Below are 57,671 nucleotides of genomic sequence, written 5' to 3'. Positions count from 1 at the left end.
CGCGCTGGATCGCGATCTCCTCGGCGACGTCGACCTCCTCGCAGCCGCCGTAGTAGCGGCGACCGGGGTAGCCCTCCGCGTACTTGTTCGTCAGCACCGAGCCCTGCGCCTGGAGCACGGCGCGCGGCACGAAGTTCTCGCTGGCGATCATCTCCAGCGTGCGCTGCTGGCGGGCGAGCTCCCGATCCAGGACCTGGGCGATGTCCGGGTCGAGATCGGCGATGGACTGGGAGAGGACGTCGTTCACAGGGCCTCCTGCGGCAAGGGTGGATCGGCGGGGCATGGGCCGTCCCTCCATCCTAGAGCGCAGCGCCGCCCCGGGCAGGATCGTCCACGCCGTCCCACGGCGCCGCGGTCCCGCGCGACGTCCCCGGTCAGCCGCCCCGGGACAGCCGTCCCCGGGACAGCCGTCCCCGGGGCAGCCGTCCCCGGGTCAGAGGTCGACGCCGAGCCGCACCGGCTCCGGGTGCAGCGCGACGCCGAAGCGCTCGGCGACCCCGGCCTGCACGGCGCGGGCGAGGGCCACGAGGTCCTCGCTCGAGGCGCCGCCGCGGTTGGTCAGCGCGAGGGAGTGCTTGGTGGACAGGCTCGCCCGCTCCCCCACCGCGAAGCCGCGGTCGAAGCCGGCATGGCTGATGAGCCAGGCGGCGCTCGTCTTCACGAGTCCCTCGCCCGCGGGGAAGCGGGGGGCGTCCTCGGGCAGGTGCTCGGCCTCCGCCGCCGGGAGGATCGGGTTGGTGAAGAAGCTGCCGGCGCTCCACGTGTCGTGGTCCGCGGGATCCAGGACCATGCCCTTCTCCCCGCGGATCCGCAGCACGATCTCCCGCACCTCCGCCATCGGCGCCCGCTGGCCCACCTCGATGCCGAGCGCCGCGGCGAGCTGGGCGTAGCGCACGGGGGCGGAGAGCGATCCGAGGGTGTGCTGGAAGCTCACGGAGAGCACCACGTAACGGCCGGTGGCCGACGGCGCCCCGCCTGCGAAGGGCGTGCGCTTGAAGATGCTGTCGCGGTAGGCGAAGTCGCAGTCACCCGCATAGAAGGTGCGCACGGCCCCGCGCTCGCGGTCCCAGGTGCGCACCCGCGTGATCGTCGCGGCGACCTCCTGGCCGTAGGCGCCGACGTTCTGGATCGGGGTCGCCCCCACGGTCCCGGGGATGCCGGAGAGCGCCTCGATGCCCACGAGCTCCCGCGCCACGGCGTACTGCACGGCGCGGTCCCAGCTGACTCCGGCGAAGTGCTCGACGATCGCGCCACCGCAGGTGGGGTCCAGCGGTGTGAGGGCGGCGGGATCCGCGGGGCTGCCGTCGGGCTCGCCCGAGGTGGGGATCTCGCAGGTCGCGTCGAGGCCGGGCGGGGTCCCGGGGTCCTTCAGCAGGACGACGGTGCCCTCGAAGGGGGCGTCGGAGGCGATGAGGTTGGAGCCGCCGCCGAGCACGAGCAGCGGCTCCCCCGCGGCATCCGCCGCGGAGACGGCGTCGATGACCTGCTGCTCGGTCGTCGCCTCGACGAGGGTGCGGATCTCGCCGCCGATCCGCAGGGTCGTGAGGTCGGCGAGCCTCATGCCTGCACCGGCAGCGCGATGACGGCGCGGGCGCGGCCCAGCACCGAGGTGCCCTCCGCGGTGACGGCGGTGAGGTCGATCCGGGCGGTGCCGGCCTCGGGGTCGACGGCCCCGACGGTCGCGGTCACCTCGAGCACGGCCTCGCCGGTGGCGGGGACGGGCACGGGCTTGGTGAAGCGGGTGGAGTACTCGCGCAGCAGCGAGGGGTCGCCGAGCTCCTCGAGCAGGCCGGTGATCGCGGTGCCCATGGTCAGCATGCCGTGGGCGATGACGCCGGGCAGGCCGGCGGCCTCCGCGACCGTGTCGTTGTAGTGGATCGGGTTGAAGTCGCCGGAGGCGCCCGCGTAGCGGACCAGGGTGTCGCGGCTGAGCCGGTGCTCGCGCCGGGCGAGGACCTGGCCCTTCTCGAGGGTGCTGAGGTCGAGGTCGTTCATCGCATCTCCAGGGGCGTGGGGCGGCCGGGGCCGCGGGAGGTCGGGGGTCCGGCGTCGGTGCCGGGGCGCTGCGGGGAGGAGGCGGACGGGCGCCGTGCGGCAGGTCGCCGCGAGGGGCCGTCGCCGCGGCGGGTCAGTCGCCGCGGACGACGAGCATGCTGCGCACGCTCGCGACGGGCGCGCCGGCCTCGTCGGTCATGTCCACCCTGGTGGTGACCATGGCGTGGCCGCCGGCGGCGCGCACGGACTCGACGGTGAGCGTCGGGACGAGCCGGTCCCCCGCGACGACGGGACGCTCGAGGGTGAACCCCTCCTCGCCGTGGACCACGCGCGTGAAGTCGATCCCCGAGGCCGGGTCCTCGATGTACTGCGCCTCGGTGGCCTGGGCGAGGGAGACCAGGAAGGTGGGCGGTGCGACGACGCCCGCGTGGCCGGCCGCGCGGGCCGCCTCGGGATCGAGGTGCAGCGGGGAGGTGGCGCCGGTGGCGCGCGCGAACTCGGCGATCTTCGCGCTCGAGACCTCGTGCACGGCCCCTGCGGGGTAGGTGCGACCGGCGAAGGACGGATCCGGGGTGGTGGTCATGTCTCTCCCAGGGTGCCCGGGCGGGTGATCCCCCGGGGCGATCGAAGGCGGTGGCACTGCGGAGCCGCAGGTCCGACGGCGGGCCCGCGGGCGTGGTGGCCTGCGGGCCGTGAGGACGGCGCGCCCATGGCGCACCTCCCCCAGGATGCACGAAGGCCACCCGGGTCGCCCCGAGTGGCCTGTCGTGTCGCGCTGGGGAGACCCGGTCAGCGGGTCTCGCGGTGCGCCGTCTGCTTGCCGCAGGTCGGGCAGAACTTCGAGAGCTCCAGCCGATCCGGGGTGTTGCGACGGTTCTTCTTGGTGATGTAGTTGCGGGCCTTGCACTCGGTGCAGGCCATCGTGATCTTGGGACGCACGTCAGAGCTCTTGCTCGCCACGACTCGCCTCTTTCGTTCCGAGAAGCGCGCTCGCCCGCGCGCCTGACTGGGTCCCCTCGCGGGGAGATGAATCTTATCGCCGGTAGGACCGGTGCGGTACCGAGGGCGGGGATCGAACCCGCGACCTCACGATTATGAGTCGTGCGCTCTAACCGTCTGAGCTACCCCGGCGTGATCGATGCGACGGCCCGATCTCGAGACGAGACCGGGCCGGCATCCATCAGAGCCCTGAAAGGGAATCGAACCCTTGACCTTCTCCTTACCATGGAGATGCTCTGCCGACTGAGCTATCAGGGCAACCCGGTGAACACTACACAATCCCTGCTCGGAGAGCAATTCTCGCGGTGTTCCCGGTGCTTCGGATCACAAGGACCCTCCGCGGTGGCAGGTGAGGGATTCGAACCCCCGTAGGCAATGCCAGCTGATTTACAGTCAGCCCCCTTTGGCCACTCGGGTAACCTGCCGGGTTGGCCTCCCCCGTCGTCCTCCACCCCTGGGAACCAGGTGCGAGGGCCGCCGGAAGCGGACTCGAAAAGCATAGCGGGGTGGGCGACGGTGCGCGAACCCGGGAGGCCGCTTCACCGCATGACCATGGTCACAGGGCGCCTGACCTGCAGTTTCGATGCCTCAGGTGGGTTCGGTGCCCGCTCGGCAGCGGGCCATGGGGATCAACGGGCCGCCACCGGCAGCCCGCCCGACGCGTCCCGCACCGCCCCGGCACGACTCTCGGGGCGCCTCTTGCTCCGGCGCACAGGGCCACGGTCCCTCCCGGCGCAGCGCCGGGATCGGGCATCATCGGGGGATCGTGCATCATGCAGGGGCAGGGAACCCCCGAGGAAGGAAGGCACCCCATGGCCGATTCATCGTTCGACATCGTCAGCCAGCTCGACCGCCAGGAGGTCGACAACGCCGTCAACCAGGCGGTGAAGGAGGTGGGCCAGCGCTACGACTTCCGCGGCACCGGCGCCTCGCTCACCCTCAGCGGGGACGAGATCGTCATGACCGCGAACGCCGAGGAGCGCGTGCTGGCCGTCCGCGACGTCCTGCAGACCAAGCTCCTGCGCCGCGGCATCTCCCTCAAGGCCATCGAGGTGGGCGAGCCCAAGCAGTCCGGCAAGGAGGTGCGTCTCGCGGCCGCCCTCAAGGAGGGCATCAGCACCGAGGACGCCAAGAAGATCTCCAAGATCATCCGCGACGAGGGCCCCAAGGGTGTGAAGGCCCAGATCCAGGGCGACGAGCTGCGGGTCTCCTCCAAGAGCCGCGACGACCTCCAGGGCGTCATCGCCCTGCTCAAGGGCAAGGACCTCGAGGTCGCGCTGCAGTTCATCAACTACCGCTGATCGCCCGCGAGCCCTCAGCACGTCGAGGAGCCCCGATCCCCTCCCCTGCACGGGGTGGGATCGGGGCTCCTGTGCTCTCCCGGCGGGGCCGGGAGGGACCTCAGTTGCTGTTCGAGGTCGTGTCCTGCTCCTCGGCATGCTGGTTCAGCTCATCCGACTTCGCCTTGCACGCCTCGACCACGCTGTTCACCGGACCGGACACAAAACCGTTCCAGTCATCCACATACGTGTCGTAATCCGGACCGACCCACTCCACACCGTTGACCACACCGGTCACCGCATCGATCGCATCCAGGATCTGGCTGCCCGCCTCATTGATCGCGGTCGCGACCTCGCGACCCTCCTCCGGGTTCATTCCCTTGAAAGCCATGACAATCCCCTCGCTCTAGAAAAAACTGATCTCGACGACTATGAGAAGCTGACGCACCCGCCGATCAGGCGGACGCCTCCCGCTGCTCGGAAGCATTCTTCGACGCCCGCTCCGACAGATCCTGCGCCTGCTGCACCAGCTGCTGCACCGCCTGACCCACCGTCGACTCGAACTCCGACACGTACCGGTCACGATCCTCACCGGTCCAGTCGATCTCCTGCACACGCGCCAGCACCCGCTGGTACGCCTCATTCGCCTGATCAGCCGCATCGGTGATCTGCGTGGCCATCTGATCGACAGCCTCCGGGTTCATACCCTTCTTCATGGCGTTCCTCCTCGTCGTGTCTTCCCTGGTCCACCCATGGTCCGGATCTCCGCGGCCGCCGTGGCCGCCTCCTCGATCCCTGACCTCCAGGTGATGACTCCACACTAGGCGGCCCTGCACGACCTGGCGATGGGGACAACTCCCCATCCCCCTCCCCATACCGCCTGTTGACCATCACCACAGGTCAGAGGTGAGATCGCGCTCGCGGCCCGCACGGAGCCGTTGTGGATGACGGCCGGCTCGGGCCGCTCGTCCCGGTCGCCGCTCGCCCCGCTCCCCGCCGGCGCCGGCCCCGGCTGCGGACGGCGAAGGACCCCGCACCGCTCCCCTGCGGGGGACGGGACGGGGTCCTGCGGCGGCGCGGACGACTCCGCGGCCGGACGGCCTCAGTTGCTGTTCGAGGTCGTGTCCTGCTCCTCGGCATGCTGGTTCAGCTCATCCGACTTCGCCTTGCACGCCTCGACCACGCTGTTCACCGGACCGGACACAAAACCGTTCCAGTCATCCACATACGTGTCGTAATCCGGACCGACCCACTCCACACCGTTGACCACACCGGTCACCGCATCGATCGCATCCAGGATCTGGCTGCCCGCCTCATTGATCGCGGTCGCGACCTCGCGACCCTCCTCCGGGTTCATTCCCTTGAAAGCCATGACAATCCCCTCGCTCTAGAAAAAACTGATCTCGACGACTATGAGAAGCTGACGCACCCGCCGATCAGGCGGACGCCTCCCGCTGCTCGGAAGCATTCTTCGACGCCCGCTCCGACAGATCCTGCGCCTGCTGCACCAGCTGCTGCACCGCCTGACCCACCGTCGACTCGAACTCCGACACGTACCGGTCACGATCCTCACCGGTCCAGTCGAACTCCTGCACACGCGCCAGCACCCGCTGGTACGCCTCATTCGCCTGATCAGCCGCATCGGTGATCTGCGTGGCCATCTGATCGACAGCCTCCGGGTTCATACCCTTCTTCATGGTCCTCATCCCCTCATCCGGTGTTCCCTGGGCTCTCCCCGGGTGACCTCCGCGGCCTCCGTGGCCGCCTCCTCGATCTCCCGGGCTGATGCCTCCACGCTATGTCGGGCACCGGTGGCGGGTCGATGGGGAGAACTCCCCGTGGAGCACTCCCCGCTCGGGGACGCCCCGGTGGGCGCGAGGGGGTGGGTCAGTCGGTCTCGATGCGCAGCGAGTCCTGGATGCCGCGCACGATCTCGATCTCGTCGTCGGCGCCGTCCGCCCCGCAGCTGCCGACGATCTCCACGACGTCGGTCGCGCTCTCCCCGCGCGGGACCACCGTGTACCGGGCGGCCTGCACCACGGTGGGCCGGCCGGGCTGGGTATAGCCGTACTCGCTCGCGATCCACTCGCGGTCGCCCACCTCGATCCGGCCCGTGCCGAGCTCCTCGAGCTCGGGGAGGGCGGCCTTGCGGCGCGTGAGCGACTCGCCGGCCTGGTCGAGCGTGAACTCGGGTCCGAAGCGCTGCACGGTGACCACCACGTTGGCGCGGAAGCGACCCTCGACGCGCGGCTGGGCGACGGCGAGCTGGACACCCGCGACCGTGAGCGCCTCCCAGTCCTCGGGCACGCCCGCGCTGATCCGCGGCGGCCCGGGGAAGTCGGCGCTCGGGTACGTGATGCTCTTGACCATGCTGTCCGCTCCGTTCGTCCCACCCGTGACCGCGCCCAAGATACCAGCGCGCAGGAGGCCCGGACGGGTGTTCCGTCCGGGCCTCCTGTCCCCCGTCTCCAGGGGTCACCGCGTCCCTCCGGTCAGGAGGAGGTGGCCTCCTGCTCGGCGGCGTTGGAGTCGGCCGTCTGCCCCAGCTCCTCGACGGCCTTCATGACCTGCTGCAGCGCGGGGACCATCTCCCCGGACCATTCGCCGCGGAAGCGGTCCGCATCCGGACCCGTCCAGTCGACCTCCTCCAGCCCGGAGGTCAGCTCCTGCTCGATGCGGGTGATCTCCTCCGCCGCATCGCGCAGCTGGTTCGCCATCCGGCGGACCTCTTCGACGTTCATGCCCTGCGTGGCGTTCACGGGACCCTCTCCCCTCACTCGGTGTGCTCTGCTGATCGGACCGGCGCCCGCGCCCCTGCTCTCGGGGCTCCGGCACCTGCGTCCTGGTCGACGTCCTCACTGTAGGTCGACCTCCCGGATCCGACGATGGGGAGGAGTCCCCATGTGGACGACCGGTCCTCCCCAGCGCGGCGGGAGCGCCGACGTGCGACCGGATCAGTCGATCGTGCGCTGGGCGACCTGCAGCTTGGTCGCGCGGCCGCCGGCGACGAGGAACCCTCGGCCTGTCGGGAAGTCCGCGCGCCGGATCCTGCCCAGGCTCGTCCCCAGCAGTGAGTCGCCCTCCATCTCCCCCGGCTGCAGCAGCAGGCCGCGGCGACCGGACTTGAAGGGCTGGGCGAGCACGTAGGCCTGCGACCACGAGGCGGACTCGTTCTCGCCCACCACGAACTGGCCCTCGCGGGTGGAGGCGCGGATCAGCTTGTCGAGGTCGTTCTCGACGCCCGTCCCGGTGAAGTCGGTGACGCCGTCGATGAACAGCGCCAGACGCCCCTCCCCCACGGTCCCGGACTCCACGGTGCCGCGCAGCTGGGCGGCGAGCTCCTTGACCGTCTCCGGGTCCGAGGCCTCCACGTCCCAGACGTCGAGCCCCGTGAGCGGGGTCCGTCGTGCGGAGAAGCGCACGAGCCGCATCGGCTGCTCGAGCGCCTTCAGCCCGGTGGCGATCGTGAGCATCGCGGTGGTGCGACCCGAGCCCATCGGGCCCGTGACCATGAACGCGCCGCGCGGCTCGAAGGTGACCTCGGCGAGGGTCTCGTCGCCCACGCCCAGCACGGGACGACCGCCGACGACCGGCCGCAGCGAGGACAGCTCGACCCGCTCCGGCAGACGCTCCACGGCGGGGGCCTCCGGCACGCCGGCCCGGCGCATCGCCCGCGCGAGCTTCGTGACCTCGCGGGACTGGATCGCGACGTTCGCGTCGCCGCCGTGGACGGCGACCTGCATCTCGTGGCCCTCGAGGATCGCGCGGCCGGGGGGCGAGGAGCCGTCGAGCACGTCCTTCGGCTCGCCGAAGCCCGCGTAGTCGTCCACCCCGGTCATGCGGTGGATGAGGCGGCGCTGGATCGAGGAGCCCAGCGAGGTGGGGATCGCGTTGGGGCGGTCGCCGGTGACGATCACGTGCACGCCCACCTGGCGCCCGTCGGTCGCGATCTGCACGAACGTCGTGAACCACTTCGTGAGGTTCGAGTAGTCGTAGGCCTCCCGGAACGCCGCCATGCCGTCCACGAGCAGTAGGATGCGCGGCTCCTCCGGCTTCCCGGCGAGCTCGCGGTACTCGGAGATCGAGCCGGCGCGGAACCGCGCGAAGTCGCGGGCGCGCTCGTCGACCAGCCCGCGCAGCGTGCGCAGCAGGCGGATGACCCGCTCCTCGTCGTCCCCGGGGACGATCGAGCCCACGTGCGGGAGCTCCTCGAGCATCGACAGGCCCGAGGCGCCGAAGTCCAGGCCGTACACGTGCACGGGGCCGCCGCGCACCGTCGAGGCGGCGGAGATCGCGAGGGTGCGCAGGGTCGTGGACTTGCCGGAGCCGCCCGTGCCGTAGATGGCCATGTTGCCGTCGCGGTCGGGGAAGTAGGAGATCGTGGGCTGCGCCTGCTGCTCCGGGACGTCCATGACGCCCAGCAGCAGCTCCTCGTCGCTGCGCCGGGTGGGCAGGCGGGAGAGGTCGTAGGCGTCCGCGAGCTCGGAGAGCCACGGCTTGCGCGGTGCCGGCACGCCGGCCTGCTCCGCGGCGCCGATGATCGTGTGCACGACCCGGCTGATGTCGTTGGGGCCCGGGTCCTTGACCTCCTTCACGGGCGGGGCCGGGATGTCCCAGGCCTCCCCCGTGCCGAAGTCACGCTCGACGATGTCGATGCGGGCCCGCTCGGGCTCCTCGGTCGTCCAGCCTCCCGCGTAACCGGTCTGGAAGGTCGCGATGCGGCCCGGACCGGTCTTCGCGGCGGCGCGGCCCGGGATCCCCGGATCGAAGTGGGCGGCCATCTTGTCGCCCAGGATGTCCTGGGAATCCGCCTCGTCGGCCATGCGCAGGGCGATGCGGAGGTTCGTGTTCGCGCGCAGGTTGTCCTTGATGACACCGGCCGGTCGCTGGGTGGCGAGGATCAGGTGGAGCCCCAGGGAGCGGCCGCGCGCGGCGACGTCGACCACGCCGTCCACGAACTCGGGGATCTCCTTGGCCAGCGCCGCGAACTCGTCGACGATGATGATGAGGCTCGGCGGGGTCTCGGGGTCGCCGGTGCGCTCGAGCGAGACGAGGTCCTTCGCCTTCTTGCGGTTCAGCAGGTGCTCGCGATGGTGCAGCTCCGCCCGCAGGGAGGTGAGCGCGCGGCGCACGAGGTGCGGGGAGAGGTCGGTGACCAGGCCCACCGCATGGGGAAGGGTGATGCAGTCCGCGAAGGCCGCGCCGCCCTTGTAGTCCACGAAGAGGAAGGTCACGCGGTCCGGGCTGTGGGCGGTGGCCATGCCCATCACCCAGGCCTGCAGGAACTCGGACTTGCCGGCGCCGGTGGTGCCGCCCACGAGGGCGTGCGGGCCGTTGGTGCGCAGGTCCAGGTGGAAGGCGTCCTGGCCGTTGTGGCCGATCAGCCCGCGCAGGTTCGCGTCGTGCTTGCGGCGCACCGGCTCGGAGCCGTCCCGCGGGGTGAGGGAGTTGTTCTCCTTCCACCGCTCGATGATGTGGCCCGGGTCCTCGGCGAGCGCCATGCCGCCGAGCTTGAGGTAGGAGATCGCGCGCGGGAGGTCGGAGTCGTCGTCCACCGGCACGCCCGCGTCGACCACGGGCGAGAGGTGGCGGGCCACCCCGGCGGCGACGTCGACCGCGACGGTCTCGACGGTCACGGGGTAGTACCGCTCCCCGAGCCGCACGTGGCCCGCGCTCGCGCCCTCCACGGCCTCGTCGACCGAGACGTAGGTGCGGCATGCCGCGGGCAGCGCGGCGACGTTCGCGGCGGACCACAGCACGTGCACGCCGACGTCGGGCCCCTTCTCCGCGAGGCGCACGAGGCGGGCGCGGTCGACGGGCGCGTCGTCCTCGATGACCACGAGCAGCAGCGGGGCGACCGGCTCCGGCGGGATCGGCGGCTCCGACGTGACGTCCGTGGTCTGCGGGGTGCGCAGCTGGGCCGGGGCGCCCTGGCCCCGCTGCTCGATGAGCTCCTCGATGCGGGAGAGCAGGGCGGTGCCGCGGCCGGGGCTGTCGGCGAGGTGGTCGCCGGGCAGCGGGGAGTGGGGGCTCGAGGTGTGCGGGAGCCACTTCAGCCACTGCCAGCGGTCGCGGCTGGTGCGCGAGGTGATCGCGGCGATCGCGAGATCCGCCGGCGAGTGCAGCGCGAACAGCTGGGTGACGAGCCCGCGGGCCACGCCGTCCGCCTCCTCGCCTCCGCCGGCGACGCCGATGCTGCCGGCGGAGCGGAGGTCCGCGACGATCGGCACGCCCGCGATCAGGCGGTACTTCTCGTGCATGTCGTCGAGCATGTCGTAGTACTTCGGGATCGCGTCGTTCTCCCCCGGCATCTCGATGCCCACGCGCGACTCGGCGACCCCGAGGCCCAGGCGCACGGTGCCGAAGGCGTTGTGCTCGGTGCGGTGGGTCCACAGCAGGCGGCCCAGGCGGAACGCCGCGTCGACGGTGTCCGCGGCGGAGGGGGTCTCCACCAGCCGCACCGCCCGCTCGAGGTCCTGGGCGGCGGTGACGCGGCGCTTGAGCGAGGCGAGCCCCTCCTCGAAGTTCTCGATCTGCCGCTCGAGCTGCTTCTTCTGCTGCCACTTGCGGTTGAGGTAGCCCGCGGTGGCCATGAGCGGCATCATCACCACGAACATGAGCGAGAAGGGGCTGCGGGTCAGGGAGAACATGAAGGCGCCCATGAACACGGGCGCGAACATCATGAAGATCGGGAAGAACTGCGGGGCGGTCTCCTTGGGCGGGGTGGGCGCCTTGAGCGGCCGATAGGGGAAGCGCGGCACCACCCGCGGGGAGCGGTTGAACTCGACGACCGGGCTGCTCGGGGCCGCGCCGCCCAGCCGGTGCAGGGTGATCACGGAGAAGGTCGTCCCGCCGATGAGGACGGTGTCCGCGGGGCCGATGACGGCGCGCTGGACCTGCTCGCCGCCGATCACCACGCCGTTCGAGGAGTGGAGGTCCACGACCTCGATCGTGTCGGAGACGTTGATGCGGGCGTGCCGCTTGGAGAGCATCGGATCGGCGATGCGGATGTCGAGGTCGCCCTCGCGCCCCACGACGCTCGATCCGCTGGGCAGCGGGAACTCGCGGCCCGCCTCCGGCCCGGAGAGGACCCGCAGCAGGGCGACGGCCGCTCCGCGGGACTCCGCCCGGGTCTCGAAGTCCTCGGAGGAGCGGGCGATGGAGACGACGCTCCCGGAGCGCAGGCCCGCCTGGATGAGGTCCGCGCCGCGGTCCAGGGAGCGCACGCCGCTCGCGCCGGGGCCCGCGCCGGGGTCCTGGACCTGGAGGGTCAGCCCCTCGGGCGGCTCGACCTCGTCGCGGAGGGGATCGGCGAGGTACAGCGCGTTGGCGACGTCGGCGACCGAGGCGGTCGCGTCGGCGGTCACCTCGAGGTCGGTGAGCCGGTCCTCGGGACGGCGCAGCGTCAGCTTGATGCGCATGGTGGTGCGGGTCCTCCCCCTGGGGCGGGCTCAGACCCGCCGTCGTCGGCGACCGGGGATGCCGGCCGCCCGGTCGATCAGTCCTCGTCGGGCTGCTGCGCCTGGTCGAGCAGCGGCAGGTCCTCCGCCGTCACGAGCCGCGACATGACGGCGTGCTCGACGAGACGGGCCCGACGGTTGCTCGCGAGCTTCCCGGGGCCGCCGCGCAGACCGCGCACGCCCATCCGGTCGAGCTTGTCGCACACGTTGTCGAGCTTGCGGTTGAACTTCGTGAGCTGCCACCCGAGCCGCTCCGCGGCCTGGGCGGAGGTCGGCACGGTGCTCATGCCGCTGCCCTCGCGGGCGAGCATCTGCTCGGAGAGCGCGAGGATGAGCAGCTTCTGGCTCGCCGTGAGCTGCACGGCGCCCACCGTCGTCTCCCCCACCGGGTCGTCCGGGCCGGCGATCCGCTCGAAGGAGGGCGACTCGGTGTGGATGGAGAGGTCGTAGGTGGTCGGTCCCGCGGTGAACACGACCTTGGTCTCGTCGAAGACGAGCGGGATGCGGGCGCCCGGGGCGAGCCAGGCCTGCATCGCTCCGCCGGGGTCGGTGATCGTCGCGGAGAGCCGCGAGCCGATGTTGACGAGCCACCACAGCGTGTCCACCTGCACGATCGACAGGAAGCGCCGGTGCAGGAACGGGTTGTCGTCGTCGACGCTGAGATCCGCGTCCCGGCCGATCGTCAGCTCCTCGCCGTCGGCGACCGTGAACCATTCGCCGCAGAACTCCACGGAGATCGAGGACGTCATCGGCGTCCCTCCTCGTGCTCGTGCCCCCGTCGGGGGCTGCTGTCGTCGGTCATCCTGCCCGTGCCGGTCATCCGTCGTCCTCGAGGCAGGCCTCGACGATCCCGCTCGACTGCCCGTCCGGGGAGACGGTCTGCACCTCGAGGCAGCGATCCTTCAGGTTCGGCGGCATGTCGCGCACCTCGGAGCTGCGCCCGTGCTGCTCGGTCCACTGGCCGAACTTCTCGTAGTTGTCCGGCATGTCCTTCCACCGGACGCGGAAGAAGTCGTCCTCCGTGTAGCCCTCGGGGACGCCCCAGGTGACCTTGGCCCTCCCGGTGGCGCCCTCGGCCTCCTCGGTGATGACGACGACCTTCGGGTCGACGGGCTCGCCCGGGGCCTCCGCCCCGCCCGTGGGCACGTTGACCGGCGAGGTCGCGGTGACCGGCTCCGGCTCGACGACCAGGGCGCGCACGCCGATCGTGGTGCCGACGCCGAGGAGGACGACGAGCACCGCGGCGAGCACGATCCAAGGCCAGGTCCGGGTGGTCCGCTCGGGTGCCGCGCCGCCGGCGGCGGTCGCCGCGAGCGGGGTCGCGCCGAGGGGGGCCGCGCCGGCCGGTCGCAGGACGGTGGACTCCCCTCCCGGCTCCGCGGCGGAGGCCGCGGAGTGCGCCGACGCGCCCGAGCCGGGCGAGCCGTGACGGGGGCCGGACAGCGCCGGCGCGACCCCGGCGAAGCGGTCGAGGCGACGGGAGGACTCCTCGGGGTCCACGGTCGAGACGCGCCGGATGCGTGTGTGCGCCTCGAGCTCGTCGTCCTGGCCCTGCTCCTCGGGGGCGGGTCCCCGCTCGTCGAGCACGTCCATCTGCGTGACCGGCAGGGAGAGCCCCAGCTCGACCTGCTGGAGCGCGCGGCCCAGGTCGAGGGCGCTCGGGTAGCGGGCCTGCGGATCCTTCGCCATGGCGACGGCGAGCACCCGCCCCAGCTCGGGCGGGACGTCGGGCCGGTCCAGCGGCAGCAGAGGCTCCGAGCTGATCCGCTGGATGAGGTCGGTGGCGGAGTTGCGCTGACCGCGACGCTCGAACGGGGTCGCGGAGGCGAGCAGGGAGTAGATCGTCGCGGCGAGGGAGAACACGTCGCTGCGGACGTCCGCCCGCGGCGGGTCGGTGAAGAACTCGGGCGGCGACCACGGGATCGACAGGCCCTGGCTGTCCTCGATGTCCTGGCCGCCGGTCGTCGCGATGGAGATGCCGAAGTCCGTCAGCGCCGGCCGATTGTAGTCGGTGACGAGGATGTTCGCGGGCTTGATGTCGCGGTGCAGGATCCCCGCGCGGTGCGCGGTCTCCACCGCGCCGGCGATCTGCACCCCCACCCGCAGGGCCTCCGCGACGGTGATCCGCTCGCGCCGGAAGCGCACGCCGTAGTTGGGGCGCGAGCAGTACTCCATGACGATGTAGGGCCGGTGGTCGGCGGAGACCTCGGCGGCGTAGATCGCGACGATCGAGGGGTGCGTGGAGAGGGAGGCCATGACGTTGGCCTCGCCCTCGAACTGGCGGGCGACGCTCTCGTCGAGCACGGTCGACAGCAGCACCTTGATCGCGACGCGTCGCTGCGGGCGCTGCTGGCGGTAGAGGAAGACGTCGGCGAAGCCGCCCGAGCCCAGCACGGTCTCGTAGGAGTAGCCGGCGAGCTCCGGCGGGGCCTGGGGCGGGCGTGCCATCACCGGACCCCCAGGTAGCGCAGCAGCACGCCGTCGCCGAGGTCGAGGACGTCCTCGTGGCCCAGCCCGACGCCCTCGCGGGGGCGCAGGCGCACCGGGTCCGCGCCGGGTCGGTGCAGGGTCGTGCCGTTGGTGGTGCCGAGGTCCGTGGCCAGGACGTGCCACCCCTCGAGCCGCAGCTCGAGATGGGAGCGGGAGACGTCCTGCTGCGGGCTCGGGACGGTGATCAGCTGGGGCATGTCGGCGACGCTCACGCGGGAGGCGCGGGGGCGACGGCCGATGATCGCGCTGCGGTCCAGGACGAACCCGCCGCCGGTCGAGATCATGACCTGCCCCAGAGCGGGACGGGTGACGGGCCGCACCGGGCCCTGGAGCGGGAGCCGGCACACGGCGCAGGCGGCGCGCTCGGGGGCGTTGGCATGGCCGTGGGGGCAGACGAGACCGGGGAGGGTCACCTCGTGGGTGACCGCGTCGGGCCGGGAGCTCGACGTGGCCGACGCCGGGGCGGCGGTCGGTCCGGCCTGGGGGCCGGGAGCGGGCACCGCCGGGGTCGCCGGCGCCGCTGGGGCCGTGCGTCGCTGCGGCGGGGCCGTGGGTCGCTGAGGCGGGGCGGTGGGTCGCTGCCGCGGCGGGGCGGCCGGCGATCCCGGCGCGCCGGCGGGGGCCGACGGCGCGGGCATGTGGACCTGCGGATAGGCGGGGGCGGCGACGGGCGGGGTCGCCGCGCGCTGCGCCGCGGTCTGCGCGATCTCCGGTGCCGTGCGCCCGACCCCGGGCACCCAGTCGATGAAGTCCGAGCCCGTGTGCTCGGGAACGGGCGCCGGGCTCGGGGCGGCGAGGCTCGGCGACGGTGCGGGCTGCGCCGACGGGGCGCTCCCCGGTGACGCGGCGTCCGCATGCCCCGCGTCGGGGACGTCGGCGCCGGGGCGCTCCGGCGCGTCCGGCTCCTCCTCGTGCTCCTCGGCCTCCTCGCGGCGACGGACCGCGGCGTCCTCGATCCTGCGGAAGACCGTCTTCCCGAAGAGGTCGTCGTAGGTGAGGGAGGTGTCGAGATCCGGCGGGAGCTCCCGGCGGGAGCCGGCTCGCGCCCCGGAGTGCTCGGGGACCGGTGAGGCGGCGCGGTGGGCCGGCTGCGATCGGGCGGGGGCCGGAGCGGGGGTCGCCGCAGGCGCGGGCGTCGCCGCGGATGCGGGCGTCGCCGCCGGTGCGCGTGTCGATGAGGCAGCGGGCGTCGCTGCGGGTCCCGGGGTCACGGGCCGCGGCTCCGCGGGAGCGGCCTCCGTGACCGGCACCTGGGTCTGCTCGTCCGGGAGGTCGATCCGGTCCTCCGCCGGCTCGATCCGGGTCGCCCCGGGGTCCTCCGGCGCGACCGGCGACGACGCGGTGGCCGGCGCCGGCGGGGCCGCGGGACGGCGTCGGTCGAAGAGCGAGGTGCTCACGAGCCGGCGCCGGGGCGCGGGCTGCTCGGCCTGGCCCTGCACGGTCGGCTGCTGCGCGACGGCCCGCTGCTCCGCCGACGGTGACGAGGACACGTCCTCCGTCGGGGCTGGCGCGGCTGCGGGGGCCGGAGAGGGTGTCGGGGCGGCGGCCGGCGTCGACTCCGACGGCTCCACGACGGGGGTGGGGGCCTCGGCCTCGGCGTTCTCCGCCACTGGGGTCTCGGGGACAGAGGTCCCGGCCGCCGGGGTCTCGGGCGCGGACGCGGGCGCCGCTGCCGGGGTGGGCGCGGACGCCGACCTCTCGGCTGCCGGGGCCACGGGCTCCGGGGCTGCGGCCGGGGTCGCCGGGGGCGTCGTGGCGGGAGCCGGCGCCTCGCCGCCGAACAGCCCGTCGAACACGCTGGGGCCGCGCGGCGCCTCGGGCTCGGTCCGCGAGGCCCGCGAGGAGGAGCCGCCGCGTCCGGCGATCGAGGGAGGCATCTCCCCCGGCTTGCGGGTGGCCGCGGCAGGCTTCCTGACGGGGGTCGAGGAGCTCGAGGACGCTGCGGGCCGAGCGGGCGCCGGGGCCGCGGCACGCTTCGCCTTCGCCTCCTCGGACTCGATCGAGCGGCCGTCCTTCTCGACCTGCGCGGCGAGGCGGGCCCGACGCTCCTCCGGGAGCGCGGCGGGGTCCACGAGCATGTGCACGAAGCCCTTGGTGCGCATGACCCCGGTCCCGATCCGCAGGCCGCCCGTCGGCTCCTCGGGAGGGAGGTCGCCGAAGGCGATCCGCTCGAGGCCCTCGGCGCTCGCGCTGCGCAGCTCGCCGTCGGCACCCTCGAGCTGCCGTGCGCCGTCGGCGTCATGCAGCGAGAGCAGGGTCCGACCCTTCACGCCCAGCTGCGCGGAGCTCCCGCTGACGAGGGCGAAGAGGATCGCCGGGATCTTCTCCGGCCCCTCGAGGCCCGCGAGCTCCGCGGTCCGGGGCAGCAGGGAGTCGCCGTCGACCGCGTCCTCGCCGAGGACGCTCCACGCGGCCTCGATGACCTCCTTGCGGGTGCCCGGCACGAGGACGATCCAGCCGCGTTCGCGCACGACGAGCGTCGCCGGCCCGTTCTGCACCCAGATGCCGGCGCCGAGCAGCGGCGCGGGGCCGTCCCCGGTGCCCGTGCTCGCCGCTCCTTCGCCCCCGGATCCGTTCATCGTCCCTCGCCGGCCTCGCGCTCGAGACCGCGGGGCAGCGTGTCCTCGTCGATCTCGTGCTCGTCGGTGTCCTCCCCGGGGAGGTCCGCCGTGGACTCCGGGGGCAGCGACAGGCCCAGGATCTCCACGGCCTCGACGATCACGACGCTCACGTTGTCGCGGCCGCCGGCGTCCAGCGCGAGCTGGACGAGGTCCTCACCGATCGTCCGCACGTCCCGCGGGCTGCGCAGGGCGCGCTCGATCGACGCGTCCTCGACCTCGTTGGTCAGGCCGTCGGAGCAGATGAGCATGCGATCGCCGACCTCCGCCGGGATCAGCCAGTAGTCGGGCTCGGAGTCCGGGCCGGCGCCCAGCGCGCGCGTGACCATGTGCCGGTACGGATGGACCTCCGCCTCCGCCGCGGTGAGGTCGCCGCGGTCCATGAGCTCCTGGACGACGGAGTGGTCCACGCTGACCTGTTCGAAGATCTCTCCCGAGAGGCGGTACACGCGGGAGTCGCCGAGGTTCAGCACCACCCAGTAGCCCACGCCGTCCAGGACCATCGACGCGACGAGGGCGACGGTGGTCCCGGCGCCCTGCTGCGCCTCGCCGGTGAGGGCCGCGATGCGGTCCCCGGCGGAGGTCAGCGCGTCGCCGAGCTGCTCGACGCTCACGTTCTCCTGCAGCGTGAGGCGCTCGAACTCCTCGACGGTGATCGCGCTCGCGACCTCGCCGGCGTTGTGCCCGCCCATGCCGTCCGCGACCAGGTAGATCGGCGGGTGGGCGAGCATGCTGTCCTCGTTCGTGGCGCGCACGTGCCCCACGTGCGTGGTCGCCGAGGAGACCACGCGGATGGTGCCCTGCGCGTCCGGGTCCGAGAGGGAGCGGTCGATCACTGCTCCCTCTCCACGGTGAGCCAGCGGTCGCCGATGCCCACGCGCGCCCCCGCGGGAACCTCGGTGGCGGTGTGCGGGACGAGCGCCTCGCGCGTGCCGTCCTGGAGGAGGATCGCGGAGCCGTTGGTCGAGCCGAGGTCCGTGACGGTGACGCCCTCCGCCGTCGGCTCCACCCGCAGGTGGGTCTTGGAGATCGAGCGCGTGGGGTCCGGCAGCACCACGCCCGCCTCGCCCTCCTCGGCACTCGGGTTGCGGCCCAGGACTGTCGTGCGGTCGAGCCGGTGCTCGGTGCCGTCGTCGACGGTGAGCAGGGCGCGGTGCACGGGCGGCAGGGAGACGGCGGAGATGCGGGTCGCCTCGAGGTCACCGAGGTCCTCGCCGACCGGGGCGGTCATGCGGGTCTGCTCGTCGACCTCGTCGGCGCCGACGGCGGGCTCCGCCTCGGCGGGGCCGTCGGCCGCGGGCTGCGCGGCCCAGGCGTCGCCCGTGATGTCGCCGGACTGCTCCGGGACCGGCGCGGGGGCGAAGGACTCCTGGGGCGGGGGCGCGTACCCGGCGGCGGGCGGGGCCGGCGGAGCGGACGAGAAGGGCTGAGCCGGTTGAGGCGGCTGGACCGGCTGCGACGGCTGGACCGGCGGGGCGGGCTGCACGGGCTCGGCCGGCGCGGCGGGCTGCTCCGCCGAGGGCGGCGGCCCCCAGGAGGGAGCCGGCTGCTCCGGCTGCGCGGGGGCCGACGGCGCGGACGGGGCCCAGGACTCGTGACCGGCACCGGAGGACGCGGAGCTCACCGGCGGCTGATCCACGGGTGCCGAGGCCGCGGGAGCAGGGGGACCCCACTGCTCCGCGGGCGCGGCCGAGGGGCCGCTCGACGGGGCCGCCTCCGGCGCGGGAGCCGCGGGGGACGACGGCGGCGACCACGGGGCGTCCGCGGGTGCCGGCGCCCCGGCGGGCTGCGCGGACGGCGCCGACGGGACGCCGCCCGACCATGCGGCACCGGGCGCGGCCAGCAGGTTGTCATGGGCGTCGACGGCGACGGAGGGCGCACCGAGGTACTCCTCGTCGCTGCGACGCTCGAAGTCGTCGGCGCGGGGACGCAGAGGATCGCGGCCCGCCTTCACGTCGACCACGACCGAGTCCACCACACGGTCGTGGAAGCCGCGCAGGGTGCCGCGCGGGTCCAGGAAGATCGACAGCGCGAAGAGCAGCGGGAACAGGCGGTACAGGACCGCGCGGCCCAGGGAGCGCACGAACCCGAGGCGGCCGCCCTCCGTGACCCGCGCCGTGCGCAGGCCGAGGGCGAGCTTGCCGGGGGTGAAGCCCTTCGCCCCGTGCAGCCAGATGATCACCACGGCATAGGCGACGGGCAGGGCGACGCCGATCCCGGTGAGCACCGCGGCGAGGGTGCCGGGCGACTCCTGGGTCGCGATCAGGACGATGCCGATGATCAGCGGCACGAGGACGACGCCGTGGATCACGCCGTCGACGATCGCGGCGAGCAGGCGCTTGGCGGCGGGTGCGGGCACGCAGCCGTCCAGCGGGGGCTCGAGAGCGGCAGGGCCGCCCTCCCCCGGGGTGGCGGAGGCGGGTGCGGGAGCGGGGGAACCGTAGACGGGCGAGGCGCCGGGGTCCCCGCCGGGCTGCGTTCCGGGCTGTGTGACCATCCGCCGATCGTACTGGTCCGCACCCCGCAGCGTCGTGGCCCCGGGCTCACGCGGAGCGAGGTCCTCGCGGGAGAGCAGCTGGATCCCCTCCTCCTCCGCGGGGCCGGACTCCTCCTGACCGAGGTCACGGGAACGGGCGCGCGGGGACTGCGACCAGGCATCGGGTGCGTCCGTGGCGCGGCGCTCGTACGGGGAGGCCTGATAGCGGGCGCCGCACTCGCCGCACACGGCGGCCCCCTCCGGGAGCAGGGCACCGCAGGTGCTGCAGTATCGGGTCTGGTTCATCGTCGATCGCCCTTCCTCGGCGCTCTCGGGATCCGCCCGGCGAGGCGGGAGAGGAATCCTCGCACCGCCGGGAGCAGGTTCTGGGGTGCCAGCGCGCCGCCGCCGGCGGCGGGACGGGAGCCGGGGGCGGCCCGGCGACGTCGGAGCTCGGCCCCGCGGCGGTCCGCGGCGGCACGGGCACGGACCCGGGCCCGCTCGGAGCGGCGCTCGAGGGCTGTCTCCCGCGGACCGCGCCGGAACGAGCGCAGCGAGAACAGCGCACGGAGACGGCGACGCCGCGGGGCCGCCGCGACGAGCGCGCGCCGGGTCCCCTGGACGTCGTCCCAGTAGGCGTCGACCACGGCGGCGGGGACGTCGTCCGGACCGAAGACCACGCGGTCCGCGGTCGCCGCGAGCGCCCTCGCACCGACCCCGGTCCCCATGGCCCCGGGACCTGCCGCCCCTGCGGGCATCGCCGCCCCGTCGAGGGACGCGGCGATCTCCTGCCGCGTCATCCGCGGGTCCGGGCGCGTGCCGAGATCCGTGACCTGGTCGAGGATCTCCTGCCAGCCGCCGTCGACCCGCTCCGGCAGCGAGTCCCGGTTCCTCCGTCGACGGCGGCGCACCACCTTGGCGACCACGATCGACGTGAGCACGAGCCCGATCAGGAGGAACGGGGAGACGCCGAGGAGCACGTAGACGCCCCAGGAGAGGGTCTCGTCCTGCTCGTCCTCCTCGTCGTCCGCGTCGTCGCTCATCGCGCCGGGCGGCGGGCTCGGCGGCTCGGCCGGGGGCGGCGGGGGCTGGGCGACCTGCGGCAGCGGCTTGTCCACCTCCTTGGGCTGGGGCTGGGTGGGGTCCTCGTCCTCCTCGGGGGCGGGATCGAAGCGCACCCAGCCCAGCTCCTCGAAGTCCACCTCGACCCAGGCGGTGACGTCCTCGCCCGTGATCGAGACGGTGCCCGAGGCGTCCTCGGGGACCTGGAAGCCCATGACGACCCGCGCCGGGATCCCGATCTCGCGGGCCATGACGGCGGTGAGCGCCGCGAACTGCTCCTCGTCACCGATGGGGCCCTTGGGGCGCGCATCGGCCTTCCCCTCCTCGAAGGAGGGGTCCTCGAGCATGTCCTGGAGGCGCATGACGCCGTGGCCCGAGGGCGAGGCGGCGTCGTCGTCGTCCACGCCGTGGGAGTAGAAGGCATCCGCCTTGATCTGGCGGGAGAGGTTCGCGAAGCGCTCGTAGTCGGAGGCCGAGGTCCCGGCCCAGGTCTCGGCGAGCTCCCGCACCGCGGGATCGAGCTCCGGGTTCTCGGGCAGCTCGACGTCGGCGAACGTCGCGCTGCGTCGGTCCTCCGCGGTGGGCGGCGTGTACGGATCGTAGGAGAGCGTGTAGGTGTCCCCCGTGACCATGCCCGAGGCGTTGACCGCTGTGCCGCTGCGCTCGTTGAGGAACAGGTTCTCGGCCACGTCCCCCTCGCGGCTCGGGGTGAGGTCACCGAGGTCGATGCGATCCGTGCGGCTGCCGACGGTCGGCATCCAGACCCCCGTGTAGGCGCCGATCGTGACGGTGCTCGTTGCCTGGGCGCTCGTCCCCTCGTGGAGGTCCACTCCGCTCGCGGTGCGCACGAACGCGCCCGAGGCGCTGTTCTTGGAGGTCGAGCTCGCGACGTTGTAGACCTGGGCGTCGTACCGGTCCAGGGAGGCCAGCCGCACGTACTCGCCGCCCGCCAGCCCGGTCGCGGAGAACAGCTCGGTCTTGCGCTGGGACTTGTAGTAGCCCCGGAACTCCGCGAGCGGGGAGACGTACTCGCGGGGGTCGAAGGGCGGGGTGATCTCGTCGCGCAGCGCGGTGCGGCCCGCGCCCTCCGGCGGGTCCAGGAGGGACTGCGCGCCGATCGCGACGCCGCCGGCGAGCGCGAGGACCACCGCGCCGCCCACCACGCGGCGGCGCAGCACGGGGTTGCGCCAGGATCCGGGGCTCACCGTGCCGGTGGCGTCGGAGATGATCGTCGAGCGGGCCCCGGCGAGACGGTCGCTCTCGAAGCGCCAGGTCAGCCAGGCCACGGAGAGGATCGCGAAGGGGACCGCCCGGATCACGGGCGCGAAGGCGTCGGTCGTCCCGAAGACGATCGTCACCGCGAGCAGGGCGATCGGGAACAGCCAGGCGGCGACGACGGCGCGGGTGCGCAGGACGATCGTGGAGCCCAGCAGGCTCAGCAGCAGGGTGCTGATCCAGACGACGCCGAGCACGCCCTGCGCGGTGCCCACGGGCGGGGCGACGGTGAGCACGGACTTCCACGTCGCCACCGGCGCCTTGAGCAGCTCGAGCAGCGCGGCCGGGGTGGGGACCACGCCCCAGAGCGCGTGGGTGGGCGCTGCGAACATGGCGCCGAGCAGGAGGTAGACCCCGATCAGCAGCGCGGTGATGCGCAGCGGGCCCCAGCGCCACTGCGCGCCGATCACGGCGATGAGCATGCCGAGCAGGATCCCGAGCACGCCGGTGACGAGGTACTGCGCTCCCCCGTAGACGGGCTGGAAGCCGACCAGGGTGAGCACGAACAGGACGAGCAGGACCGCCAGGTCGATGACGTGACGGCGCATCGGCACCTCGGAGAAGAGGCTGCGGGAGCGCGGGGCGCGGGCGGCGGCGCTCATCGGCCCACCGCCCGGAGGGCCTTGGGGAGGTCGTCGAGGTCGCCGAGGGTCACCACGTCGAGACCGCCGATCGCGGAGCGGCGCACCTCGGCGCCGTCCACGCAGCGGATCGCGACGGCGAGCACACCGAGCGGCAGCTGGGTGGCCGCCGCGTTCAGCTCCCGGGCTGTCGCATGGGCCCCGACGACGAGCATGACAGCGGAGGCGTTCGGGGCGAGGTCGGCGGCCTTCTGCCCGAGCTCGTGGAGCCCCTGGCGGCCGGCGCGCAGCTCGAGCTCGGTGTAGTCGTCCATGAGGGGGCGGTACGCGGCGGTGCGCTGGTTCGCGGTGACGGTGAAGGCGGTCAGCTCCTTCTCCTCCCGGAAGGTCTGGGCGGAGATCGAGGCGGCGGCGGAGACGGCGAGCTCGAACTCGTCGTCGCCGCTGTAGTGGTCGCGGAGGTCGTCGAGCGCGACGACGACGTGGGAGCGGCGGGTCTCCTCGAACTGCCGCACCATGAGCTTCCCTGTGCGCGCCGTCGTGCGCCAGTGAACGTGGCGGCGGTCGTCCCCGGGCACGTAGTCGCGCAGGGCGTGGAAGGCGATGTCGGAGCTGGAGAGGTCCGAGGACGGGGTGCCCTCGAGGTCGCGGAGGAAGCCGCTCGCCGCCTCGTCGAGGCGCACGGTGCGCGGGTGCACGTACAGCTCCTGGGAGCGGGCCCAGGTCACCTGGCGGCGCATGAGGGACAGCGGGTCGTCGCGCACGGAGCGGACGGGGCCGACGACGAGCACGGCGCGCCGGCGGGTGGGGACGGCGAAGAGCTCCTCGTGCGTCTGCTCGGGGGCGAGGCGCGGGACGAGGAACTGGGCGGTCGCGGCACCGACGGCGAGCTCGATCCGCGAGGGGAGGATGAGCCGCTGGGTGGGATTGGCGACCTCGACGCGGCCGACGGCGCGCGTCCCCACCACCACCCGATGGCTCTGGAGGTCGAGGGTCACCCGGTAGTTCGCGCGGCCCAGCACGAAGGCCGCCGCGATCACGAGCGGGACGGTGAGCACGAGCGCGAGCACGTTCAGCTCGGTGACGTGGAGCAGGAGGCCCGCCGTCCAGGCGGCGACGGCGACGCCGAGCACCGCCCAGCCGATCGGCGAGACGACGCCGAGCACGGGTCGGATCCGCCTCCGCCACAGGCGGGCGAGGCGAGAGCGGATCCTCGCGGCGCCGGTGGGCTCGACCTCCGGGTTCTCGCCGTCGCCCTGGACGGCGCCCTGCGGGGCGGGCGCGCCGCCGCGCGGGTCCGAGGGCCCGGAGCTCCGCCGGCGTCGGCGGGACTCCCGGCGGGCGGCCTTCGCGTCGGCCGTGTCCTGGGGCAGCGAGGTGTCGAGGTTCATGCGGTCTGCTGACGCGCCTGCGGAGGCGCCACCTCGCTGAGGATCTTCGTCATGACCGTCTTCGCGGTGGTGCCCGCGAACTCCGCCTCGGGGTCGAGCACGAAGCGGTGCAGCCAGACGGGCTCGACGAGGTGCTTGACGTCGTCGGGGATGACGTAGTGGCGGCCGTTGACCGCGGCCCACACCTTCACGGCGCGCATGAGCGCGAGCGCGCCGCGGATGGAGACGCCGACCCGCACCTCGGGCGCGAGGCGGGTCTCCTCCATGAGGCGGGAGACGTACTCGAGGACCGCCGGGTCCACGTGGACGGTCGAGGCGAGCTGGGTCATGTCGTTCACGGCCTGCAGCGAGATCCGCGGGGCGAGCTGGGCGCTGCGGTCGCGCACCGAGGCGCCCTGAAGGATCTGGACGCTCGAGGCGTGGTCGGGGTAGCCGAGGGAGGTCTTCATGAGGAAGCGGTCCAGCTGCGCCTCGGGGAGGCGGTAGGTGCCCGCCTGCTCGATCGGGTTCTGGGTCGCGATGACCATGAAGGGGCTGCCCACCTCGTGGGTGACGCCGTCCACCGTCACCCGGCCCTCCTCCATGACCTCGAGCATCGCGGACTGGGTCTTCGGGGAGGCGCGGTTGATCTCGTCGGCGAGGACGACGTTCGCGAAGACGGGACCGCGGTGGAACTCGAACTGCTTGCTCGTCTGGTCGTAGATCGTCACGCCGGTGACGTCCGAGGGCAGCAGGTCCGGGGTGAACTGGATGCGCGTGCTCGAGCCCTGCACGGTCGCCGCGATCGAGCGGGCGAGCGAGGTCTTGCCGGTGCCCGGGGCGTCCTCGAGCAGCACGTGGCCGGGGGCCATCATCGCGGTGAGCACGAGGCGCACCACCTCGTTCTTCCCGATGACGGCCTGGCCGACGCTCTGGACGAGCTTGTCGAAGGTGTCGGAGAACCAGCGGGCCTGTTCGGGGGTCATGCTCATCGGGTACGTCCTCGGTGTCGTGGTGTCGCGGAGTGGTCGGTCGGTGTCAGACGGGGGTGACCCGGTTCGAGTCGGCGGATTTCCCGTCCTTCTCGACCCAGATCCAGACGGCTCGACCGGAGTTGCCCCAGAAGGGCTTGCGGTCGCCGCCGCGCAGCTGCCAGTTGCCGTTCCCGTCGGTCGTGAAGGTCCCCTTGACGGGGTTCTTGCCGTCGCTGGTGGGGTACCAGCAGGCGTCGCCGCTGACGTCCTCGCCCTTCACGCAGTAGGTGTAGGTCGTGTTCGGCTCGAGACCGCCGACGGTGAAGTCGATGTAGTAGCAGCCGCTGCCGTAGGTGCAGCCCTTCTCGTTGCTCGCGTCGCCGGCCGTCCTGGCCCCGGAGATGCTCGGGGTCGGCGTCGCGGTCGGGGCGTTCGCCTCGGCGCTCGCCTCGCTGATGAGCCCGCCGCGGTTCTTCGCCCGCACGGTGATCGTGTGCTTCTGCCCGCTCGAGCCGCTCACCGAGTCCCGGCAGTCGCCGAAGGCGCCGCCGTCGATGCTGCAGGTGAGGGTCACCGGGTCCGCCCCGCCGCTGCCGTTGGCGGAGGAGGAGAAGGTGACCGAGCAGGAGCTGCCGGAACAGCTGCCTGGGGCGGCCGAGACGTTCGGCGCCGCGGGCTTCGTGTACGGGGTGACGCTGTTGGACGCCTTCGAGTAGGCGCTCTCGCCGCCCTCGAAGCGGTTCCGCGCCTTGACGGTGAAGGTGTAGGCCTTCCCGTTCGTCAGACCCTCGATCCGCGTCGAGTGCTGCGAGGCGTCCACGATCTTCGTCTTCCCGGACCAGCTGACCACGTAGTCCTTGACGGCGGTGCCGCCGCCGTCGGCCGCCTCCCAGGAGACGTCCACACGCCCGTTGGGACCATCGCCCTTCCCCTCGTCCGGGAGCTTCGCGGTCACCTTCCCCGGCGCCTCGGGCTTCGCCCAGGGCACGACCTTGTTCGAGGCCGCGGAGGCGGAGGTGCCCGTGCCCACCGAGTTCACGCCGGTGTAGGTGAAGGAGTACTCGGTGTCCTCGTCGAGACCGCGGAAGGTGTACGAGTTCGTGCCCTTCCTCGCCGTGACGGTCTTCTTCTGCCCGCCGGAGGAGGTGATCACGTACTGCGTGATCGGCTCGCCGTTGGACTCGGCGGTGGTCATCGCGGGCCAGGTGACGGTCACGCCGCCGCCGATCGGATCGTTGACGCGCGAGGCCTCCATCTTCCCGCCGGGCTTGCCGGGCTTGCCGGCCGGGTGCTCGGGGGCGGACCATGCGGACCAGTCCGAGGGGTCGTCGGCGAGGTTCTTGGCGCGCACCCGGAACCGGTAGTCGGTGCCGTTGGTGAGATCGGAGAACTCGTGCGTGGTCGCGCCGCCCTCGACGTTCACGGCCTCCGTCTGCCCGGTCGCGGTGTCCTGGATCTGCACGTCGTAGGACTGGATCGCGGAGCCGCGGTTCTCGGGGGCGGACCATGTCACGCCGAGGCGGGTGTCACCGCGTTCGGCGGAGGGCGCGGCGGGCTTCTCCGGCTTCACGTCCGGCCGGGCCTTGGCGGAGGCGACGGACGGCTCCGACTCCCCCACCTCGTTGGTGGCGGTGACCCGGAAGGTGTACTCGGTGTCGTTGGCGAGCCCGGTGATCGTGCACGAGGTCGCGGGGCACTGCGTCGGCTTCGCCGATCCGCCCGCGGGGGTCACGGTGTACCCGGTGATCGGGGCGCCGTTGTCGTCCCCGGCGGAGAACCTCAGCTCGACGCTGCCGTCGCCCACCTCGCCGATGCGCGGGGCCGACGGCGCCTGCGGCACGTCCCGCACCGTCACGCGGACCTCGCCGGTGACCCGGCGGTCGGGGTCGCCGGTGTCGTCGAGCACCGCGTACTCCACGGTGAGGGTGCCGTGGAAGCCGGAGTCCGGGGAGATCTCGACCTGGTCGCCCTTCACCGCGGCCTTCCCCTCGCCCGCGGTCACCCGGGCGCTCTCGATCGTCCGCTTCCCGTCCTCGAAGGGGTTGGAGTCGTTGGCGAGCACGTCGACCGTGCCGGTCTCCCCCGCGTCGATGGTCGCGGTGTCGAGCCCGGCGGAGATCAGCGGCCGGTTCGACCCGGTGACGTTGACCTGCACGGAGGCGGCGACGGGGTCGTGGCTGCCGTCGGTGACCGTGACGGGCACGTCGACGATCGTCCCCTTGACGGCCGTCGTCGACGCCGTCGCGGTGAGCGTGCTGCCCTCGAGCGCGACGTCGACGCCCTTGCCCTCCGGCACGGTGCCGAGGGCGTACACGAGCTCGTCCCCCTCGGGGTCCTCCGCGCCGGCCGAGAGGTCCACGGGGGGCGAGGACTCGCCCTGCTCGACCCGGAGCGAGGCGCCCTGGAAGGTGGGCGGGAGGTTCTCCTCCTTCTCCGTCGAGGGCTTCACCTCGATCGGGATGGCGAGCGTCGCGGTCGCCGCGGTCGCGTCCCCGCTCGCGCCGTCGGAGACCTCGACCGAGACGGTGTCCTGGCCGGAGAAGCCCGCGGCGGGGCGGTAGGTGATCGTCGAGGCGTCCGTGACGAGCTGCGAGCCGTCGGCGTGATCCGCGGAGACGCTCTCGGCGTCGGTGATCGTCGCGGCCTCGGCGCCGGGGCGCACGCGCACGTTCTCGGGGCTCGAGAGGTCGATCGTGGCCTCGCCCTCGAAGTCGACGGTGACCGGCTCACCCACCCACACGGGCGGCTGCTTCGCGGTGCCCGGCACCCAAATGTAGCCGTAGGCCTCGAGGCCGTCGGGGTCCTCGACGCGGTAGCGGATGCGCTGCTGCTCCTCCTGCGGGGTGACGCGCACGGTGCCGTCGTCGCGGGCCTGCGTGCCCTCGGGGGCGCCGTCGGGCAGGGTCACCTCGAGGTCGGTGGTCGCGCCGTCGGGGTCGGCGTCGTTCGCGCGCACGTCGACGTCCACGTACTCGATCTCGGGGTCGAGGGCGTCGTCCGGGGAGACGAAGTCGTCGCGGGCGATCGGGGCGAGCAGCGGCGCGTCGGGGTTCACCTTGACGGTGATCGTCCCGGTGCTGGAGAGCTGGCCGTCGCTCGCGGCGTACTGCACCGTGTGGGTGCCGGGCTCCTCGGGGGTGGTCACGGTGACCATGCCCTCGGGGGACTCCTCCTGGGGCGCGACCTCGATCTCGCTGATCGCCTCGACCTGGCCGGCGTCCACGGAGAGCGGCGCCCCTTCGGGATCGGTGTCGTTGGCGAGCACCGGGACCTGGACGTCGCGACCCGGCTGCACCTCGACCGTGTCGTTGACGGCGTACGGGGGCTGGTTCTGCTCGCTCGGGGCGGCGATGCCGACCTGCACCTCGGCGGTGCCGACGGCGCCGCTGCGATCCATCACCTGGTAGCGGAAGCGGTCCGTGCCGGTCGCGCCGTCGTGCGGGGTGTACTCGATCCACTCGCCGGTGGTCTCGGTGACCTCGCCGAGCGAGGGCGCCGGGGAGGCGATGCCGGTGATGATGACGGAGTCGCCGTCGGGGTCCACCCCGGTGGTGCGCACGGGGATCCGCACCGGTGTGCCGGAGACGGTCCGGGCGGTGAGGTTCTCCGGCCGCGGCGGGGTGTTCGCGGCGTCCTCGGGGATGATCGAGATCGTCACCCGTGCGGATCCGCGGCGGCCGGTCTCGTCGATCACCTGGTAGGTGAGCGTGACCTCGCCGCTCGTGCCCGGGTCCGCGAGATAGCGGATCCTGTCCTCGGTGACCTCGAGACGTCCCTTCGCGTCGGCGCTCCCGGTGTCCAGGAGCTTCTCGACGGTGAGGTCGGAGCCGGTGGGCGAGGAGTCGTTGTCGAGGGCGTCGATGAGCACCATGTCGCCCGCACGGACCGTCGCGCGGTCGGGGACGGTGACGGGGTTCGCGAACTGGGTGTCGGTCTGGGCGAGCATGACCCGGGCCGTGCCCTCGCTCTGACCGGCAGAGTTCGCGACGTGGTAGGTGAGCGGCACGGGTCGTCCCGTGACCTCGGCCCCGGGCTCCGCCTCGATCCGCAGCAGGCTGTGGCCGACGACCGTCGCCTTCAGCCCGCTGTCCTCGGGGACGTCCACACCGTTGACCACGAGCACGCCGCCGGTGGGGTCCACGTCGTTCTGCAGCGGGTCGATGAGGGTCTCGGTGCCGGTGGTGACGGTGCCCATGTCGTCCACGGCGACGGGCACGAGCTCCTCGGAGCTCTCGGGCAGCACGTCCACGCGGATCACGCCCGGCGAGGTCTCGGTGGTGCCGCTCGAGGCGACCGCGTAGTCGAGGTAGTAGGTGCCGGGCTCCTGCCCGGAGACCTTGACGGTGCCGGCCTCGAGCGCGGGGTCGATCTCGAGGCGGTCGTCCTTCGAGACGTTCGTGAGCTCGAGGTCGCCGCCGTTGGGGTTGAGGTCGTTGGCGAGCGGCTTGATCGTCGCGGAGCGGCCCTGGACGATGCTGACGTGGTCCGCGGTCGTGATCGGGGTGAGGTCGGCGTCCGCGACGGCCTCGATCTCGAGGGTCCCCTCCCCCACGTCACCGTTCTCGTCGCGGAACTGGAGGGTGACCTCCTTCTTCCCCGTCGTGAGGCCCGCGTCGTTGATCGTGAGGCGGCCGTCCGGGGTGAAGGAGACGATGTCCTCCGGCTCCATGGTCGCGTTGGAGAGGTAGAAGGCGTCCCCGTCGGGGTCCTCCCAGTACGGGAGCACGTTGAGCGAGACGGACTCGCCGGAGCGCACCTGCACCTTGGTGAGGCTGTCCTCGGCGGGCCGGGGGGCGGAGTTCTCCCCCTCCGGCACGACGTTCAGCGTCACGGTCGCCGTGTCCGTGCCACCGCGGCCGTCGTCCGCCGTGTAGGTGAAGGTCTGGGAGCCGGTGGCGTCGTCCGCGACGTCCACCTGCAGCTGCGTGTCCCCCTCGATGGGTGTCACGGTCCCGATCGACGGCCCGCGGCCCTTCACGCCGACGGTGAGCACGTCGCCGTCGGGGTCGGTGTCGTTGCGCACGACCGGCAGCACGATGCTCTGGCCGGCGCGGACGCCGAACTCGTCGTCGTTCGCGGTGGGCTTGCGGTTCTCCTTGTCACGCTCGGCGGCCACGTTGGTGATCGTGGTCGTGAGCGTCTCCTTCTCCTTCTCCTTCGCCGTGCTGGTCTCGATGTCCTGGGTGATGACCCAGTCGTCGACGACCTGCATCTGCTCGGCGATCATCCAGGAGAGACCGAACTCCTGGTCGTTGAGGACCACGAGGTCATGGTTGACGCGGAGGACGAGGCTCTCCTCCCCCTGCGCGCCCGGCACCGCCTCGCTGACCGGCTCCTGGCCCTCGCAGGCACGCACGTAGCGGTTCGAGGTGGACCAGGCCCCGTAGGCGCAGCCCTTGGCCTGCGCCGGCTCCGTCGGCTCCCCGGTGCCCTCCGCCGCGATCTTCTGCGGAGCTCCGCCGCCGAGGGGGACGAGGAGCAGCGCATCGGCGGTGGCGACCGCCACCTGGTCGGACTCGGTGCTCGGCTGCTGGAGCTTGGCGCCCTCGAGCGAGGCGACCCCCTGGTCGACGAGGCTCACGTCCTTGCCCTTGGTGCCCAGGCGCAGCAGTTGGTTCTCCGCGTCGAGGATCACCGGCTCCTCGCCGACGGTCGACAGCTGGAGGGACTCCGGCTTGGAGGAGACGCCGCTGATCGTGACCGGCTTGCGGGCGGCCTTCTTGGTATTGCGCGTATTGGGCTCGCGGGGGAAGGTGAGCAGCTGGTCGCCGTCGAGCACGAACACCGTGCCCTCGGTGCTCACGGCGATGCGCGGCGCCGTGCCCTGGGACTCGTAGACGGGATCCGCGCCGGAGGGGGTGAAGGCGGCGGCCTCGTCCGGGGACATGACCCAGACCTTGCCGTCCGGGGAGGCGATCGCGACGCGGTCCCCGCCGAGCTTCACCTGGCTGCCCGTGGCGAGCTCGACGACGCCGCCGCGGGAGAGGCCCTCGGTGTTGATGGGCGTGAAGCCGCGCGGACCGGTCTCGATGACGTCGTAGCCGGACTGCAGCAGCCCGAGGTCGTCACCTGTCTGCGCGATGCGGGCGTCGAGCTCCTGCGCGTCGACGTTGAGGCGGCCCATGAGGCCCTCGCTGCGGTTGGTGACCCAGACGCCGCCGTTGTTGACGTCGACCTCGGAGGAGCTCAATCCGGGGTGGTGGATCGCGAAGCCCGTGATGACCAGCGAGGCGATCGCGAGGACCGCAGCGGAGATCGCGCCGGTTCGACGGCGACGGCGGATCACACCGGTGTCGACGGACATGCTCGTTCCCCCATGAAGACTCGCTCGAGAGTCGTGGACGCGGAGCTCCTGTGCTGAGGACGGGCGGAGCTCCGGGGAACCGCACCGGGCCTCCGCACCGAGGCGGGCGCTGTGCGGGCGACCGACCGCTGTGGGTCCGGTCGACCGGTCAGGACCTCCCCCGGGCTCGGACCACCGCATGCACGACCCGATCAGGGTACTCAAAGGTCGCGTTCAGCGCCATGTGTCCACAATGCGCCCCACCTGGGCGGGGACGGACCCCCGCGGGCGGAGGGCCTGGTCCGGGCTCAGCGGCGGCGCTGCACCAGGGTCGAGGTGAACGTGATGAGGGCCTCACGGACCGGCCCCTCGGGAAGCTCCTCGAGCACGGCGATGGCCTCCGCCGCGGTGCGCTCGGCGAGCTGACGGGTCTCCTCGAGCGCGGGGTCCTCCCGCAGCAGAGCGACGAGCGCGGCGAGCTCGGCGTCGTCCTCGAGGTCGCCGTCGAGCCGGCGGACGATCTCGGCGGTGCCCTCGTCCTGGGGGTCCTGGGCGGCCCGCCGGCGCACGATGAGGGTCGGCATGGTCGGCACGCCCTCACGGAGATCGATCCCGGGGGTCTTCCCGCTCGTTCCCGCGTCGCTCGCGAGGTCGAGGACGTCATCGGCGAGCTGGAAGGCCACACCGACCTTCTCGCCGTAGCGGCGCATGATCTCCGCCGCGTCCTCCCCCGCACCGCCGAGGAGGGCGCCGAGCTGGCCGGCGAGGGCGAGCAGCGAGGCGGTCTTGTCCGCGAGCACGGAGATGTAGTGCTCGAAGGGGTCGTCCTTCTCGGTGGGACCGACGGTCTCGTGCAGCTGCCCCAGGCAGAGGCGCTCGAAGGTGTGGGAGTGGAGCCGCACGGCCTCGGTGCCGATGCTCGCGCTCAGCCCGCTCGCCCGGGCGAAGAGGAAGTCGCCGGTGAGGATCGCGACGTTGTTGCCCCAGATCGCGTGCGCGCTGCGAGCGCCGCGACGGGTCGTCGCGGAGTCCATCACGTCGTCGTGGTAGAGGCTCGCGAGGTGTGTGAGCTCGACGAGCACGGCCGCGTCGACCACGCCCTCGGCGTCGACGTCCCCGAGAGAGGCGGCGAGCAGCGTCAGCATGGGCCGCACGCGCTTGCCGCCGGCGTCCATGAGGTGCCTGCCCGTCCACCGCACCATGTCATCGCTCGTGGCGACGGACTGGCGAAGCTGCTCCTCCACCTCGACGAGGCGCTCGACGATGCGATCCGCGATCACGTCGTCGATGTCGGGAACGGCCGGCAGCGAGGACGGCATGGCTCTCCTGAAGGTCGGCGCTCGCCGGCGGGCCGACGGACGAAGAACGGTGGCGGGCCGGAGCCCGGCGCGAGGGGCAAGGTCGTCCCCAGTGCGCCGCTGAAGTCTACCCGGCATGGCACCTCGCGCCCGGGCCGCATGGTCCCGACCGGGCCAACGCCACATGGTCGCGGAGGCGCTCGCTCTCGCTCGAGCGACGCCTCGAGCCCATGGGACCGCCGATATGCATACCGGCGGAACGCCAGGACCCGGGAAGTGGGCATGAAAAAAGGGAAGGGCGGAGGACGGCGAGACACTCTCACGAGCATCCCAGCGACGTCCTCCACCCTTCCCGATGAAGATGTCCGGCGGCGACCTACTCTCCCACACCCTCCCGAGTGCAGTACCATCGGCGCAATCGAGCTTAGCTTCCGGGTTCGGAATGGAACCGGGCGTTTCCTCGATGCTATGACCGCCGTAACACGGCGAGACCAACCAGCCCTGACCAACCACACCCCCACACGGGGGACGCGATGGCAGGAGTTGCTTCTCCAGAACCACACAGTGGACGCGAACACCAGCAAACAAAAACTTTGATGTTGATAAGTCATCGGCCATTAGTACCAGTCAGCTCCACACATTGCTGTGCTTCCACATCTGGCCTATCAACCCAGTCATCTACTGGGGGCCTCTCACCCACAAGGGGCACGGATATCTCATCTTGAAGCAGGCTTCCCGCTTAGATGCTTTCAGCGGTTATCCCTTCCCGACGTAGCCAACCAGCCATGCCCTTGGCAGAACAACTGGCACACCAGAGGTCAGTCCATCCCGGTCCTCTCGTACTAGGGACAGGTCTTCTCAAATATCCAACGCGCGCAGCGGATAGGGACCGAACTGTCTCACGACGTTCTAAACCCAGCTCGCGTACCGCTTTAATAGGCGAACAGCCTAACCCTTGGGACCAACTCCAGCCCCAGGATGCGACGAGCCGACATCGAGGTGCCAAACCATGCCGTCGATATGAGCTCTTGGGCAAGATCAGCCTGTTATCCCCGGGGTACCTTTTATCCGTTGAGCGACACCCATTCCACAATGAGGTGCCGGATCACTAGTTCCTGCTTTCGCACCTGCCCGACATGTCTGTCTCGCAGTCAAGCTCCCTTGTGCACTTACACTCAACACCTGATTGCCAACCAGGCTGAGGGAACCTTTGAGCGCCTCCGTTACTTTTTGGGAGGCAACCGCCCCAGTTAAACTACCCATCAGGCACTGTCCCTGATCCGGATCACGGACCGAGGTTAGGAATCCAGAACGACCAGAGTGGTATTTCAACAATGACTCCACACTCACTAGCGTGAATGCTTCCCAGTCTCCCACCTATCCTACACAAGCCGTTCCGAACACCAATACCAAACTATAGTAAAGGTCCCGGGGTCTTTCCGTCCTGCTGCGCGTAACGAGCATCTTTACTCGTAATGCAATTTCGCCGAGTTCGCGGTTGAGACAGTGGAGAAGTCGTTACGCCATTCGTGCAGGTCGGAACTTACCCGACAAGGAATTTCGCTACCTTAGGATGGTTATAGTTACCACCGCCGTTTACTGGGGCTTAAATTCTCAGCTTCGCTCCAAAGAGCTAACCGGTCCTCTTAACCTTCCAGCACCGGGCAGGCGTCAGTCCGTATACTGCGTCTTACGACTTCGCACGGACCTGTGTTTTTAGTAAACAGTCGCTTCTCCCTGGTCTCTGCGGCCCTCAGGGCTCTCACCCTTCAGGCCCCCCTTCTCCCGAAGTTACGGGGGCATTTTGCCGAGTTCCTTAACCACGATTCTCTCGAACGCCTTGGTATTCTCTACCTGATCACCTGAGTCGGTTTAGGGTACGGGCGACCGTATTCGTCACGCCGGAACTTTTCTTGGCAGTACAGGATCACTCACCTACGCCCATACGGGATCCCCTTCACGTCTGACCCTTGATGACCCCAGCATTACCCGGGGTCGGGCTGCACGCTTAGACGGACTATTCCATTAAGTCCGCGGAAGCTACCTCTCTGCGTCATCCCTCGCGCTGACCTACTACAACCTTGGTTCCCAGCCTCACAGCATCCCTCACCCCGAAGGGCAAGAGGACTGATCGGGTGGTTAGCATCGACTGCCTCGGTATGGGTCCTCCTACGATCGGTTCGGGAATATCAACCCGATGTCCATCGACTACGCCTGTCGGCCTCGCCTTAGGTCCCGACTAACCCAGGGCGGATTAACCTAGCCCTGGAACCCTTGATCAATCGGCGGACGGGTTTCTCACCCGTCTTTCGCTACTCATGCCTGCATTCTCACTCGAACAGCCTCCACCACTGGGTTCCCCCGCGGCTTCGCTGGCTGCTCGACGCTCCCCTACCCATCCCGGCAGAACCGGAATGACACAGCTTCGGCGGTGTACTTGAGCCCCGCTACATTGTCGGCGCAAAATCACTTGACCAGTGAGCTATTACGCACTCTTTCAAGGGTGGCTGCTTCTAAGCCAACCTCCTGGTTGTCTCAGCAACTTCACATCCTTTTCCACTTAGCACACGCTTAGGGGCCTTAGCTGATGTTCTGGGCTGTTTCCCTCTCGACTATGAAGCTTATCCCCCACAGTCTCACTGCTGCGCTCTCACGTACCGGCATTCGGAGTTTGGCTAAGGTCAGTAACCCGGTGGGGCCCATCGCCTATCCAGTGCTCTACCTCCGGCACGAAACACGCAACGCTGCACCTAAATGCATTTCGGGGAGAACCAGCTATCACGAAGTTTGATTGGCCTTTCACCCCTATCCACAGGTCATCCCCTCCATTTTCAACTGAAGTGGGTTCGCGCCTCCACGCGGTCTTACCCGCGCTTCACACTGCCCATGGATAGATCACTTCGCTTCGGGTCTAGAGCCGGCGACTGAACGCCCCGTTCAGACTCGCTTTCGCTACGGCTACCCCACACGGGTTAACCTCGCCACCGACCACTAACTCGCAGGCTCATTCTTCAAAAGGCACGCCGTCACCCCGTAAGGCTCCGACGGATTGTAAGCACACGGTTTCAGGTACTATTTCACTCCCCTCCCGGGGTACTTTTCACCTTTCCCTCACGGTACTTGTCCGCTATCGGTCAAGAGGTAGTATTCAGGCTTACCAGGTGGTCCTGGCAGATTCACACCGGATTTCACGGGTCCGGTGCTACTCGGGAACAGCGCCCAACGCCATGCAACAGTTTCGTCTACGGGGGTCACACCCTCTACGCCGTCGCACTCAACACGACTTCGACTACCATCACACATTCACGTCGACCGTCCGGCAGAACAGTCCAGCACGTCCCACAACCCCCAACCTGCAACCCCTGCCGGGTATCACACAGGCTCGGTTTAGCCTCATCCGCTTTCGCTCGCCACTACTCACGGAATCACTATTTGTTTTCTCTTCCTGCGGGTACTGAGATGTTTCACTTCCCCGCGTTCCCTCCACACCACCTATACATTCAGTGGCGGGTACCAGGGCATGACCCCTGGTGGGTTTCCCCATTCGGACATCCTCGGATCACAGGTCGGTTGTCACCTTCCCGAGGCTTTTCGCAGACTCCCACGTCCTTCATCGGCTCCTCTTGCCAAGGCATTCACCGTGTGCCCTTTAAGACTTGGCAACACAAAGACACTAAAATTGCTTACAAGATGCTCGCGTCCACTATGTAGTTCTCAAGAAACAACCCCACACCCACACCACCAACGCAACCGCGCCGACCATGCAGGGGAGGACCAGCCACACACCCCACACCGACCCGAAGACCAGTGCCAGGGCTGCGTGCAGCCTCACAACTCAATAGCGTGCCTCCACCTCAAACCAACGACTCCCCCGCTCGTTCCAGACCCACTCGGGGTCGTACTAGAGCCGGTCACCGCCGGCGAAGTGCCTCTTCGTTGATGTTCCACCCTTGAGCAACCATCCTCACCACACGCGGGTGAGCAGACAGCCACCAATCATTGGTGTAGCTCCTTAGAAAGGAGGTGATCCAGCCGCACCTTCCGGTACGGCTACCTTGTTACGACTTAGTCCCAATCACCGATCCCACCTTCGACAGCTCCCTCACGAGGATGGGCCACTGGCTTCGGGTGTTACCGACTTTCGTGACTTGACGGGCGGTGTGTACAAGGCCCGGGAACGTATTCACCGCAGCGTTGCTGATCTGCGATTACTAGCGACTCCGACTTCATGGGGTCGAGTTGCAGACCCCAATCCGAACTGAGACCGGCTTTTTGGGATTCGCTCCACCTCACAGTTTCGCAACCCTTTGTACCGGCCATTGTAGCATGCGTGAAGCCCAAGACATAAGGGGCATGATGATTTGACGTCGTCCCCACCTTCCTCCGAGTTGACCCCGGCAGTCTCCCATGAGTCCCCGCCATTACGCGCTGGCAACATGGAACGAGGGTTGCGCTCGTTGCGGGACTTAACCCAACATCTCACGACACGAGCTGACGACAACCATGCACCACCTGTGCACCAGTCCGAAGAAAACCCCATCTCTGGAGTCGTCCGGTGCATGTCAAGCCTTGGTAAGGTTCTTCGCGTTGCATCGAATTAATCCGCATGCTCCGCCGCTTGTGCGGGCCCCCGTCAATTCCTTTGAGTTTTAGCCTTGCGGCCGTACTCCCCAGGCGGGGCACTTAATGCGTTAGCTACGACGCGGAAAACGTGGAATGTTCCCCACATCTAGTGCCCAACGTTTACGGCATGGACTACCAGGGTATCTAATCCTGTTCGCTCCCCATGCTTTCGCTTCTCAGTGTCAGTAATGGCCCAGAGACCTGCCTTCGCCATCGGTGTTCTTCCTGATATCTGCGCATTTCACCGCTACACCAGGAGTTCCAGTCTCCCCTACCACACTCTAGCCTGCCCGTACCCACCGCACGCCCGAGGTTGAGCCTCGGGTTTTCACGGCAGACGCGACAAGCCACCTACAAGCTCTTTACGCCCAATAATTCCGGACAACGCTTGCGCCCTACGTATTACCGCGGCTGCTGGCACGTAGTTAGCCGGCGCTTCTTCTGCAGGTACCGTCACTTTCGCTTCTTCCCTGCTGAAAGAGGTTTACAACCCGAAGGCCGTCATCCCTCACGCGGCGTCGCTGCATCAGGCTTTCGCCCATTGTGCAATATTCCCCACTGCTGCCTCCCGTAGGAGTCTGGGCCGTGTCTCAGTCCCAGTGTGGCCGGTCGCCCTCTCAGGCCGGCTACCCGTCATCGCCTTGGTGAGCCACTACCTCACCAACAAACTGATAGGCCGCGAGCCCATCCTTCACCGAAAAACTTTCCAACACCCGCCATGCGACAGGAGCTCATATCCGGTATTAGCCCCGATTTCCCGAGGTTATCCCAGAGTGAAGGGCAGGTTGCTCACGTGTTACTCACCCGTTCGCCACTAATCAGACCGAGCAAGCTCGGCCGTCATCGTTCGACTTGCATGTGTTAAGCACGCCGCCAGCGTTCGTCCTGAGCCAGGATCAAACTCTCCATGAAAAACATGAAAAACTATAAACCTGACAAAAAAACAAACAACCAGCATGTAACTGCTAATCATCCGTATATTCTGCCAATCAAATATTGGCATCAACAAATAGACACGCTATTGAGATATCAAGCAACACGCACACATCGTCACCACACCGCTGGCGGTGGGACTTCGAGGTGCTGCGCCGTCCGGATGAACCGTTCGGCGACTCTGTCTCGTCGTCGTTACGGCGCGAGTCACTACTCTAGCAGTTCCTCGGGGCCTTCGCAACTCCGACCCGCGTGGTCCGGGTCACTTCCTGATCGCGCTGCGATCCGTCCGCGTCCCGCTCCGTGCGGCCAATCCTCGAGAGGATCAGGTCCGTGCGCCGTCGGCCTCCTCGTCCGTCCCTCCTCCCTCTCGGGGGCGGTCCGTCCGTCTCGGCGTCCGTCGCGCTGACAAGACAAAACATTACGGGCACCGGAGCAGGGCGTCAAACCGCGTCGTTCACCCCAGATTCACCCGTGCGCGGAGTCATTCATGCAGGTCAGCACGGCATTCTTGGCTCAGCGTCACCCCTTGCTCACGTGGATGTGACCTAGCCTTGAGAGTGGCCTCACGTCGGGGCGACAAAAAGTGCGGGCGGGTGCGTCGTCGTGCTATTCGCGGAGCCGTCCCTCTCGTCGGGCGCGGTTCCGAGGATGTTCTCCCCCGCTCGGCGCACCGCCGGCACCGCACCGCACCGACGACGGACGCCCCCGCCCGCACCGGTGGGTGCGGACGGGGGCGTCCGGGAGGTGGTGACCGCGATCAGCCGGCGAGGCGCACCATCGCCGCGCTCTTGCGACCGCGCCGCAGGAGCAGGTGGCCACCGGGGAGCTGGGACAGCGCGCCGATCTCGCCGGTCAGCTGATCGGCCGCGATCTTCTCGCCGTTCACCGAGAGACCGCCCTCGTCGGCCCCGCGTCGCGCGGCCCCCTTGGAGTCCACGATCCCCGCGGCGATGAACGCGTCCACGAGCGGCGTGTGACCCGTGAGCTCGGCGCCGGGCAGCTCGCCGGCGATCGCGCGGACCGTCGGCTCGTCCAGGGAGCGCACGTCCCCCTTGCCGAACAGGACGGCTGCGGCGGCCTCGGCCTGATCCGTCGCCCCCTGCCCGTGCACGAGGGTCGTCATGTCCTGGGCGAGGAGCTTCTGCGCCGCCCGACGATGCGGTGCCTCGAGCGTGGCCTGCTCGAGCTCGGCGAGCTCCTCCCGCTCACGGAACGTGAAGAACCGCAGGTAATTCATGACATCGGCGTCCGCCGCGTTCAGCCAGAACTGGTGGAAGGCATACGGGCTCGTGAGCTCCGCGTCCAGCCAGATCGCCCCGCCCTCGCTCTTGCCGAACTTGGTGCCGTCCGCCTTGGTGACGAGCGGGGTGGTCATCGCGTGGGCGTCATGGCCCTCGACCTTGTGGATGAGGTCCACGCCCGAGAGCAGGTTCCCCCACTGGTCGTTCCCCCCGTACTGCAGGGTGACGCCGTGGCGGCGGTGCAGCTCGAGGTAGTCGGTGCCCTGGAGCACCTGGTAGCTGAACTCCGTGTAGCTGATGCCCTCGTCGCTCGCGAGCCGGCGCGCGACCGTCTCCTTCGCGAGCATCGTGCCCATGCGGTAGTGCTTGCCGATGTCCCGCAGGAACTGCAGGGCGCTCATCTCCCCGATCCAGTCGAGGTTGTTGACCATCTGCACGCCGAACTCCCCCCCGAGGTCGAGGAAGCGGGAGATCTGCCCGCGCAGCGACTCCACCCAGCCGGCGACGACCGACTCGTCGTTCAGCACACGCTCCCCGGACATCCGCGGATCGCCGATCAGCCCCGTCGCCCCGCCCACGAGGGCGAAGGGCCGATGGCCCGCGAGCTGGAAGCGGCGCATCGTGAGCACCTGGGTCAGGTGACCGACGTGCAGGGAGGCGGCGGTCGGGTCGAAGCCGCAATAGAAACTGATCGGTCCGTCCGCCAGAGCGCTGCCGAGCGCCTCGCGCCCGGTGGTCTGCACGACGAGTCCTCGCCAGTCGAGGTCGTCCAGGACGGTCTGCATCGATCAGGTTCCTCTCCACGGATGCTGTCGGCGCCCGATCGGGCGCCTCGGCCCATTGTCCCCCAGGCCTGGACCGGGGCGCGACGGCATTTCGCGGGCGGCGTCGCGGGGAGGGCGACGCCGAGGAGCAGAGGGAGGACGGCCGACGGGCGCCGACCCGGAGGTCGACGCCCGTCGGCGGTGGGACGGCGGTGCGTCAGCGGGACGCGACCGCGCCGCTCAGCGGTCCCGGGTGAAGCTGCGCAGCTCCCCGAGCGACGCCTCGACGGCGTCGCCCTGCTCGGCCACGCGCACCGGGGCGGTGCCGCCCTTCGCATCGCGCGAGGCGATCGAGCCCTCCACGGAGAGCACCTCCCGCACCGAGGGGTCCAGGTGCTCGGAGATCCCCGTGAGCTCGGCATCGGTGAGGTCCCAGAGCTCCTTGCCCTGCTCCTCCGCTGCCTTCACGCAGGCACCGGAGATCTCGTGCGCCGAGCGGAACGGCACCCCGGCGCGCACGAGATGGTCCGCGATGTCCGTCGCGAGGGAGAAGCCCTGCGGGGCGAGCTCCGCCATGCGCTCCGTGTGGAACACGAGCGTCGCCATCATCCCCGTGAACGCCGGCAGCACGAGATCCAGGGAGTCCACCTGGTCGAAGACCGGCTCCTTGTCCTCCTGCAGGTCGCGGTTGTACGCGAGCGGCAGCGCCTTGAGCGTGGTCAGCAGACCCACGTGGTCGCCCACGATGCGCCCCGCCTTGCCGCGGGCGAGCTCCGCGATGTCCGGGTTCTTCTTCTGCGGCATGATCGAGGAGCCGGTGGAGAAGGAGTCGTCCAGCGTGATGAAGGAGAACTCCTTCGTGTTCCACAGGATGACCTCCTCCGCGAGGCGCGAGAGATCGATGCCGATCATCGCGAGGACGAAGGAGAACTCCGCCGTCAGGTCCCGCGAGGCGGTCCCGTCGATCGAGTTCCACACCGAGTCCGCGAAGCCGAGCTCCGCGGCCACGGCCTGCGGGTCCAGCCCCAGGCTCGAGCCGGCGAGCGCGCCCGAGCCGTACGGGGACACGGCCGTGCGCGCGTCGAGGTCCCGCAGGCGCTGCACGTCGCGCAGCAGCGGCCAGGCATGGGCGAGCAGGTGGTGGCTCAGCAGCAGCGGCTGCGCGTGCTGGAGGTGCGTGCGCCCCGGCATGGGGACGCCGTGCACCTCGCGGGCGCGCTCGAGGAGCACCTCCACGAGGTCCAGCACCCGGTCCCCCACCGCGCGCGCCTGGTCACGGATGAACAGGCGGATGAGGGTCGCGATCTGGTCGTTGCGCGAGCGGCCCGCGCGCAGCTTGCCGCCCAGCTCGGTCCCCGCACGCTCGATGAGGCCGCGCTCGAGAGCCGTGTGCACGTCCTCGTCGTCCTCCGCGGCGGCGAACGCCCCCGAGGCGACGTCGGCCGCGAGCACGTCGAGCGCCTCCTGCATGCGGCTCAGCTCGTCCTCGGAGAGCAGCCCGGCCGCGTGCAGCACGTTCGCGTGCGCCTTCGAGCCGCGCAGGTCGTACTGGGCGAGCCGCCAGTCGAAGTGCGTGGACTTCGAGAGCGCGGCGAGCGCCGCCGCCGGCCCCGAGCCGAAGCGGCCGCCCCAGAGGGCCGCCGAGCTGCCCGGGGTGCCGGCGGGGTCGGAGGAGGGGGCCGACGTCACTTCGCGTCCTCGGTGCTGAGGTCCTCGCCGTTGCCGAGGGCCACGTCGCGCGCCGCGGCCTGCTTCGCGGCGAGGCCGTAGATGTCGATGAAGCCGCGGGCGCTGGCCTGGTCGAAGGTGTCGCCCTCGTCGTAGGTCGCGAGGTTGAAGTCGTACAGGCCCGTCTCGCTGCGACGACCGGTGACGGTCGCGCGGCCGCCGTGGAGCGTCATGCGGATATCACCGTTCACGTAGCGCTGGGTGTCCTCGATGAAGGCGTCCAGGGACTTCTTCAGCGGGGAGAACCACTGGCCGTCGTAGACCATCTCGGTCCAGCGGTCGCCCACCTGGCGCTTGAAGCGGGCCTGCTCGCGCTCGAGGGTCACGCGCTCGAGCTCCTGGTGCGCGGTGATCAGGGCCATCGCGCCGGGGGCCTCGTACACCTCACGGGACTTGATGCCCACGAGGCGGTCCTCGACGATGTCGATCCGGCCGATGCCCTGAGCGCCCGCCCGGCGGTTCATCTCCTGGATCGCCTCGAGCGGGGTGACCTTCCGGCCGTCGATCGCGACCGGCACGCCGCGCTCGAAGGAGATGACGACCTCGTCCGCGACCGGCGGGAAGGCCGGGTCGTCGGTGTAGTTGTAGACGTCCTTCGTGGGCTCGTTCCAGATGTCCTCGAGGAAGCCGGTCTCGATGGCGCGCCCCCACACGTTCTGGTCGATCGAGAAGGGGTTGTGCTTCGTCGTCGCGATGGGCAGGCCCTTGCGCTCGGCGTACTCGATCGCGCGGTCGCGGGTCAGGGCGAGGTCGCGGACGGGGGCGATGCACTTGAGCTCGGGGGCGAGGGAGGTGATCGAGACCTCGAAGCGCACCTGGTCGTTGCCCTTGCCGGTGCAGCCGTGGGCGACGGTGGTCGCGCCGAACTTCTTCGCGGCCTTCACGAGGTGCTTCGTGATGACTGGGCGGGAGATCGCCGAGACGTTCGGGTAGGCGTCCATGTAGAGGGAGTTCGCCTTGAGGGCCGGCATGCAGTACTCCTCCGCGAACTCGTCGCGGGCGTCGGCCACGTACGCCTCGACGGCGCCGCAGTCCAGCGCGCGCTGACGGATGACCTCGAGATCCTCGCCGCCCTGGCCCACGTCCACCGCGCAGGCGATGACGTCGGCGCCGGTGGCGTCGTGGATCCAGCCGATGGCGACGGAGGTGTCGAGGCCGCCGGAGTAGGCGAGGACGATCTTTTCGGTCACGGGTGATGCTCCTTGGAGGTGGTTCCGGTCGTTCTGGTCATGCATGTCGTGTCACGGGTGCCCGCGGGGCAGGGCGGGCGACCTGGTCAGGGGGCGGGATCCTCGGCGCCGACGCGGCCGTCCGCGAGCTCGAGCAGCCGCGCCGCGAGGCGCTCCCCGCCGAGGGGATCGCGCGAGATCAGCAGCACCGTGTCGTCCCCTGCGATCGTACCGAGGACATCCGGCATCACCGAACGGTCCAGGGCGGAGGCGAGATACTGCGCGGCCCCCGGCGGGGTGCGCACGACCACGAGGTTCGCGCTCGCCTCGGCGGAGACGAGCAGGCCCTCCGCGAGCCGCGGCAGCCGCGCCTCGAGGACCTCCGACTCGCCGGTGGTGCCGGCGGGCCGGAGCAGCGCCCCCTCGGGAGGGGTGCGGTACACGAGGCTGCCCGAGGAGCCGCGGACCTTCTCCGCCTGCAGCTCCACGAGGTCCCGCGAGAGGGTGGCCTGGGTGACCTCGATCCCCTCGTCCGCCAGGAGCTCCGCCAGGCGGGACTGCGAGCCCACCTCCTGCCGGGTGAGGATCCAGGCGATCCGCTGCTGGCGGGAGGTCTTGGTCTGCGCGAGGCCGCGCCGGGTCTCCGTCACGGACGGCTCGATCGTCGGGGCAGGGCGTGCTCGGCGCTCTGCGCGTCCGGGTGCTCGACGAGCCAGGTCATGAGCGCCTTCTGGGCGTGGAGACGGTTCTCCGCCTCGTCCCAGACGACGCTGCGGGGCCCGTCGATCACCGAGGCGGCGACCTCCTTGCCCCGGTACGCGGGCAGGCAGTGCAGGAAGACCCCGCCCGAGAGGTCCATGAGGTGCTCGGTGACCTGGTAGCGGTGGAAGGTCTCCTCGCCGCGGCCGGCCTCGCCCTCCTGCCCCATGGACACCCAGGTGTCGGTGACGACGGCGCTCGCGCCGCGCACGGCGGCCTCGGGGTCGTCGGTCACGGTGACCGCGCCGCCCGTGCGGGCGGCGATCTCCTCGGCCCGGCGCACGATCGCGCCGTCGGGCAGGTGGGTCGCGGGAGCCGCGATGCGCACGTCCATGCCGGCGGTCACGCCGCCCAGCAGGTAGGAGTGGGCCATGTTGTTCGCCCCGTCGCCGAGGTACGCGAGGGAGCGGCCGGCGAGCGCGGGCTCGTCGAGGCCCGAGAGCCCGCCGGTGTGCTGGGCGATCGTCACGAGGTCCGCGAGGATCTGGCACGGGTGGAACTCGTCCGTGAGCGCGTTGATCACGGGCACCGTGGAGTGCGCCGCCATCTCGCGGATCCGGTCCTGCCCGAAGGTGCGCCACACGATCGTGGAGACCATGCGGGTGAGCACGCGGGTGGTGTCCGCGATCGACTCGCCGCGGCCCAGCTGGCTGGAGCCCGCCTCCATGACGAGCGGGCTGCCGCCGAGCTCCGCGACGCCCGTCGCGAAGGAGACCCGGGTGCGGGTGGAGGACTTGTCGAAGAGGACGGCGACGGTGCGCGGTCCCTCGAAGGGCCGGCGCGCGAAGCGGTCCGCGGTCAGCTCGAGGGCGAGGGCGAGGACCTCCTTCTGCTCGTGCGGGGCCAGGTCGTCGTCGCGCAGGAAGTGACGGGGCATGTCAGGACCTCTTCTCGGGGGTGGAGTCGGTGCCCGCGGCGAGCTGCTCGGCGCGGTCCAGCAGCGCGGGCAGCGCCGTGAGGAAGCTCGTCAGCTGCTCGCCGGTGACGACGAGCGGCGGGGCGAGGCGGATGGTGGAGGGGTTCGCGGCGTTGACGATGAAGCCGGCCTCGAGGGCGGCGGTCACCACCTGCGGAGCGATCGGGGCGGCGAGCGCGATGCCCTGCAGCAGCCCGGCGCCGCGGCTGCCCTCGACGCGGGGGTCCCGGGCGGCGAGCTCCGCGACCTCGGCGGTGATCTGCGCCCCGAGGGTGCGCGCGGCGGTCAGGAGGTCCTCCTCGGCGAGGGTGCCGAGGACGGCCAGGGAGACGGCCGCGCCGAGCGGGTTCCCGCCGAAGGTCGTGCCGTGCTGGCCCGGGGACAGCAGCGTGCTGGCGTGCTCGCCGAAGGTGACCACGGCGCCGATCGGGAACCCGCCGCCGAGGCCCTTGGCGAGGGTCATGACGTCCGGGACGATGCCCTCGAAGCGCTGGTGGGCGAACCACTCCCCCGTGCGGCCGATCCCCGTCTGGACCTCGTCGAGGATCATGAGCGTGCCGTGGGCGGCGGTGAGCTCCCGGACCCCGCGCAGGTACACCTCGGTGAGCGGGATGACGCCGGCCTCGCCCTGGATCGGCTCGAGCACGACGGCGGCCACGTCCCCGGTGGCGAGCGCGGCCTCGAGCGCCGGGAGGTCCTCCGCGGGGAGGAACTCGACGCCGCCGGGCAGCGGCTCGAAGGGGGCGCGGTAGGCCTCCTTGTGGGTGAGGGCGAGGGCGCCCATCGTCCGCCCGTGGAAGGAGCGCTCGAGGGCGATGATGCGCGGCCGGCCGGTGCGGCGGGCGATCTTGAAGGCGGCCTCGTTGGACTCGGTGCCGGAGTTCGTGAAGAACACCCCGGAGCCCTCCGGCGCCTGCGCGAGCTGCAGCAGCCGCTCCGCGAGCTCGATCTGGGTGGGCGTGGCGAAGAAGTTCGAGACGTGACCCAGGGTCTCCGCCTGCTTGCCGAGCGCCGCGACGACGTCCGGATGCGCGTGGCCCAGGGCGTTCACGGCGATGCCGCCGAGGAGGTCGAGGTAGCACGTGCCGTCCGCGTCCCAGACGTGCACGCCCTCACCGCGCACGAGCACGCGCTGCGGAGCGCCGAAGACGCCGATCAGGGACCGGGAGTAGCGCTGCGCGAGCTCCTCGGCGCCGGTGGCTGTGCTCTGCTCAGACATAGTCGTCCCTCCTCACCATCGTGCCCACGCCCTTGTCGGTGAACACCTCGAGCAGGAGCGCGTGGGCGATCCTGCCGTCGATCATCGCGGCCGTGCGCACACCGGCGTCCACGGCGTCCAGCAGCGACTCCGCCTTGGGGATCATGCCCGCGGTGAGCGTGGGCAGCATGCCCTTCAGCTCGCTCGCGGCGATCTCCGGGATGAGGGAGTCGCGGTCCGGCCAGTCCCGGTACAGGCCCTCGACGTCGGTGAGGACCACGAGCTTCTCGGCGTCGAGGCCCGCGGCGAGCGCGGCCGCGGCGAGGTCGGCGTTGATGTTGAGCACGGCGCCCGTCGGCTCGCCGTCCTCGTCGATCTCCGGGGCGATCGAGGAGACCACCGGGATCCTCCCGGCGTCCAGGAGGTCCTGGATCGACTCGGGGCGCACCTGCGTCACCGCGCCGACGTGGCCCAGGTCCACCTCCTCCCCGTCGACGACGGCTCCGCGGCGGACGGCGGAGAAGAGCCGGGCGTCCTCCCCGGACATGCCGATCGCGGAGGGGCCGTGGCCGTTGATGAGGCCCACGAGCTCCCGGCCGACCTTGCCGACGAGGACCATGCGGACCACGTCCATGGTCTCGTCGTCGGTCACGCGCAGACCGGCCCGGAACTCCGAGTCGATCCCGACGCGCTGCAGCATGGCGTTGATCTGGGGGCCGCCGCCGTGCACGACGACCACGTGGATGCCGGCCTGGCGCATGAAGACGACGTCCGCCGCGAAGGCGCGACGCAGCTCCTCGTCGATCATCGCGTTGCCGCCGTACTTGACGACGACGATCTTCCCCGCGAAGCGCTGCATCCAGGGCAGCGCCTCGATGAGGATCTCGGACTTGGCGCGGGCGCCCTCCTGCGCGGGGGTCAGCTCCGCGAGGGGGTTCTTGCCCGTCGATGCGGTGGTGCTGCTCATGAGGAGTACGCGCTGTTCTCTTCGACGTAGGCATGGGTGAGGTCGTTGGTCCAGATGTCCGCCTCCGCGGCGCCCGCCCCGAGGTCCACCTCGATGACGGTCTCCCGCGGGGTCATGTCCACCTCGGAGCGGTCGCGGTGGGCTCCCCCGCCGCGGCACACCTCGACGCCGTTGACGGTGACGGAGAGGTCCGCGACGTCGAAGGGGGCGACCGACTCGGGCACGCAGCCGGCGGCGGAGACGATGCGGCCCCAGTTGGGGTCGTTGCCGAAGATCGCGGTCTTCACGAGGCTCGAGCGGGCGATCTCGCGGGCCACGGCGAGCGCGGCGTCCTCGCTGCTCGCGGAGCGGACCACGACGTGCACGTCGTGGCTCGCGCCCTCGGCGTCGGCGACGAGCTGGCGGGCGAGGTCGGCGCTCACGGCGCGCACGGCCTCGCCGAGCTCCGCCGCGTCCACCGCCGTGCCGCTCGCCCCGGAGGCCAGCAGGATGACGGTGTCGTTCGTGGACATGCAGGCGTCGGAGTCGACCCGGTCGAAGGTGGTGCGGGTCGCCGCGGCGAGCGCCTCCTGGGCGGTGGCCGCGTCGACGTCCGCATCGGTGGTGAGCACGACGAGCATGGTCGCGAGCTGCGGGGCGAGCATGCCCGCGCCCTTGGCGATGCCGCCGACGACGACACCCGAGGGCAGCACGACCTCGGCGGTCTTGGGGACGGTGTCGGTGGTCATGATCGCCTGCGCGGCGGCGGCGTCCGCCTGCTCGCCGGCGTCGAGCGCGTCGACGGCGGCGCCGGCCCCGGCGAGCAGCGGCTCCATGGGCAGGCGCTCGCCGATCAGCCCGGTGGAGCAGACGAGGACGTCCTGCGCGGAGACGCCGAGGACGCCCGCGAGGTGCTCCGCGGTGCGGTGGGTGTCCGCGAAGCCCTCGGGGCCGGTGCACGCGTTCGCGCCGCCGGAGTTGAGGACCACCGCGCGGGCACGGCCGTCCGCGACGGCCTGGCGGGACCACAGCACGGGCGCGGCCTGCACGCGGTTGCTCGTGAACACGGCGGCGGCGGTGTCGCGCGGGCCGTCGTTCACGACGAGCGCGAGGTCGCGCCTGCCGTTGGCCTTGATGCCGGCGGCGAGGCCGGCGGCGCGGAATCCCTGGGGGCGGGTGATCGACACGATGTGGTCCTTCGCGGGGTGGAGCGGTGGTTCGGGATCGGCGGGCCCGGGGGCCGGCAGGATCAGGGGGCGAGCGCGGTGCGGGTGAGGCCCGTCGTCTCGGGCAGGCCGAGGGCGAGGTTCATCGACTGGATCGCCGCGCCGGCGGTGCCCTTGACGAGGTTGTCGATCGCGGCGATGACGGTGGCCTGGCCGCTGCGGCGGTCCACCGCGGCGCCCACGCGCAGGGTGTTCGCACCGACGACCTCCTGGGTCGCGGGGACGACGCCCTCGGGCAGCACGGTCACGAAGTGCTCGGAGCCGTAGTCGGCGTCGAGGGCGGCGAGCAGGTCCGGCGTCGTCGTCCCCGCGGCGACCGGGGCGGTGCACACGGCGAGGATGCCGCGGCTGAAGGGCACGAGCACGGGGGTGAAGGTGAGGCGCCGGGACGGGTCCTCCCCCGCGGCGCGGCGCAGGTTCTGGAGGATCTCCGGGATGTGGCGGTGCGTGCCGCCCACGCCGTAGGGCCGGGCACCGCCGCCGGCCTCCGTGAGCAGGAGGTGCTGCTTGGGACTGCGCCCGGCGCCGGAGTAGCCGACGGGCAGGACCGCGGAGAGTGCGGTGGCGTCCACGAGCCCGGCGCGCACGAGCGGGGCGAGGGCGAGGGAGACGGCGGTCGCGTTGCAGCCGGGGACGGCGATCTCGCGCGCGCCGGCGAGCAGCTCGCGCTGGCTCGGGCCGGTGGCGAGCGGGAGCTCGGGCATGCCGTAGGTCCAGGTGCCCGCGTGCTCGGTGCCGTAGTACTCCGCCCAGTCCTCGGCGCTCTCGAGGCGGTGGTCCGCGCCGAGGTCGAGGACGAGCACGTCCGGGTCCTCGGCGCGCAGCTCGGCGCTGATCCGGCCGGACTCGCCGTGGGGCAGCGCGAGGACGACGACGTCGTGGCCGCGCAGGACCTCGACCGTGGTCTCCTGGAGCACGAGGTCGGCGCCGAGGTCGACATGGGGCGCGACCTCGGAGAGGTGCCGGCCCGCGCTCGAGTGCGCAGTGAGCGTGGCGACCTCGACGAGCGGGTGCTGGGAGAGCAGGCGCAGGGCCTCACCGCCCGCGTAACCGGAGGCGCCGACGATCGCGGCGCGCAGGCGACGGCCCGCCGGGGCGGCGGAGGTCGGGGCGGCGGCGGGAGCGGGCTCGGCAGACATGAGGCAATTGTATACACACCACTGCATGTTCTCCCAACCAGGGCCGGGTGATCGCGCGCACGAAGGGCCGCCCCGGACTGCTGTCCCGGGCGACCCTCGTGCTCGCGGGGAGCCGGCCTCAGCCGTCGCCGAGCATCCGGTGCTTGAGCGCCTTGCTCCACTCGTACGTGGTGTGCTGGACGGTGTTGTCCTTGAACGCCACCCCGTCGCGGTCCACGGCATAGGAGAAGATCCCGCCCTTGGTGGCGCCGGTGGGCTGCCAGTCCGCATAGGCCGCGGCCCGTGATCCCTCGAAGGGCTCGGAGGTGTCGTCCCATCCGTTCGGGTCGTTCTCCTCGTAGAAGGAGAACCCGATGAGGTACTGCGCGGGGTCGATGTACGGCGCGAAGGTGTTCCAGGTGCCCTGCAGCGAGGAGAGCGACCGCCCGTAGGACTGCACGAGGACATAGTCGAAGCAGTCGGCCGTGGAACGGAAGAGCGGCACCGTGCCGTCACGATTGGTGTCGTAGACGAACAGCCGATCGGTGCCGCTCAGGGGCCCGAGGAAGGTCGCGAGCTCGCGGAACACGCCGATCGCGCGGGCGGTCTCCGTGCTCGTGAGCGTGCGCTCCATGTCGATGTCGAGGCCGTCGACCCCGTGCGCCTCGACGATCGTGTCGACGAGGTGCTCGGCATTGGCGCGGTGCCCCGCGGCGGTGTCGGGGAAGGCCGGGTCCAGGACGGCACCGATGTCGACGGTCTGCACCACCGCCGTCCCCTGCGCATGCAGCGACGGGACGTACTCGTCCCGCAGCGCGCTCCAGAACGGGCTGGACGGCGGGGTGTAGTCGGGGAAGACGAAGGCGAGGTCGATCTCCGGGGGCAGCTCGATCATCGAGTTCGGGCGCGAGGGGTCCGTCGCGGAGTCGTGCCAGGTGCGGAAGTAGGCGAACTCGAGGGGCGGGGCGAGTGCGGCAGACGCCCCGGCTCGGGACGCGGGGCGGTCCGCCGACCGTGACGCAGCGGCGGCGGTGGCGGAGGTGGCGGCGGTTCCTCCGAGCGCCGCGAGGGCGGCGGCGCCGGCGAGCAGCGCGCGGCGTGGGGTGGTGCGAGACATCATCGTCCTCTCGTCCCGCGGGCGAGCGCCCGCGACAGGTGGCCGCGCCCTCCGGCGCCGCGACCTGGAACCTCAAACGGTTCACATGGATTGGTCACGACTGGGTAACGCGGCTCGGGGTGATCAAGTTAACCGCTAAAGTCGGCGGCGACAACAGATCAGCGGCGATCGTTCGGAGGCTCCGGGCGCGTCATGACGACAGGTGGTGACCTTGACCGAGAACGAGTCCCCGGAGAGCCCCCGTGCCGCCGCCGCGATCCTCTCCGAGCCCGAGCCGCCGGTCCCCGCGGGCACCGCGCGCAACCGGAGCACGAGCCACCGCATCTCCCGCCTGGCCGGCCTGCGCTTCCTCGGCCAGAGGCTCACGATGTACGCGATCGTCGCCGCGGCGAGCGTGCTGCTGAACTTCGTGCTGCCCCGCTTCATGCCGGGGGATCCGGCGACGCAGATGATCCGCGACATCACCAACCGCACCGGCGCCCCACCGTCGGGCTACCAGATCCGCCTCATCAAGGCCCGCTTCGGCGACCCCGACCGACCGGTCCTCCTCCAGTTCTGGGACTACATCAGCCGGCTCGCGCACGGCGACCTGGGCCAGTCCGCGCAGTACTACCCGATCTCCGTCACCGAGCTCATCGGCCGCGCGCTGCCCTGGACGCTGTACCTCGCCATCGTCTCGACCATCCTCGGCTGGGTCGTCGGCACCTACCTCGGCGCGCGCCTCGGCTGGAGGCCCGGTCGCCGCATCGACGCCGTGATGACCCCCGTCGCGATGTTCTTCAGCTCGATCCCCGCGTTCTGGCTCGGCCTCCTCGTGGTCTGGTACTTCGCGTACAAGAACGGCTGGTTCCCCAACCAGGGCGCCTACGACAACTCGCTCGACATCGACCTCACGAGCCCCGCCTTCTATCTCTCCGCCCTCACCCACTCGCTGCTGCCCTTCGTCACACTCGTAGCAGTGGGCTTCGCGCGCTGGCTGTTCTCGATGCGCAACATGATGATCACGACCGTCAACGAGGACTATGTGCAGCTCGCCCGCGCCAAGGGCCTCCGCCAGAACCGCGTGCGCAACCGCTACGCCGCCCGCAACGCCCTGCTGCCCAACTTCACCGGCCTCGCGCAGAGCATGGGCGGCGCCCTGACCGCGGTGATCCTCGCCGAGTCCGTCTTCGTCTACCCCGGGATCGGCTCGCTCCTCACCGGTGCGCAGGCTGCCCGCGACTACCCCGTCATGCAGGGAGTGATGCTCATGGTCATCTTCGCCTCGCTGCTGTTCAACTTCATCGCCGACTCCGTCTACGTGCTGCTGGACCCCCGCACGCGAGAGGTGGGCTGAGATGCTGCGGCGCTTCTTCTCCATCGGCAAGGTCCAGATCGGCCTCGCGATCATCGCCCTGTTCACGATCACGGCGATCCTCGGCCCCTGGTTCAGCGACGCGGTCCTGGGGCTCACCCCGCAGGACGTCGACTACATGGAGCTCACCGGAGGACCGCCGTCGGCCGCCCACTGGCTCGGCACCACGAGCCAGGGGCAGGACGTGCTGTCCTGGATGCTCCACGGCACCCGCACCTCGATGCTGGTCGGCTTCGCCTCCGCCGTCATCGGGACCGTGCTGACGGTCGTCATCGGCGCCTGGGCCGGGTTCTCCGGCGGGCTCGTGGACCGGGTGCTCAACGGCGCGATCCTCGTCTTCGGCAACTTCCCGACCTTCGCGCTGCTGTTCATCGTGGCCGCCGCGTTCCAGAACGCGAACTGGATCCTCGTCGCCGTCGTGATCGGCGGCATCGAATGGGCCGGCGGCGCCCGCCAAATCCGGGCGCAGACCATGAGCCTGCGCGGCCGCGACTTCACGACCGCGCTGCGCACGCTCGGGGAGTCCCGGGCCCGCATCATCCTCGTCGAGGTCATGCCTCACCTGCTCGGCGTCATCTCCCCCCTGTTCCTCGGGCTGATCGCCGCGGGCGTCACCCAGCAGGCGGCGCTCGCCTTCCTCGGCATCGGCAACCCGTCCGAGCCCTCCTGGGGGCTGATGATCAACTGGGCGATGACCCAGAACGCCCTGTTCCGCGGCCTGTGGTGGTGGTTTGTCCCGCCCGGCCTCGCGCTGTGCCTGATCGGCTTCGCGACCACGATGATCAACTTCGGCCTCGACGAGATCACCAACCCCACCCTCTCCAGCCGCCGCATGGCGCTCATGCGCCGCTTCCAGAAGGACCGCGCCCGCGCGAGCCGTGCCCGCACCGCCGCCCGCACCGAGGAGGTCGCACGATGACGCTCATCCAGCAGATCGGTCCCCCGGAGACCGAGGAGCAGATCCTCGCCCGCCTTGACGCCTCCGAGGTGCTGCTCGAGGCCCGCGGCCTCTGCGTCGACTACGTCACCGAGTCGGGCAACATCCGCGCCTGCGACGACATCGATCTCGTGCTGCGCCGCGGGGAGATCCTCGGCGTCGCCGGGGAGTCTGCGAGCGGCAAGTCCACCCTGCTCAACGCCCTCGGGCGGCTCCAGCGGATGCCTGCGGCCACGAGCGGAGGGGAGATCCTCTTCCACCCCGGCGACGGCGAGGAGCCCGTGGACCTCGTGGCCCTCGACGAGGAGGGGCTCGCCCCCTACCGGTGGACCCGCATCTCGATCGTCATGCAGTCCGCGATGGCGAGCCTGAACCCCGTGATCCGGCTCGGCGAGCAGTTCACCGACGTGATCCGCACCCACGACCCCCGGGTCACCGAGCGCGAGGCCCTGCAGCAGGCCGGCGAGCTGCTCTCGATGGTCGGGATCGGCGAGGACCGCCTGACCGCCTTCCCCTTCCAGCTCTCCGGCGGGATGCAGCAGCGGGCGCTGATCGCCCTCTCCCTCGCGTGCGACCCGGACCTCGTCCTCATGGACGAGCCCACCACCGCCGTGGACGTCGTCATGCAGCGGCAGATCCTCGACCAGGTGCTCGCCGCCCAGGCCCGGCTCGGCTTCGCGGTGGTCTTCGTGACCCATGACCTCTCGCTGCTGCTCGAGATCTCCGACCGGATCGCGATCATGTACGGCGGCCGCGTCGTGGAGGTCGGGACGGCGGCGCGCCTCCACGACGGGGCCAAGCACCCCTACACGCAGGCTCTGCGACGGGCCTTCCCGCCCCTGACCGAGCCGATCCGCCGACTCTCGGGCATCCCCGGCTCCCCGCCCGATCTCCAGGACCTCCCCACCGGGTGCGCCTTCGCGCCGCGCTGCGATGCCGCCATGGCGATCTGCTCGCAGCGCCGGCCCGAGCTGCGCGACATCGAGCAGGGGCGGAGCGCCTGCTATCTCACCAACGGCGAGCTCTCACCCGCCGAGCTCGCGGAGCAGCAGCGCGCACGGGACGCCGCCCGGACCGCCGAGGAGGACCCGGCATGACCACCACCGCCGACCGCCGCGCCGACACCTCCTCGCCGGGCACCGACGACGTCGTCCTCGAGGCCCGCGACGTGCACCTCCACTTCCCCGGCACCGACTCCTGCGGGCGGCGCGTCACCGTGCGCGCCCTCGACGGCGTGGACCTCACCCTGCGGCGCGGGAGCATCAGCGCGCTCGTGGGCGAGTCCGGTTCCGGCAAGACCACGCTCGCCCGGCTCTTCGCCCTGATCAACACACCGACGAGCGGCGAGATCCTCCACCGCGGGGCCCCGATCCGCTCTCGGGGTGGCCGCGCCGACCGCGCCTACTACCGCGGCGTCCAGCTGATCTACCAGGACCCCTTCGCCTCCCTCAACGGGCTGAAGAAGATCCGCACCATCATCGGCCGCGTGATCCGGATCCACGTCCCACGGCTGCGGCGCCGGGAGGTCGAGGAGCGCGTGATCGCGCTGCTCGAGAAGGTCAACATGACTCCGGCGTCCCGCTACCTGGACCGCTATCCGACGGACCTCTCCGGCGGCCAGCGCCAGCGGATCGCGATCGCCCGGGCGCTCGCCGTGGGCCCCGACGTCCTGCTCGCCGACGAGCCCACCTCCATGCTCGACGCCTCGATCCGCCTCGACGTGCTCAACCTCCTGGCCGACCTGCGCGAGTCCGAGCGCGTGGCAGTCCTCTACATCACCCACGACATCGCGAGCGCGCGCTACCTCGCGGACCGGATCCACGTCATGTACGGCGGCCGGATCATCGAGGAGGGGCCCACCGAGGAGATCGTCTCCGCTCCCCGGCACCCCTACACGAAGCTCCTCATCGGCGCGGCCCCGGACCCGGCGCGGTACAAGGGCTCCGGCGCCCAGGTGCAGCGCCCGGTCGCCGATGCGCGCGCCGTCGACAACACCTCCGAGCGGCAGGGCTGCCGATTCGCCGAGCGCTGCCCCGTCGCGATGCCGAAGTGCACGAGCGAGGAGCTCCCCCTGTTCCGCAGCACCCGCTCCGACCGCCTCGTCCAGTGCTGGCAGGCGGAGGCCGACCCGGAGTTCCACCAGCAGTTCTGACCCTCCCGTTCCCCCCCCCGTGTCACTGCGAAGAAGGAGTACACCCATGAAACAGCGGACGATCCCCACTCGGTTCGACCGACGGTCCGTCCTCGGGCTCGGCGCCGCCGCCCTCACCGCGACCGCCCTCGCCGCCTGCGGCGGCAACGGAGGCGACGTCGCCGGCTCCGGCGCGTCCGACTCCGGCGGCGCGGGAGCGCGCGACACCGCGGGCACGATCGACAACGACGGCATCCTCCGCCTCGGCGCGACCGTCGGCACCTCCAACGTGTTCCCCGAGAACTTCAACGTGTACGGCGGCGGCGACTCCGCCCCCGGCAACGCGCTGTTCTGGGAGACGCTGTTCCGCATCTCCTCGACCGACGGCTCCGCGCTGGTGCCGAACCTCGCCGAGAGCGTCGAGTACACCGAGGGCGGCACGGTCGCGACCTACGTGCTGCGTGACGATGTCACCTGGAACGACGGCGAGAGGTTCACCTCGAAGGACGTCGCTTTCACCTACGGCTTCATCTTCGAGGAGCCGGGTACCGAGAAGGACGCTGATGGCAACCTCCCCTGGCTCGCGAAGGCCATCGAGACGCCGGACGAGACCACCGTCGTCATCACCTACAACGAGCCGCAGTACACGGAGGACCTGCCGCTGTCCCTCTACTTCCCGATCTACCCCGAGCACGTCTACAAGGACCTGGACCGCCAGAACTACCAGGACAAGGACCCGGTGGGCACCGGCCCGGGACGCCTGTCGAAGTTCTCCGGGCAGCAGATCGAGATCGAGATCCGCGAGGACTACTGGGGCGAGGTGAGCCCCGAGCTCACAGCCGTCCACATCGTCCCCTCCGGCACCGCCGGCAACATCGAGTCCCAGATCACCCAGGGCAAGGTCGACTGGTCCCAGGGCGGCGCTCCCGGCGTCGTGAAGAACTTCGTGACGATGGACGACCACAACGGGTACTTCTACTACCCCGACGGCTCCACGCGCGGCATCATCATGGCCACGCACAAGGGCCCCTGCCAGGACGTCGCCGTGCGCCGCGCGCTGCGGGCCGGGGCGGACATGGGCATCGTCGCGGAGGCCGCCGGCATCGCCTACACCGTCCCCTCGGTCACCGGTCTCGACACCGGCATCTACGCCGAGATGCTCGATCCCGAGTTCGCCGAGCCCCTCACCCCGGACGTCGAGGCCGCGAAGAAGGAGCTCGCGGACGCCGGCTGGACGATCAACGACGCCGGCAACCTCGAGAAGGACGGCGAGGAGCACCCGCTGCAGCTCACCATCCAGAACGACAACCCGGCGGAGATGACGACGATGCCGATCGTCGTGGACCAGTGGTCCAAGAACCTCGGCCTCAAGGTCGCCTTCACACCGCTGCCCCCGGACGTCTTCGGCCCGGCGCAGGCCAAGGGCGACTACGACCTGTCGCTGTGGACGACCAACGCGGCGGGCGGCGCCTTCCAGGCGTTCACGATGTACATGCACACGAAGATCTACGACATCGGTGACGAGACGGCCGACGGCAACTACGGCCGCTGGAAGATGCCCGACGAGGCGAACGACGCGATCATGGCGATCACGACGACGCCCCCGGACAAGGTCGACGAGATCACCGAGCACTGCCGGGTACTGCAGCGGGCGGTCGCCGACGAGGCGCCCTACATCCCCGTGCAGTCCAACGGCGCGGGCGGCATGTTCTCCACGAAGAAGTGGTCCGGGCTGAAGGAGGCCTCGGAGATCGACTACTTCCCCCGGGTGGACGGCTACAACAACCTCGTCCGCACCCTCTCCGACGTGGCGCCGTCGAAGAAGTGAGCAGAACGGTCCGAGCGTGATGCAGGAGGGCGGCACCCCATCGGGGTGCCGCCCTCCTCGCTGCGGCGGGGTCGCCGTCGTTTGAACGCGTCAGGCGCGCAGCTCCCCGCCGACGGCGCTCGCGACCGCCGCCACGATCCGCTCGCGCACGGCGCCGATCTGCTTCGCGCCGAGGGTCCCCTCGGCGGAGCGCAGTCGCACCGCGAAGGCAAGCGACTTGCGGCCCTCGCCGACCTGCTCGCCCGTGAAGACGTCGAACAGGTGGACGCGCTCGGCGAGATCGCCGGCGCCCACGAGGATCGCGGCCTCGACGGCGCTCGCCGGCACGGACTCCTCCACCACGAAGGCGAAGTCCTCCTTCGCCGGCGGGAAGGTGGGCACCGGTGCGGCCTGCACCACGGCGGGCGCGGAGGCGATGACCGCCTCGATGTCGAGCTCGAACGCGGCGGTGCGCGCGGGCAGCCCGTACGCCTTGATCACCGCGGGGTGCAGCTCGCCCGCGAGACCCACGACGAGGGAGTCCCCCGCGGCGGAGAGGACGCGCAGCTCGGCGCCGCGGCCGGGGTGCAGCGGGGCGAGCTCCCGCTGGCGCACCTCGAGCTCGGCGCCCACCGCGGCGGCGGCCCGGCGGGAGAGGTCGAGCGCGTCGGCCCAGCCCCAGGCCTCGGGCGCGCCCTGCCAGGAGTCGGGGCCGGAGGCCCCGCCCAGCACGGCGCCGAGGACAGAGGTCTGCTCGGGCAGCGCCGCGGCGATCGCCGCGAGCTCCGCCTCGCTGGGACGGGCGGCCGGGGCGGGCACCGGGGCGGCGTCGCCACCGGAGGCGCGGAACACGGAGCCCCGCTGGAAGATCGCGACGGACTCCTCACCGCGGCCCAGGTTGCGCCTCGCCGCGGGGAGCAGGCTCTGCAGCAGCGAGGTGCGCAGCAGCGGCTCGTCCTCGGCGAGCGGGTTCAGCAGGCGCACGGCCCCGCGGCGCTCGTCGTCGGCCGGGTAGCGGAGCGTGTCGAGCACGTCCACCGGCACGAACGGGGAGACCTTGACCTCGACGAGGCCGGCCTCGGCGAGGGCGCGCTGCGCGGAGCGGCGGGCGCGCTGCGCGACGGTGAGGCCGCGGCCCCCGGGGGCGGTGGGCAGCACGGAGGGGATCTCCGCGTAGCCCACGAGGCGGGCGATCTCCTCGACGAGGTCCTCGGCGAGGAGGAGGTCCGGCCGCCAGGACGGCGGGGTGACCACGAGCTGGTCCTCGCCGCCGGGCTCGACGGCGCAGCCGATCTGCTCGAGGCTGCCGCGCACCTGCTCCGCCGTGTAGGGGATGCCGACGAGGCGCTCGGCCGCGTCGGCCGCGAGGCGGATCGGGGCGGGGTCCGTGACGGCGCCGTCGTCGGTGACCGCGGCGGCGATCGTGCCGCCGCCGTGCTCGACGATCAGCTGCGCCGCCCGGGTCGCCGCGATCAGCGGCAGCCGCGGGTCCACGCCGCGCTCGAAGCGCTTGGAGGCCTCGGAGGGCAGGCGGTGACGG

Annotated in this window: 39 protein-coding genes, 3 tRNA genes and 3 rRNA genes (2 of these 45 running past the window's edge); 6 read left to right on the top strand and 39 right to left on the bottom strand. The window is 71.0% G+C overall.

From position 1 onward, the window contains the following. The 8 genes from glyA to NLU66_RS08895 form a co-directional block, all read right to left on the bottom strand. Positions 1 to 247: the beginning of a serine hydroxymethyltransferase gene (glyA, locus tag NLU66_RS08930; protein ID WP_416232148.1), read on the bottom strand. 1,025 nt of this gene lie to the left of the window's left edge; only the first 247 of its 1,272 coding nucleotides appear in the window; its start codon is at positions 245 to 247; the stop codon falls past the left edge of the window. 186 nt (positions 248 to 433) lie between these two features. Next, positions 434 to 1,561 carry a UDP-N-acetylmuramate dehydrogenase gene (locus NLU66_RS08925; RefSeq protein ID WP_259359374.1) on the bottom strand — a complete coding sequence of 376 codons (1,128 nt, stop codon included), beginning with the start codon at positions 1,559 to 1,561 and terminating at the stop codon, positions 434 to 436. Continuing rightward, positions 1,558 to 1,995, bottom strand: coding sequence for a MaoC/PaaZ C-terminal domain-containing protein (locus NLU66_RS08920; RefSeq protein ID WP_259359373.1), 438 nt, complete (start codon positions 1,993 to 1,995; stop codon positions 1,558 to 1,560). The genes NLU66_RS08925 and NLU66_RS08920 overlap by 4 nt, the downstream gene beginning before the upstream one ends. 133 nt (positions 1,996 to 2,128) lie before the next feature. After that, entirely contained in the window at positions 2,129 to 2,578 is a 450-nt protein-coding gene (locus NLU66_RS08915) for a MaoC family dehydratase (protein WP_137770311.1), read from the bottom strand. A 206-nt stretch (positions 2,579 to 2,784) separates the two neighbouring features. Further along, positions 2,785 to 2,955, bottom strand: coding sequence for a 50S ribosomal protein L33 (gene rpmG, locus NLU66_RS08910; protein WP_017823818.1), 171 nt, complete (start codon positions 2,953 to 2,955; stop codon positions 2,785 to 2,787). Positions 2,956 to 3,052: 97 nt separating this feature from the next. Further along, a tRNA-Met gene (locus tag NLU66_RS08905) sits at positions 3,053 to 3,126 on the bottom strand. A gap of 53 nt (positions 3,127 to 3,179) precedes the next feature. Then, a tRNA-Thr gene (locus tag NLU66_RS08900) sits at positions 3,180 to 3,252 on the bottom strand. Between the two features lie 85 nt (positions 3,253 to 3,337). Continuing rightward, positions 3,338 to 3,419 (bottom strand) — tRNA-Tyr (locus NLU66_RS08895). A 387-nt stretch (positions 3,420 to 3,806) separates the two neighbouring features. Between NLU66_RS08895 and NLU66_RS08890 the strand changes: the two genes are divergently transcribed. After that, complete coding sequence (locus NLU66_RS08890) at positions 3,807 to 4,295, top strand: YajQ family cyclic di-GMP-binding protein (protein WP_259359372.1); 489 nt, start codon at positions 3,807 to 3,809, stop codon at positions 4,293 to 4,295. A gap of 100 nt (positions 4,296 to 4,395) precedes the next feature. On the opposite strand, the gene NLU66_RS08885 is transcribed toward NLU66_RS08890, so the two are convergent. The 30 genes from NLU66_RS08885 to NLU66_RS08740 form a co-directional block, all read right to left on the bottom strand. Then, entirely contained in the window at positions 4,396 to 4,665 is a 270-nt protein-coding gene (locus tag NLU66_RS08885) for a hypothetical protein (protein WP_137770309.1), read from the bottom strand. A gap of 64 nt (positions 4,666 to 4,729) precedes the next feature. Then, positions 4,730 to 4,990 (bottom strand): WXG100 family type VII secretion target, encoded by a 261-nt coding sequence (locus NLU66_RS08880; RefSeq protein ID WP_259359371.1) that lies wholly within the window; start codon positions 4,988 to 4,990, stop codon positions 4,730 to 4,732. Between the two features lie 386 nt (positions 4,991 to 5,376). Continuing rightward, entirely contained in the window at positions 5,377 to 5,646 is a 270-nt protein-coding gene (locus tag NLU66_RS08875; RefSeq protein WP_137770309.1) for a hypothetical protein, read from the bottom strand. 64 nt (positions 5,647 to 5,710) lie between these two features. Beyond that, positions 5,711 to 5,971: a WXG100 family type VII secretion target gene (locus tag NLU66_RS08870; RefSeq protein ID WP_259359370.1), complete on the bottom strand. Its 261-nt coding sequence runs from the start codon at positions 5,969 to 5,971 to the stop codon at positions 5,711 to 5,713. A gap of 190 nt (positions 5,972 to 6,161) precedes the next feature. After that, complete coding sequence (locus NLU66_RS08865; protein WP_259359369.1) at positions 6,162 to 6,644, bottom strand: hypothetical protein; 483 nt, start codon at positions 6,642 to 6,644, stop codon at positions 6,162 to 6,164. A 122-nt stretch (positions 6,645 to 6,766) separates the two neighbouring features. Beyond that, entirely contained in the window at positions 6,767 to 7,033 is a 267-nt protein-coding gene (locus NLU66_RS08860) for a WXG100 family type VII secretion target (RefSeq protein WP_259359368.1), read from the bottom strand. A gap of 195 nt (positions 7,034 to 7,228) precedes the next feature. Then, positions 7,229 to 11,695: an FtsK/SpoIIIE domain-containing protein gene (locus NLU66_RS08855; RefSeq protein WP_259359367.1), complete on the bottom strand. Its 4,467-nt coding sequence runs from the start codon at positions 11,693 to 11,695 to the stop codon at positions 7,229 to 7,231. Positions 11,696 to 11,772: 77 nt separating this feature from the next. Further along, complete coding sequence (locus NLU66_RS08850; RefSeq protein WP_259359366.1) at positions 11,773 to 12,483, bottom strand: hypothetical protein; 711 nt, start codon at positions 12,481 to 12,483, stop codon at positions 11,773 to 11,775. A gap of 67 nt (positions 12,484 to 12,550) precedes the next feature. Continuing rightward, positions 12,551 to 14,182, bottom strand: coding sequence for a serine/threonine-protein kinase (locus NLU66_RS08845; RefSeq protein WP_259359365.1), 1,632 nt, complete (start codon positions 14,180 to 14,182; stop codon positions 12,551 to 12,553). Next, on the bottom strand, positions 14,182 to 16,803 hold the full coding sequence (locus NLU66_RS08840; RefSeq protein ID WP_259359364.1) for an FHA domain-containing protein: 2,622 nt from the start codon (positions 16,801 to 16,803) through the stop codon (positions 14,182 to 14,184). The genes NLU66_RS08845 and NLU66_RS08840 overlap by 1 nt, the downstream gene beginning before the upstream one ends. Beyond that, positions 16,800 to 17,678: a protein phosphatase 2C domain-containing protein gene (locus NLU66_RS08835; RefSeq protein ID WP_259359363.1), complete on the bottom strand. Its 879-nt coding sequence runs from the start codon at positions 17,676 to 17,678 to the stop codon at positions 16,800 to 16,802. Before NLU66_RS08835 ends, NLU66_RS08840 begins: the two co-directional genes overlap by 4 nt. After that, complete coding sequence (locus NLU66_RS08830; protein WP_259359362.1) at positions 17,675 to 19,624, bottom strand: RDD family protein; 1,950 nt, start codon at positions 19,622 to 19,624, stop codon at positions 17,675 to 17,677. The genes NLU66_RS08835 and NLU66_RS08830 overlap by 4 nt, the downstream gene beginning before the upstream one ends. Beyond that, entirely contained in the window at positions 19,621 to 22,257 is a 2,637-nt protein-coding gene (locus NLU66_RS08825) for a transglutaminase-like domain-containing protein (RefSeq protein ID WP_259359361.1), read from the bottom strand. The genes NLU66_RS08830 and NLU66_RS08825 overlap by 4 nt, the downstream gene beginning before the upstream one ends. Beyond that, complete coding sequence (locus tag NLU66_RS08820; RefSeq protein ID WP_259359360.1) at positions 22,254 to 23,627, bottom strand: DUF58 domain-containing protein; 1,374 nt, start codon at positions 23,625 to 23,627, stop codon at positions 22,254 to 22,256. Before NLU66_RS08820 ends, NLU66_RS08825 begins: the two co-directional genes overlap by 4 nt. Next, positions 23,624 to 24,598 (bottom strand): AAA family ATPase, encoded by a 975-nt coding sequence (locus tag NLU66_RS08815; protein WP_259359359.1) that lies wholly within the window; start codon positions 24,596 to 24,598, stop codon positions 23,624 to 23,626. Before NLU66_RS08815 ends, NLU66_RS08820 begins: the two co-directional genes overlap by 4 nt. 46 nt (positions 24,599 to 24,644) lie before the next feature. After that, on the bottom strand, positions 24,645 to 30,884 hold the full coding sequence (locus tag NLU66_RS08810) for an Ig-like domain-containing protein (protein WP_259359358.1): 6,240 nt from the start codon (positions 30,882 to 30,884) through the stop codon (positions 24,645 to 24,647). A 287-nt stretch (positions 30,885 to 31,171) separates the two neighbouring features. Beyond that, entirely contained in the window at positions 31,172 to 32,182 is a 1,011-nt protein-coding gene (locus tag NLU66_RS08805) for a polyprenyl synthetase family protein (RefSeq protein WP_259359357.1), read from the bottom strand. Between the two features lie 342 nt (positions 32,183 to 32,524). Then, positions 32,525 to 32,641 (bottom strand): 5S ribosomal RNA (rrf, locus tag NLU66_RS08800). A 118-nt stretch (positions 32,642 to 32,759) separates the two neighbouring features. After that, positions 32,760 to 35,823 (bottom strand): 23S ribosomal RNA (locus tag NLU66_RS08795). Between the two features lie 354 nt (positions 35,824 to 36,177). Further along, positions 36,178 to 37,696: ribosomal RNA gene (locus NLU66_RS08790) — 16S ribosomal RNA — on the bottom strand. The 16S, 23S and 5S rRNA genes sit together here, the layout of an rRNA operon. Before the next feature lie 781 nt (positions 37,697 to 38,477). Next, positions 38,478 to 39,746: a tyrosine--tRNA ligase gene (gene tyrS / locus NLU66_RS08785; RefSeq protein ID WP_259362513.1), complete on the bottom strand. Its 1,269-nt coding sequence runs from the start codon at positions 39,744 to 39,746 to the stop codon at positions 38,478 to 38,480. A 219-nt stretch (positions 39,747 to 39,965) separates the two neighbouring features. Continuing rightward, on the bottom strand, positions 39,966 to 41,414 hold the full coding sequence (gene argH, locus NLU66_RS08780; protein ID WP_259362512.1) for an argininosuccinate lyase: 1,449 nt from the start codon (positions 41,412 to 41,414) through the stop codon (positions 39,966 to 39,968). After that, a complete protein-coding gene (locus NLU66_RS08775) occupies positions 41,411 to 42,643 on the bottom strand; it encodes an argininosuccinate synthase (protein WP_259362511.1) in 1,233 nt (410 codons plus the stop codon). Before NLU66_RS08775 ends, argH begins: the two co-directional genes overlap by 4 nt. Positions 42,644 to 42,729: 86 nt before the next feature. Then, positions 42,730 to 43,272, bottom strand: a complete 543-nt coding sequence (locus NLU66_RS08770) for an arginine repressor (RefSeq protein ID WP_259362510.1) — start codon at positions 43,270 to 43,272, stop codon at positions 42,730 to 42,732. Continuing rightward, a complete protein-coding gene (gene argF / locus NLU66_RS08765; protein ID WP_259362509.1) occupies positions 43,269 to 44,258 on the bottom strand; it encodes an ornithine carbamoyltransferase in 990 nt (329 codons plus the stop codon). Before argF ends, NLU66_RS08770 begins: the two co-directional genes overlap by 4 nt. Before the next feature lies 1 nt (position 44,259). Beyond that, entirely contained in the window at positions 44,260 to 45,516 is a 1,257-nt protein-coding gene (locus NLU66_RS08760) for an acetylornithine transaminase (RefSeq protein ID WP_259362508.1), read from the bottom strand. Continuing rightward, a complete protein-coding gene (gene argB / locus NLU66_RS08755) occupies positions 45,509 to 46,462 on the bottom strand; it encodes an acetylglutamate kinase (protein ID WP_259362507.1) in 954 nt (317 codons plus the stop codon). The genes NLU66_RS08760 and argB overlap by 8 nt, the downstream gene beginning before the upstream one ends. Continuing rightward, positions 46,459 to 47,628: a bifunctional glutamate N-acetyltransferase/amino-acid acetyltransferase ArgJ gene (argJ, locus tag NLU66_RS08750; RefSeq protein ID WP_259362506.1), complete on the bottom strand. Its 1,170-nt coding sequence runs from the start codon at positions 47,626 to 47,628 to the stop codon at positions 46,459 to 46,461. The genes argB and argJ overlap by 4 nt, the downstream gene beginning before the upstream one ends. 62 nt (positions 47,629 to 47,690) lie before the next feature. After that, positions 47,691 to 48,806 (bottom strand): N-acetyl-gamma-glutamyl-phosphate reductase, encoded by a 1,116-nt coding sequence (gene argC, locus NLU66_RS08745; RefSeq protein ID WP_259362505.1) that lies wholly within the window; start codon positions 48,804 to 48,806, stop codon positions 47,691 to 47,693. 118 nt (positions 48,807 to 48,924) lie between these two features. After that, on the bottom strand, positions 48,925 to 49,905 hold the full coding sequence (locus NLU66_RS08740; RefSeq protein WP_259362504.1) for a hypothetical protein: 981 nt from the start codon (positions 49,903 to 49,905) through the stop codon (positions 48,925 to 48,927). 208 nt (positions 49,906 to 50,113) lie between these two features. Between NLU66_RS08740 and NLU66_RS08735 the strand changes: the two genes are divergently transcribed. From NLU66_RS08735 to NLU66_RS08715, 5 genes are read left to right on the top strand one after another with little or no spacing between them, the layout of a single operon-like run. Continuing rightward, on the top strand, positions 50,114 to 51,238 hold the full coding sequence (locus NLU66_RS08735; RefSeq protein ID WP_259362503.1) for an ABC transporter permease: 1,125 nt from the start codon (positions 50,114 to 50,116) through the stop codon (positions 51,236 to 51,238). A 1-nt stretch (position 51,239) separates the two neighbouring features. Further along, positions 51,240 to 52,175, top strand: a complete 936-nt coding sequence (locus NLU66_RS08730; protein ID WP_259362502.1) for an ABC transporter permease — start codon at positions 51,240 to 51,242, stop codon at positions 52,173 to 52,175. Then, positions 52,172 to 53,290, top strand: a complete 1,119-nt coding sequence (locus tag NLU66_RS08725) for an ABC transporter ATP-binding protein (RefSeq protein ID WP_259362501.1) — start codon at positions 52,172 to 52,174, stop codon at positions 53,288 to 53,290. Before NLU66_RS08730 ends, NLU66_RS08725 begins: the two co-directional genes overlap by 4 nt. Next, positions 53,287 to 54,345: an ABC transporter ATP-binding protein gene (locus NLU66_RS08720; protein ID WP_259362500.1), complete on the top strand. Its 1,059-nt coding sequence runs from the start codon at positions 53,287 to 53,289 to the stop codon at positions 54,343 to 54,345. Before NLU66_RS08725 ends, NLU66_RS08720 begins: the two co-directional genes overlap by 4 nt. Positions 54,346 to 54,391: 46 nt before the next feature. Further along, positions 54,392 to 56,152, top strand: a complete 1,761-nt coding sequence (locus NLU66_RS08715; protein WP_259362499.1) for an ABC transporter substrate-binding protein — start codon at positions 54,392 to 54,394, stop codon at positions 56,150 to 56,152. Between the two features lie 90 nt (positions 56,153 to 56,242). Here the strand turns inward: NLU66_RS08715 and pheT are convergent, their stop codons facing one another. Continuing rightward, on the bottom strand, positions 56,243 to 57,671 hold the 3' portion of the coding sequence (gene pheT, locus NLU66_RS08710; RefSeq protein WP_259362498.1) for a phenylalanine--tRNA ligase subunit beta. Its footprint extends 1,163 nt past the window's final position; the window shows 1,429 of its 2,592 coding nt (coding positions 1,164-2,592); its start codon lies beyond the right edge, outside the window; its stop codon occupies positions 56,243 to 56,245.

Origin of the sequence: Brachybacterium sp. NBEC-018, assembly GCF_024860185.1 — a bacterium.
Classification (GTDB): domain Bacteria; phylum Actinomycetota; class Actinomycetes; order Actinomycetales; family Dermabacteraceae; genus Brachybacterium; species Brachybacterium rhamnosum.
The sequence above is the reverse complement of the archived record's forward strand: the minus strand, read 5'-3'. Positions and strand labels throughout refer to the sequence as shown.

Excerpts from the sequence above, each read along its gene's own strand:
- NLU66_RS08925 (WP_259359374.1), bottom strand. The coding sequence starts at position 1,561 with ATGAGGCTCGCCGACCTCACGACCCTGCGGATCGGCGGCGAGATCCGC.
- NLU66_RS08920 (WP_259359373.1), bottom strand. The coding sequence starts at position 1,995 with ATGAACGACCTCGACCTCAGCACCCTCGAGAAGGGCCAGGTCCTCGCC.
- NLU66_RS08915 (WP_137770311.1), bottom strand. The coding sequence starts at position 2,578 with ATGACCACCACCCCGGATCCGTCCTTCGCCGGTCGCACCTACCCCGCA.
- NLU66_RS08890 (WP_259359372.1), top strand. The coding sequence starts at position 3,807 with ATGGCCGATTCATCGTTCGACATCGTCAGCCAGCTCGACCGCCAGGAG.
- NLU66_RS08885 (WP_137770309.1), bottom strand. The coding sequence starts at position 4,665 with ATGGCTTTCAAGGGAATGAACCCGGAGGAGGGTCGCGAGGTCGCGACC.
- NLU66_RS08880 (WP_259359371.1), bottom strand. The coding sequence starts at position 4,990 with ATGAAGAAGGGTATGAACCCGGAGGCTGTCGATCAGATGGCCACGCAG.
- NLU66_RS08875 (WP_137770309.1), bottom strand. The coding sequence starts at position 5,646 with ATGGCTTTCAAGGGAATGAACCCGGAGGAGGGTCGCGAGGTCGCGACC.
- NLU66_RS08870 (WP_259359370.1), bottom strand. The coding sequence starts at position 5,971 with ATGAAGAAGGGTATGAACCCGGAGGCTGTCGATCAGATGGCCACGCAG.
- NLU66_RS08865 (WP_259359369.1), bottom strand. The coding sequence starts at position 6,644 with ATGGTCAAGAGCATCACGTACCCGAGCGCCGACTTCCCCGGGCCGCCG.
- NLU66_RS08855 (WP_259359367.1), bottom strand. The coding sequence starts at position 11,695 with ATGCGCATCAAGCTGACGCTGCGCCGTCCCGAGGACCGGCTCACCGAC.
- NLU66_RS08850 (WP_259359366.1), bottom strand. The coding sequence starts at position 12,483 with ATGACGTCCTCGATCTCCGTGGAGTTCTGCGGCGAATGGTTCACGGTC.
- NLU66_RS08845 (WP_259359365.1), bottom strand. The coding sequence starts at position 14,182 with ATGGCACGCCCGCCCCAGGCCCCGCCGGAGCTCGCCGGCTACTCCTAC.
- NLU66_RS08840 (WP_259359364.1), bottom strand. The coding sequence starts at position 16,803 with ATGAACGGATCCGGGGGCGAAGGAGCGGCGAGCACGGGCACCGGGGAC.
- NLU66_RS08830 (WP_259359362.1), bottom strand. The coding sequence starts at position 19,624 with ATGAACCAGACCCGATACTGCAGCACCTGCGGTGCCCTGCTCCCGGAG.
- NLU66_RS08825 (WP_259359361.1), bottom strand. The coding sequence starts at position 22,257 with ATGAGCGCCGCCGCCCGCGCCCCGCGCTCCCGCAGCCTCTTCTCCGAG.
- NLU66_RS08820 (WP_259359360.1), bottom strand. The coding sequence starts at position 23,627 with ATGAACCTCGACACCTCGCTGCCCCAGGACACGGCCGACGCGAAGGCC.
- NLU66_RS08815 (WP_259359359.1), bottom strand. The coding sequence starts at position 24,598 with ATGAGCATGACCCCCGAACAGGCCCGCTGGTTCTCCGACACCTTCGAC.
- NLU66_RS08810 (WP_259359358.1), bottom strand. The coding sequence starts at position 30,884 with ATGTCCGTCGACACCGGTGTGATCCGCCGTCGCCGTCGAACCGGCGCG.
- NLU66_RS08805 (WP_259359357.1), bottom strand. The coding sequence starts at position 32,182 with ATGCCGTCCTCGCTGCCGGCCGTTCCCGACATCGACGACGTGATCGCG.
- tyrS (WP_259362513.1), bottom strand. The coding sequence starts at position 39,746 with ATGCAGACCGTCCTGGACGACCTCGACTGGCGAGGACTCGTCGTGCAG.
- argF (WP_259362509.1), bottom strand. The coding sequence starts at position 44,258 with ATGCCCCGTCACTTCCTGCGCGACGACGACCTGGCCCCGCACGAGCAG.
- NLU66_RS08760 (WP_259362508.1), bottom strand. The coding sequence starts at position 45,516 with ATGTCTGAGCAGAGCACAGCCACCGGCGCCGAGGAGCTCGCGCAGCGC.
- argB (WP_259362507.1), bottom strand. The coding sequence starts at position 46,462 with ATGAGCAGCACCACCGCATCGACGGGCAAGAACCCCCTCGCGGAGCTG.
- argC (WP_259362505.1), bottom strand. The coding sequence starts at position 48,806 with ATGTCTGCCGAGCCCGCTCCCGCCGCCGCCCCGACCTCCGCCGCCCCG.
- NLU66_RS08740 (WP_259362504.1), bottom strand. The coding sequence starts at position 49,905 with ATGATGTCTCGCACCACCCCACGCCGCGCGCTGCTCGCCGGCGCCGCC.
- NLU66_RS08730 (WP_259362502.1), top strand. The coding sequence starts at position 51,240 with ATGCTGCGGCGCTTCTTCTCCATCGGCAAGGTCCAGATCGGCCTCGCG.
- NLU66_RS08725 (WP_259362501.1), top strand. The coding sequence starts at position 52,172 with ATGACGCTCATCCAGCAGATCGGTCCCCCGGAGACCGAGGAGCAGATC.
- NLU66_RS08720 (WP_259362500.1), top strand. The coding sequence starts at position 53,287 with ATGACCACCACCGCCGACCGCCGCGCCGACACCTCCTCGCCGGGCACC.
- NLU66_RS08715 (WP_259362499.1), top strand. The coding sequence starts at position 54,392 with ATGAAACAGCGGACGATCCCCACTCGGTTCGACCGACGGTCCGTCCTC.